This is a genomic window from Pseudomonas sp. (genome assembly GCF_040514055.1).
GTDB lineage: Bacteria > Pseudomonadota > Gammaproteobacteria > Pseudomonadales > Pseudomonadaceae > Aquipseudomonas.
Map to the genome: position 1 here is coordinate 1 of NZ_JBEVDL010000077.1, position 54,524 is coordinate 54,524.

Consider the following 54,524-nt stretch of genomic DNA (forward strand, 5'->3'; position numbering starts at 1 on the left):
ACGCCGAGTTCCTCGGCGATGCGGCTGTTGATGCTGTCCATAAAACCACCTGACAAATTGTGAAAGCAGGCTCGCAGGCGCAGGGATAAAGGCTCGGCGAGTCTGGTTGAGCGGCCTGGCCTGCGCCGCTACCTGGATCAACAGGCTTCCCGTTGACCCGTGAAATCGAACAAATACTGCCGGCGCCTTGAAAATAAAAAGCGGCTGCCGCAGTAATGATCAGACGTTGCCTGACACAAAAGGCCGCGCATTATAACCAGCGTTCGGTCATTCGGGGGCATCAGAGGCTGCAGGCACAATGCCTGTATTCCTGGCGGTGAAGGAAAAATCTGCTAACAATGCACACGGTGCGTATAACGACAGCTACGCCATAATGCGCGCCGAGATCAAAGGAGCATCCAATGAGCAGCACTGCAAACATTGCTGAAGGCGAAAAAATTCTTATCGTTGACGACGATCCTGGGCTCAGCAGCCTGCTGGAACGCTTTTTCGTCAGCAAGGGCTACCGCGCCCGTGCCGTACCGAACACTGAACAAATGGACCGCCTGCTGGCGCGTGAAGTGTTCAACCTGGTCGTCCTCGACCTGATGCTGCCCGGCGAAGACGGTCTGACCGCTTGCCGCCGCCTGCGCACAGCGAACAACCAGATTCCGATCATCATGCTCACCGCCAAGGGTGACGAGCTCAGCCGTATCAAGGGCCTGGAACTGGGTGCCGACGATTACCTGGCCAAGCCGTTCAACCCTGACGAGCTGATGGCTCGCGTCAAAGCGGTCCTGCGTCGCCAGTCGGCGCCAGTGCCGGGCGCACCGGGCAGCGAAGACGAAAGCGTAACCTTCGGTGACTACGAACTGTCCCTGGCCACCCGCGAACTCAAGCGCGGCAACGAAGTGCACATGCTCACCACCGGTGAATTTGCGGTACTCAAGGCCTTGGTGATGAACGCGCGTCAGCCACTGACTCGCGACAAGCTGATGAACCTGGCCCGTGGCCGCGAGTGGGACGCCCTGGAGCGTTCCATCGACGTGCAGATCTCGCGCCTGCGCCGCTTGATCGAGCCCGATCCGTCCAAGCCGCGTTATATCCAGACCGTCTGGGGCGTGGGTTATGTCTTCGTGCCCGATGGCAACAAGTAGATGAGCGGTACCCCCCCTGCCATTCGCTGTGCGCCGAGCGACTGCGTGGCCATAGGCTCCTGCTTGCGGCTTGAGGCTTACCCCTATTGGCTGCGGTCATCATGAAAACCCCACTCTGGTTTCCGCAAAGCTTCTTCGCCCGCACGCTGTGGCTGGTGTTGGTGGTCGTGCTGTTTTCCAAGGCCCTGACCCTGGTTTACCTGATGATGAACGAGGACGTGCTGGTCGATCGCCAGTACAGCCATGGTGCGGCCTTGACCCTGCGTGCCTACTGGGCGGCGGATCCGGATAACCGTGAGCACATCGCCGAGGCCGCCGGCTTGCAGCGGGTGCCGCGGGAGACGGTGCCGACCAGCGAACAGCATTGGCCCTACAGCGACATCTTCCAGACCCAGATGCAGGCCGAGTTGGGCGAGGACACCGAGGTGCGGGTGCGGGCGACCAGTCCGCCGGCGCTCTGGGTTCGCGCCCCACGCCTGGGCGACGACTGGTTGAAGGTGCCACTCTACCCGCATCCCCTGAGGGGCCAGCGGATCTGGAGCGTGCTGGGCTGGTTCCTGGCCATTGGCCTGTTGTCCACCGCAGCGGCCTGGATTTTCGTCCGTCAGCTCAGTGCGCCGCTCAAGCGCCTGGTGTTTGCCGCGCGCCAGCTGGGCCAGGGACGCAGCGTGCGCCTGCCGGTCAGTGACACGCCCAGCGAGATGGCCGAGGTGTATCGGGCCTTCAACCAGATGGCCGAGGATGTCGAGCAGGCGGCACGTGAGCGTGAGTTGATGCTGGCGGGGGTATCCCATGACCTGCGCACGCCCCTGACCCGGCTACGGCTGTCCCTGGAGCTGCTCGACAACGACTCCGACCTGACCGAGGACATGGTCCGCGACATCGAGGACATGGACGCCATTCTCGACCAGTTCCTCGCGTTTATCCGGGACGGCCGCGACGAACCGGTGGAGGAAGTCGACCTCAATGACTTGGTGCGCGAAGTGGTGGCGCCCTACAACCAGCAGCAGGAGCTGGTCCGGTTGTGCCTGGAGCCGCTGCCGTTGTTTGCCCTGCGACGGGTGTCGATCAAGCGGCTGTTGGTCAACCTGATCGAAAATGCCCTGCGGTACGGCGGCAATGCCGTGGAGGTGGCGGCCTCGGTTTCCGGTGGCTGCAGCGCGCCCTATATCGTACTCAGCGTGCTGGACCGGGGTGCCGGGGTGGCTCCTGAGGAGCTGGGGGCGATCTTCAACCCTTTTATTCGTGGTGATCGGGCCCGTGGCGGCAAGGGCTCGGGCCTGGGCCTGGCAATCGTCAAGCGCATCGCCGCCTTGCACGGCGGCAGCGTCGAGTTGCGCAACCGCGCCGGCGGCGGCCTGGAAGCCCGGGTCTGCCTGCCCTTGGGGCTGCTGTTGCCGCGTACGGCGGTCTAGCCCAATGGCGCGGTGTAGCTTGCCTCGAGCACAAGCGGCGGGCTGTCGCTGAACGGTGCGCCGAGACCGCCCTACCGGGTGGGGCTGTTCGCACAACGGCTGGACGCTTGCCACCCTTGCGTGAGCCCTGCCAGACCCGGACCAAACAGCGCCATATCCGCCTAAGGCGCGGTCTGACCCACGGCCAGGCCGGCACGGATGGCGGCCAGCGCCGCTTGATAATAAGCCTTGCCGTCGGCCGACTCGGCGAACTGGGCGAATTCCTCCAGCTCCGGATCGGACAGCTCGCGGTAGACATGCAGTAGCGTGTTGTCGAGGTCGCCCTCCATTTGCTGCATCAGCCGCTGGCGCTGGCTGTCCAGCAGGTCCTGGGCCTGACCGCCGCCAAGCAGGCCGGGAATCATCTGGCTAAGGCTGTCGGCGGCGACGCCGGCCAGCGCCAGGCTTACCTCAGCACCGGCCTCGGTCGCCGGCAAGGCTTGGGCCAGGTGGCGGATCAGCAGGCGCCGGGTGGCGTCGGCGGGGACTCGCGGCAAGCCATTGGCGTGTTGCGCCAGCTGGTCGCGGCGGGTGGCCAGCAGCTCGGCGGCGGTGATCTTGCGTCCCAGGGGCGACTGGAAGAACTGCAAGGCCGGGCGCGGGTCGCTCAGGCTGGCGCGCAGCTGCTGCTGGGCGCGCTGGTCCATGGCCTGGGGTGCGAAGCGTTGATTGCTGTTATCCACCAGCGCTTGGTAGACCGCCGGCGGCAGGCTGTTGCGGTAACGCAGCTGGGCCGCCTGCAGCGCGTCGCTGAAATGCGCCCGTTGTTCCGGCCAGCCGCTCAGTTGATAGAGCTGGGCATGGTCGTCGGCGACGACGGGCAGGGTAAACAGGCTGAAGACAAGGGCAACACAGGTCAAAAGGGCGCGCATAGGGACTCCTGGAAAGACGGCCATTTTCAGGGGCAGGGCGCGCTCTTGTCGAGGCGCAAGCACGACGCTGATAGAATCCTCGTCATGCCTATGGATACCGAACCCCAGTTAGTACGAATCGCCGCCGACCTGGCCGAACAGGGCTGGTCACGGCAAGACCTCTTTCTGACGCCTGATCTGACCCTCGAACTGGCCGCCGAGTGCCATCGGCGTGCGGCGCAAGGCGATTTGAGTGCAGCCGGGGTCGGTCGCGGCGCAGCCCAGGGGCTGCAGGCGGCCATCCGGGGTGACCGTATCCAGTGGTTGGAACCCGGTGAGTCATCCGCCTGCGACCGCTACCTGGCCCGGATGGACGCGTTGCGTCAGGCGCTCAATGCCAGTCTGTACCTGGGCCTGGAGGACTACGAAAGCCATTTCGCCTTCTATCCGCCGGGCGCCTTCTATCGCCGCCATCTGGACCGTTTTCGCGACGACGACCGCCGTGCCGTGTCGGTCGTGCTCTACCTCAACCCGGACTGGTTGCCACAGGAAGGCGGCGCGCTGCGTCTGCACCTGGTGCAACAGGAGTTGGATATCGACCCGCTGGCCGGGCGCCTGGTGGTATTTTTGTCGGCCGAGGTGCCCCACGAGGTGTTGCCGGCGACGCGCGACCGGCTGTCCCTGGCCGGCTGGTTCCGCCGCCGTGGCGACGGTCCTTTTTGACGCTCCCCAGGGCACTACCGCTGAAGCTGTCGATCACGGAGAAACCCATGCACAAGATTCTGGTCAGTCGCTGCCTGTTGGGCCATCGGGTGCGCTACGACGGCGGCGCCCACGGTCCGTTCGACCCCTTGCAGCAGTGGCAGGCCGAGGGGCGGGTGGTCGCAGTCTGTCCGGAAGTGGCGGGTGGCCTTGGCACGCCGCGGCCCCCCGCGGAAATTCCCGGCGGCCAGGGCGGGCAGGTGCTCGATGGCCTGCGCCCGGTCCTGACCGACAATGGCGAGGACGTCACCGCAGCGTTCTGCGACGGCGCGCGGCAGGCCCTGGCGCTGGTGCAGGCCCATGGCATCCGCATGGCGGTGCTCAAGGCGCGGAGTCCCTCGTGCGGCAATCGCGAGGCTTACGACGGCAGCTTCAGCGGCGTCAAGGTGGCGGGCGAGGGCGTGACGGCGGCCTTGCTCAGGCGCGCCGGGGTAGAGGTCTTCAACGAGCAGGAACTCGACGCCGCCGCCCAGCGCCTGGCCCGGCTGGATCTCGAGGGCTGAGCCTGCGCCTGGCCTGGAAAAGGCTCAGCCGCGCAGTGTCTTGACCCCGTCGGCCGTGCCCAGCAACAGCAGGTCCGCGGGGCGCGCGGCGAACAGGCCATTGCAGACCACGCCGACGATACTGTTGATCTGCGCTTCCAGGGCGACCGGGTCACTGATCTGCAGGTTGAACAGGTCGAGGATGACATTGCCGTTGTCGGTGACCACGCCTTCGCGGTAGACCGGGTCGCCGCCGAGCTTGACCAGTTGCCGGGCGACATGACTGCGGGCCATGGGGATCACTTCCACCGGCAGCGGGAAGTTGCCGAGCAGCGGCACCAGCTTGCTGCCGTCGGCGATGCAGACGAAGGTCTTGGCCACGGCGGCGACGATCTTTTCGCGGGTCAGGGCCGCGCCGCCGCCCTTGATCAGCTGCAGGTGTTCGTTGCTTTCGTCACAACCGTCGACATAGAACTCCAGGTCGCCCACCGTATTCAGTTCGTAGACCGGGATGCCGTGGCCGCGCAGGCGCTCGGCGGTCGCCTCGGAGCTGGCGACGGCGCCGTCGAACTCGGTCTTGTGCCGCGCCAGCGCGTCGATAAAGCAGTTGGCGGTGGAGCCGGTGCCGACCCCGACCACGCTCTTGCTGTCCAGTTGCGGACGGATAAAGTCGACCGCGGCTTGGGCCACGGCCTGCTTGAGTTGATCCTGGGTCATGGCGGGCTCCAACAGTAAGGTAGGGGGAGCAGGCTGGGTCTGGGACCCGCCTGCACCCTGAAGGCGGGCATTATAGCCCTATCGGCTAAACCCCCGGGATTCGTATGGTCGTTCGGCGAAGGCCTGAGGTAGACTCCAGGGCTCCCGCAGGCTGGCCGATGAAACCCCGATGCTCGAAACCTACGTCAAGAAGATCCTTACCTCGCGCGTCTATGACGTGGCGGTGGAAACCCCGCTGCAAGCGGCCCCCCAGCTGTCCGAGCGCCTGGGTAATTCGATTTTGCTCAAGCGCGAGGACCTGCAGCCGGTCTACTCCTTCAAGATTCGCGGCGCCTACAACAAGCTGGTGCAGCTGAGCGCCGAAGAGCAGGCGCGTGGCGTGGTCACCGCCTCGGCCGGAAACCACGCCCAGGGCCTGGCCCTGGCGGCCAAGGTGCTGGGCATCAAGGCGACCATCGTGATGCCGCGCACCACGCCGGAGATCAAGATCCAGGGCGTGCGCTCGCGCGGTGGCAAGGTGGTGCTGCACGGCGACACCTTTCCCGAGGCCCTGGCCTACTCGCTGAAGCTGGTCGACGAGAAGGGCTACGTCTACGTCCACCCCTACGATGACCCCCATACCATCGCCGGACAGGGCACCGTCGCCATGGAAATCCTGCGCCAGCACCCGGGCCGTCTGGACGCCATCTTCGTGCCGGTCGGCGGCGGCGGGCTAATCGCCGGCATCGCCGCCTACGTCAAGTACCTGCGCCCGGAGATCAAGGTCATTGGCGTCGAACCCGACGACTCCAATTGCCTGCAGGCAGCCATGGCCGCGGGCGAGCGCGTGGTGCTCAGCCAGGTCGGCATTTTCGCCGACGGCGTGGCGGTGGCACAGATCGGCCAGCACACCTTCGACATCTGCCGGGATCACGTCGACGAGGTGATCACCGTCAGCACCGATGAGATGTGCGCGGCGATCAAGGACATCTACGACGACACCCGCTCGATCACCGAGCCGGCCGGCGCCCTGGGCGTCGCCGGGATCAAGAAATACGTCGAACGCGAGGGCTGTGCCGGCCAGGTGCTGGTGGCGATCGATTCGGGGGCCAACGTCAATTTCGACCGCTTGCGCCACGTGGCCGAACGCGCCGAACTGGGCGAGGGCCGCGAGGCGATCATCGCCGTGACCATCCCGGAGAAGCCCGGCAGCTTCAAGGCCTTCTGCGAGGCCATCGGCAAGCGTCAGATCACCGAGTTCAACTACCGCTATCACACCGACCGCGAAGCGCACATCTTCGTCGGGGTGCAAACCCATCCGGACACCGACCCGCGCGAGCAGATGGTGAGCCAGCTGCGGGCGCAGGGCTTTCCGGTGCAGGACCTGACCGACAACGAACTGGCCAAGCTGCATATCCGCCATATGGTCGGCGGGCACGCGGCGGGGGTCAGTGACGAGTTGGTGTTCCGCTTCGAGTTCCCCGAGCGGCCCGGGGCGCTGTTCAACTTTCTGCAAAAGCTCGGCGGCCGCTGGAATATCTCCATGTTCCATTACCGCAACCACGGCGCCGCCGACGGCCGGGTCGTGGCGGGGCTGCAGGTTCCCGCGGCGGAGCGGGCGCTGGTGTCGGCGGCCCTGGCCGAAATCGGTTACCCCTACTGGGACGAAAGCGACAACCCGGCTTATCAGCTGTTTCTCGGCTAAGTCTCTGGCGGCCGAGCCTAAGCGGGCCGGCCGTTACCCGATTTCTCCACCGACTGGAAGCGCGTCTAAATGGAACACTACAGCCTGCTCAAATGGGCCCACAGCCTGCCGGCGATCTTGCTGCTGCTCGGCGTTCTGGCCCATGCCCTGATGTTGTGGAAGGCCGTGCGGGGTGGCCAGCCGGCCGTGTTGCAGCGCAAGTTGCGGCGCACGCGGCTGATCAGCCTGCCGGTATTGGCCCTGCTGGGCCTCAGCCTGCCGGCCAGTGGCTGGTGGCTGGTGCACCTGGCCGGCTTCCCCCTGAGCCAGACCTGGCTGCTGGCCAGCAGCCTGTTGTTCGTCGTGTTGGTGGTCCTGGTGCTGTTGCTCAACGGCCGCCTGGCCGCCTGGCAGGCACTGGGTGACAGCCCGGCGCCGGCACGCCTGCTGCGTTTCGCCGCTGCTTACAGCGGGTTGCTGGTGCTGGTGCTGCTGGCCATCATGGGACTGATGGGCGCCAAACCCGCCTGATGCGCGTCCTGTTGGTGGGGGCGAGCGGCTTTATCGGCCGTCATTTGCTCGAGGCGCTGGTGGCGGCCGGTCACGAACTGATCGCCACCAGCCGGCAGTTGCCGCAGCCGGCGCTGCCCGGCGTGCACTGGCGCGCACTGGACCTGGAGCGTCTGGCGGTGGACCCGGCGCATTTCCAATGGCCCGAGGGCGTCGAGTTGTTGATCAATGCGAGCGGCCTGCTGAGCCCCGATCCCGGTGCGTTGGCGCGGGTGCAGAGCGACGGCCCCTGTGCGCTGTTTGCCCGTGCGGCGACCGAAGGTGCGCGGGTGCTGCAGATTTCCGCCCTGGGCGCCGGCGAGCAGCCGGACAGCCCCTTTCTGGCCAGCAAGGCGCGCGCCGACGACTACCTGCTGGGGCTGGGCATTCCCGCCCTGGTACTGCGTCCTTCGCTGGTGCTGGGCTCGGGTGGGCGCAGCAGCCAATGGTTGCTGCGCTTGTCGCCCTGGCCGTTGATTCCGCTGCTCGATCGCCAGGCCCGGCTGCAACCGCTGCACGTCCAGGACCTGGTCGGCGCGGTGCTGGCCTTGCTGCGTGAGTGGCCAGAGGCGGCGCAGGTGCTGCCGCTGGTCGGGCCCCAGGACATGACCCAGGGCCAGTTGATCGACCAATTGCGCGCCGCCCAGGGTTGGCCCGCCGGGACCTATGTCGGCCTGTCGGCCGCGCTGCTCGGGGTGGCCGCGGCGCTGGGCGATCGCTTTGGCTGGACGGCGCTGAACACGGCGCTGTTGCGCCTGAGCCGGCGCGATAACCTGGCCGATCCATTGCCGCTGCAGCATGCCTGCGGCTACCGGGCCGCCCCCCTGGCCAGCCGGCTGCAGCACTGGCCCGTGCCGGGCGTGAGCGTGACGGCCGCCATGCGCCCGTTGTTGCTGGCGGCCCTGGTGCTGGTCTGGCTGTGGACCGCGCTGGTCTGCCTGGGGCCGGGGTACGGCTGGGGGCTGCGGATCATGGCCGACGCCGGTATCGGTGGCTGGCCTGCCGCGACGGCGGTGATCGGCGGCGGCCTGCTCGACGGTGTGCTGGGGCTGGGCTTACTGATTGCGCCTTGGCGCCGGCGGGTGCTGCAGGTGCAACTGGGGCTGATGCTGGGGTACAGCCTGGTGATCAGCCTGCTACTGCCGGCCTACTGGTTCGATCCTTTTGCCGGGGTGGCCAAGAACGCCGTACTGCTGGTCGCCACCCTCTGGCTGCTGTGGACCGAGCCACGGCTGCGCCGGTCTCCAGCAACCGCACGGGCCACCGCCGAATGAGCTTCTACCTGCTGCTCAAGACCCTGCATATCCTCTCCGCGACCCTGTTGTTCGGCACGGGCCTGGGGTCGGCCTATTACGCCTTGCGCGCTTGGCGCAGCGGCAACCTGCAGGCCATGGTCGTGACCTTCCGCCACCTGGTCACCGCTGACTGGCTGTTTATCGCCACCAGCGCGGTCTTTCAGCCGCTGAGCGGCCTGGGCCTGGTGTACCTGGCCGGGTGGCCGCTGCAGCAGGCCTGGCTGCAGTGGAGCCTGGGGCTCTTTGTACTGGCGGGGCTGTGCTGGCTGCCGGTGCTGTGGTTGCAGATCCGCCTGCGCGACATGGCCGAGCAGGCGCTGCGCGAGGGCGGCGAGTTACCGCTGCGGGCGCGGCGCTATATGGCGATCTGGTTTGTGCTGGGGTGGCCGGCCTTCGTTGCCTTTATCGCAATCTTCTTTTTGATGGTGGCCAAGCCGGCTTAGCTGATCCGGGCTGGCAGGCCAGCGGCAGGTCAGCGCAGGGATATCACCGGCCAGCCGCGGCGCTCGGCCTCGGCCCGCAGGCTCGGATCGGGGTCGACCGCCACCGGGCGCTCGACCAGGGCGAGCAAGGGCAGGTCGTTGATCGAGTCGCTGTAGAAGCTACTGCCCGCCAGGTCCAGGCCGTTTTCTCGCAGCCAGCGGTTCAGCCGGGTGACCTTGCCGTCCTTGAAGCAGGGCACGTCGGTGGTGCGTCCGGTATAGCGGCCGTCTTGCATCTCGCACTCGGTGGCCAACAGCGTCTCGACGCCCAGGCGCGTGGCGATGGGCGCGGTGACGAAGCGGTTGGTGGCGGTGATGATCAGCAATTTGTCGCCGGCGGCCCGGTGCTCGGCCAACAGCGCCTCACCCTTGGCCAGGACGATCGGCTCGATGCAGTCGCGCATGAAATCCAGGTGCCATTGGTCGAGTTGGGCCATGCTGCTGCGACCGAGGATCTCCAGGCTGAAATTCAGGTAGTCGGTGATATTAAGCCGCCCGGCCAGGTAGTCCTGGTAGAACGCATCGTTGCGCGCCTTGTAGGCCAGGCCGTCGAGAATGCCCCGTTCACAGAGGTAGTCGCCCCAGGCATGGTCGCTGTCGCCGCCCAGCAGGGTGTTGTCGAGATCGAAGAGAGCCAAGCGCACGGTAGTCAGCCTGCCAATAGAGGTGCCGGAGGGCGGCCAGGATAGCGGCTTTTGACGGTCATTCCTATTCCACCGGCGGGCCGCGTTGCCGCTGTCACGGCCTTTGTGGAACAATGCTGGAACATGCGTTTACGAGGTTGTCCACCGTGATTGATTGCGATGGTTTTCGTCCCAATGTCGGCATCATTCTGACCAACGAGGTCGGTCAAGTGCTGTGGGCGCGCCGCATCAACCAAGATGCCTGGCAATTTCCCCAGGGGGGGATCAACGATCGCGAGTCGCCGGAAGAGGCGTTGTACCGCGAACTCAACGAGGAAGTCGGTCTCGAGCAGGAAGATGTGCAAATTCTTGCCTGTACCCGGGGCTGGCTGCGGTATCGTCTGCCTCAGCGTCTGGTGCGTACCCACAGTCAGCCGCTGTGTATCGGTCAGAAGCAGAAGTGGTTTTTGCTGCGCCTGACCTCCGATGAACAGCGGGTGCGGATGGACCTGACCAGCAAACCGGAATTCGACGGCTGGCGCTGGGTGAGTTATTGGTATCCGCTGGGGCAGGTGGTGACCTTCAAGCGCGAGGTCTACCGCCGCGCCCTCAAAGAACTTGCGCCGCGCCTGCTGGCGCGCGACTGACTACGGAGTTCGACCCCGAGCCATGCTCAATACGCTGCGCAAGATCGTCCAGGAAGTAAATGCCGCCAAGGATCTCAAGGCGGCACTGACGATCATCGTGCAGCGGGTCAAGGAGGCCATGGGCAGCCACGTCTGCTCGGTCTACCTGCTCGATCCGGAAACCAACCGTTTTGTGCTGATGGCCACCGACGGCCTGAACAAGCGCTCGATTGGCAAGGTCAGCATGTCCCCCAGCGAAGGTCTGGTGGGGCTGGTGGGGACCCGTGAAGAGCCGCTGAACCTGGAAAATGCGGCCGATCACCCGCGTTATCGCTATTTCGCCGAAACCGGCGAAGAGCGTTACGCCTCCTTTCTCGGCGCACCGATCATCCACCACCGGCGGGTGATGGGCGTGCTGGTGATCCAGCAAAAGGAGCGCCGCCAGTTCGACGAGGGTGAGGAAGCCTTCCTGGTCACCATGAGCGCGCAGCTGGCCGGGGTGATCGCCCATGCCGAAGCCACCGGCTCGATCCGTGGCCTGGGCAAGCTCGGCAAGGGCATCCAGGAAGCCAAGTTTGTCGGTGTGCCCGGCTCGCCCGGCGCCGCCGTGGGCACCGCCCTGGTGATGCTGCCGCCGGCCGACCTGGAGGTGGTGCCGGACAAGGCGGTGGCCGATATCGAGGCCGAGCTGGTGCTGTTCAATACCGCGCTGGAAGGCGTGCGCAGCGACATGCGTACCCTGTCGGCCAAGCTGGCCACCCAGTTGCGCCCGGAAGAACGGGCGCTGTTCGATGTCTACCTGATGATGCTCGACGACGCGGCGCTGGGCAGCGAGGTGACCCAGGTCATCAAGACCGGTCAGTGGGCCCAGGGCGCGTTGCGTCAGGTGGTGACCGAGCACGTCAACCGCTTTGAATTGATGGACGACGCCTACCTGCGCGAGCGCGCCTCGGACGTCAAGGACCTCGGTCGGCGCCTGCTGGCCTACCTGCAACAGGCCCGTCAGCAAACCCTGGTGTACCCGGACAACTGCATCCTGGTCAGCGAGGAGCTGTCGCCAGCGATGCTTGGCGAGGTCCCCGAAGGTAAGCTGGTCGGCCTGGTGTCGGTGCTCGGTTCGGGCAACTCCCATGTGGCGATCTTCGCCCGCGCCATGGGCATTCCCACCGTGATGGGGGTGGTCGACCTGCCGTACTCGAAGATCGACGGCATCCAGTTGATTGTCGACGGTTACCACGGCGAGGTCTTTACCAACCCCAGTGAAGTGCTGCGCAAGCAGTACGCCGAGGTGGTGGAGGAGGAGCGCCAGTTGACCCAGGGCCTCGACGCGCTGCGCGCGCTGCCCTGCGAAACCCTGGACGGCCACCGCATGCCGCTGTGGGTCAATACCGGCCTGCTGGCCGACGTGGTGCGTGCCCAGGAGCGGGGCGCCGAAGGCGTGGGCCTGTACCGCACCGAAGTGCCCTTTATGATCAAGGACCGTTTCCCCAGCGAGAAGGAACAGCTGGCGATCTACCGCGAGCAGCTGGCCGCCTTCCACCCGCTGCCGGTGACCATGCGCAGCCTGGATATCGGCGGCGACAAGGCGCTGAGTTATTTCCCGATCAAGGAGGAGAACCCCTTCCTCGGTTGGCGGGGTATTCGCGTGACCCTCGATCACCCGGAAATCTTCCTGGTGCAGACCCGGGCGATGCTCAAGGCCAGCGAGGGCCTGGACAACCTGCGCATCCTGCTGCCGATGATCTCCGGTACCCACGAACTGGAAGAGGCGCTGCACCTGATCCACCGGGCCTGGGGCGAGGTGCGCGACGAGGGCACCGATGTACCGCTGCCGCCGGTCGGGGTGATGATCGAGATTCCCGCCGCGGTCTACCAGGTGCGCGAGCTGGCCCGCCAGGTGGATTTCCTGTCGGTCGGTTCCAACGACCTGACCCAGTACCTGCTGGCGGTGGACCGCAACAACCCGCGGGTCGCCGACCTGTACGATTTCCTTCATCCGGCGGTGCTGCAGGCGTTGCGGCTGGTGGTCGATGGGGCCCACGCCGAGGGCAAGCCGGTGAGCATTTGCGGCGAAATGGCCGGTGACCCTTCGGCCGCCGTGCTGCTGATGGCCATGGGCTTTGACAGCCTGTCGATGAACGCCACCAACCTGCCCAAGGTGAAGTGGTTGCTGCGCCAGATCAGCCTGAGCAAGGCCCAGGAACTGTTGGCGCAGCTGATGACCATCGACAATCCGCAAGTCATTCACAGCTCACTGCACCTGGCACTGCGCAACCTGGGCCTGAGCCGGGTGCTCAATCCGGCCGCGTCCATCCAGGCCTGAGTCGCTTATGCAGCGCCTGCGGCTGAGCCGAATCGCCGACCTCGGCGTCTCGGCGGCCAGTGCGTTGGTTTGCCAGCGGGAGCGGCTATGGCTGGTGGCCGACGATGCCCTGGATCTGCAGCAATATGACCTGGCAGGCCAGTTGCTGGCGCGTTGGCCGCTGCTGCCGGGCACATTGCCCCGCGAGGCCAAGGCCCGCAAGCGCCGCAAACCCGACTTCGAAGCCCTGGCGGTGTTACCCGACGGAGCGCTGCTGGCCCTGGGGTCCGGCTCCAAGCCCAACCGCCGCGGCGGGTGCCTGTTTCGCGACGGCGGGGTGCGGCTGATCGATCTGGCGCCGCTCTTCCTGCACCTGGAAACCCTGCTGCTGGAGCTCAATGTGGAGGGCGCGGTCGTCCGTGGCGACCGCCTGCTGTTGGCCCAGCGTGGCAATGGCCAGGGCGGCGAGAACGCGCTGGTCGAGCTGGACCTGGCGCAGGCGCTGCGGGACCTGGACACTGGCCAGCTGAGCGCGGCGGCCCTGCTGCGCCTGGTGCCGTTGGACCTGGGCGAGCTGGACGGGGTACCGCTGAGCCTGACCGACCTGGCGCTGGCCCCCGATGGCCGGCTGTACTTCAGCGCGGCGGCCGAGGCGACCGATTCCAGTTACCTGGATGGGGCCTGCATGGGCAGTGTGCTGGGGCGTTTGAATACAGACCTGAGCCTTGCCGACCTGGTCCGCCTTGAACCGCTGGCCAAGGTCGAAGGCCTGGCCTTCGCGCCGGACGGCGCGGTGCTGCTGGTGGCCGACGCGGACGATCCCACAGTGCCGGCACCGCTGTTCAGCCTGTCGCTTGCGGGCTGGGGCGTTGCCTAAGGCGCTTTCGCGAAAACCCCGCCAAAAATAGGTGGGGCGCTTAATCCCCCCTTGGCCGCTTATGCCACGTGGCGGGTGCGGCGTGGTGTGCTAACCGGTTACCCGCCCTACGAAAAAGCGCTTCAGCGAAATCTGTAGCCGATGCGCAGTGCTGTAAGGCTCTGGTCGGGCGGGTGAAACCCGCAAGTTTTCCGTACGACCCCGTGCGGGTTTCGTGAGCCGGGGTCTACGGAAAGCAGCCCGGCGCAGCCCTCAGGGTTGGGCTCCCATCAACCAAGCAAGCCATTCTGCTTGGCCAGCGCCACCCAGCCCGGGTACTCATTCATCAGCAGGTCATAGAGCGCCTCGTCGGGGTGTTCGTCCGGCGAGCTGACCGAGAAGAAGTCGCAGTTGTCCATCAGGCGGCCATCCAGGTCGTCGAGTTTTTCCAGGAAGGGGAAGTCCGAACCACTGGCGCTGGCAGCGGCGCGACCGAACAGGCTGGCTTTGCGGCCGCGGCCAATGCCCATGAACTGCCAGAAGATCGGCTCGTGGCTGGACCAGCGCAGCTGCTGCTCGGTCACCGCCGAATCGCTGGTGGTGCCGTCGGTGATAAACATCACATAGACCGGCAGTGCCGCCTTGTGCGCGCTGGTGCGCGCGCCCCCGCCGCTGTCCGGGAAATAGAACCGGCGGATGCCCTGCATGGCGGCGCCATAGCGGGTATCGAACTCCAGTTTGTGGCGCTGATTGACTTGGCGCACGTAGTCGCGGCTGTTGCCCAGCCCCATGGGTTCGGGTTGGTGGACGTCCTTGCCGAACAGGAACACATCGATCTCGCCATCGTCGTCGAACTGGCAGCCCAGGGCCAGCACGCGCTCGGCAAAGGCCTGCACCTGCCCGGAGTCGTAGAGTTGGGCCATGGAGGCGGAGATGTCCAGGCACAGGCAGACCTTGGCACGGTGGGCGCCCAGGCCTTTTTTCTCGAGGGAGACGGCCGCTTTCTTGACCAGGCTGATCAGGTGCGGGGCTTCCTTCTCCAGGCGTTTTTCCAGGTTGATCCGGGCGCCGGAAGGGGCTGCCGGTGCCGGGGTGGCGCTCGGTTCCGCCGCGACTTCACCCCCAAAGTGCTCGACCAGCGCAGCCAGGCCGCCGTTGAAGCCCTGGCCGTTGACCGAAAGCCGCCAGACACCGTCCTTGCGGTAGCATTCCAGCAGCATCAGCGCCCGCTCGGCGGCGTAGTCGCTGCCCTGCAACGCGAAGCGCGCGGTTTCCAGCGGGCCGTCCAGGAAACACAGGTGGCCGCTGCTGAGCTGCCCCAGGGTCAGCGGCGCATCGACGGTGGCGGTGATCACCAGGCGCTCGATGCTGGCCGGCAACCGCTGCAGGTCGAAGGCGAACAGGCAGCCGCCGCCACTGACCGGTTGCAGGCTGACACCGCCGCAAGGGCTTTTCGGCTGGTTGAAAAACGTCATGTAGCGCTCGTCGGCCAGTTTGCCGGCGGCGTCCAGCCCGAAACAGGCGAAGTCCGGCACGGCGCCCGCGACGCGAGCCTCCAGGCTGATCTGAAAACTCAGGCCGTTGCCGACCAGCTCGGTCAGACGCAGACGTTGTCCACGGGCAAGTTGCATGTCGAGGTCCTTCCGTTCGGGGCGTGGGGCAGGGTGGGTTGCGTCCGCCAGTTTACCTCAGCCCCCTGTTCGAGGGGTGAGCTACAGCGTGTCGAGCAGCGCCGGTTCACGGAGGCGCAGGGCCTGAGTGTTCAGGCTGATGTCGCCCAGCAGCTCACCGTGGGGGCCATAGCTGCGTTCGACGATCTGCCGGGCGCCGTCGGCCTGGACGATCAGCGCGGTGCTGGCCCGGGTGCCGTAGCTGCGGCTGGCGATAAAGACGCTGGAGAGCAGGCGTTCGGTGTTCAGGCCGATGCCGGTGTCCGGCAGAATCCTGTCGTCGGCTTGCTGCGGATCGGCCAGCAGCTCCAGCAGCGCCTGCGGCTCGGGCGCTTGCAGGCAGGCGCGCAAGGCAGCCTTGGCCCGCTCGACCTTGGGCCAGGGCGTATCCAGCTGGGCATTGGAAAAGCCGTAGAGCCCAGCGGATAGCGGCTGTGGCGCGCCTTCCCAGGAGTTATAGAACCATGCCTCGTGACTGTTGCCTGCCAACAGGTTGAAACCGGCATAGTCGTCGGCGCGTTGGCTCAACTCGGCGAAAAACGCCTCGGGCGACAAGCTGCTGGTGAGAAACTGGGTGGACAACTCGCCGCGCGAGCGGCCGATCGGCGGCTGGCGCGGGTCGCGAATATTGGTCAGTGCGGCGAAGCGGCCATCGGCGCCGATGCCCAGCCAGGTACCGCCGGCCTGCAGGTCGCGCCCGGCCAGCAAGCCGGGTGCGTCATCCCAGGGTGCCAGCAGGTCGGTCGGCCGATCATAGAATTCGTCGCGATTGGCGGCCAGCACCAGCGGCTGGGCATGACCAGGACGCCAGGCAAACACGATCAAACACATAGCAGCACTCCTTGAATAGGTCGGACTTCCCTTGCCTCCCCTGGGTTGTCATCTACCCCGGTTGCCGCGCACCCGCACGCGCGTACCAAGCCTACCGTGCCCATGATTTTTTTTCGAGTCTTGTGCGTGGCGTCACAGCCATTGATCGATGTCCAGGTTCGACGTCTCGACAGTCACGTTCGCCGGTGCGCAAGAGGATTGTCCGCCTGGCGCTGGAGCCGCAACGCTGGCTTCCGTTACCATGGGCGTTTTCGCCCGCCGAGGTGCTGATGGAATTTCTCCTGTACATGCTGCTGGGCGGTTGCGCGGGCGTGCTGGCCGGTCTGTTCGGCGTCGGCGGTGGGCTGATCATAGTTCCGGTGCTGGTGTTCAGTTTTGGCGCCCAGGGTTTCGATCCGGCGATCCTCACCCACCTGGCGGTCGGCACCTCCCTGGCCACCATCATTTTCACCTCGATCAATGCGGTGCTCGAGCATCAGCGCAAAGGCGCGGTGCTGTGGCCGGTCTTCGCCTGGATGACCCTGGGTATCCTGGTCGGTGCCGGGGTCGGGGCGCTGACCGCCGCCGCCATCCAGGGGCCGCTGCTGCAGAAGATCATCGGTGTGTTCGCCATCTGCATCGCCCTGCAGATGGCCCTGGAACTCAAGCCCAAACCGGGTCGCGAGGTCCCGGGCAAACTCGGCCTGGCCGCCGCCGGTTCGGTGATCGGTTGGGCTTCGGCCATTTTCGGTATCGGGGGAGGCTCGCTCAGTGTGCCTTTCCTGACCTGGCGCAGCGTCCCCATGCAGAAGGCAGTGGCCACGTCCTCCGCCTGTGGCCTGCCGATCGCGGTGGCCAGTGCCCTGAGTTTTATGCTGATCGGCTGGAACCATCCGAGCCTGCCGGCCTGGAGCCTGGGGTTTGTCTACCTGCCGGCACTGGGCGGCATCGCCTTGACCAGCATGTTCTTTGCCCGCTTCGGCGCGCGCCTGGCGCACAAATTGTCGCCGCGCCTGCTCAAGCGTCTATTCGCCCTGCTGCTGTTTTGCGTGGGCCTGAGTTTCCTGCTTTAAGGAGTCACCATGCTGGCGTACCCCAATATCAACCCAGTGGCCCTGGATCTGGGCCTGATCAAGATTCACTGGTACGGCCTGATGTACCTGGTCGGCATCGGCGGTGCCTGGTGGCTGGCATCGCGCCGGCTGGCGGGCTTCGACCCGACCTGGAGCCGGGAAAAACTCTCGGACCTGGTGTTCTGGGTGGCCATGGGGGTGATCCTCGGCGGTCGCCTGGGCTACGTGCTGTTCTACGACCTGCAGGCCTACCTGCACAACCCCAGCCTGGTATTGCAGGTGTGGAAGGGCGGCATGTCCTTTCATGGCGGTTTGTTGGGGGTGATGTTGGCCACCTGGTGGTTCGGCAAGCGCAACGGCAAGACCTTTTTCGAACTGATGGATTTTATCGCCCCGCTGGTGCCCATCGGCCTGGGCGCCGGTCGGGTCGGCAACTTCATCAACGCCGAACTCTGGGGCAAGGCCACCGACCTGCCCTGGGCCATGGTTTTCCCCACCGACCCGCAGCAACTGGCGCGCCACCCGTCGCAGTTGTACCAGGTGGCCCTGGAAGGGTTTGCGCTGTTCGCCATTCTCTGGCTCTACTCGCGCAAGCCGCGCCCGACCATGGCGGTGTCCGGGCTGTTCGCCCTGAGCTACGGAGTGTTCCGCTTTATCGTCGAGTTCGTCCGGGTGCCCGACGCTCAGCTGGGTTACCTGGCCGGTGGCTGGCTGACCATGGGTCAGGTGCTGTGCCTGCCGATGATCCTCGGTGGCCTGGCGCTGATGTGCCTGGCCTACCGCCGCCAGGGCGCCGCGACCGCCTGAGGTCTGGGACATTGCACACGGGCCGGTCTCTGCCGGCCTTTTTGCGCGCCCCGCGCGCCGCGGCCGCTCAGCCGCGCTGGTGATCGGTCGGCGCTGCCGGTAAAATTGCCCCCCTGCGGCTGCCCAGGTCGTATCACCAGCCTTTACCGAGCCACCGATGAAACCATACCTCGACCTGATGCGCCTGGTGCGCGAAACCGGCACCTTCAAGGCGGACCGGACCGGCACCGGCACCTACAGCCTGTTCGCCCACCAGATGCGCTTTAACCTGGCCGACGGCTTTCCCCTGGTGACCACCAAGAAGTGCCACCTGAAATCCATCATTCACGAGCTGCTGTGGTTTCTGCAGGGCGATACCAATATCCGCTACCTGCAGCAGCATGGCGTGCGGATCTGGGACGAATGGGCCGACGAGAATGGCGAGCTCGGGCCGGTGTATGGCGCGCAATGGCGCAACTGGCCGGCACCCAACGGCGAGTCGATCGACCAGATCAGCCAACTGATCGAAATGATCAAGAAAACCCCCGACTCCCGTCGGCTGATTGTCTCGGCCTGGAATCCGGCGCTGGTCGAGCAGATGGCATTGCCGCCCTGCCACGCGTTGTTCCAGTTCTACGTGGCCGACGGCAAACTCAGTTGCCAGTTGTACCAGCGCTCGGCGGATATCTTCCTTGGCGTACCCTTCAATATTGCCAGTTATGCCCTGTTGACCCTGATGGTGGCCCAGGTCTGCGGCCTGGCGCCGGGGGACTTCATCTGGACCGGCGGCGATTGTCACCTGTACGCCAACCACCTGGAGCAGGCCGACCTGCAGCTGACGCGCGCGCCTTATCCACTGCCGCGCATGCGCCTGAACCCAGCGGTGACCGACCTGTTCGCCTTTCGCTACGAGGATTTCGAGCTGCTGGACTACCAGGCGCACCCGCATATCAAGGCGCCGGTTGCGGTGTGATGGATCCCGCTCAGCCCTCGCTGCCGGTGCTGCTGGAGCTTTGCACGCGGTTTCGCGCCATCCTGGCGAGCGTTCCGCCGCCGCAGCGGCATGCCTCGCTCAAGCGCTTTCCGCACCTGAGCTGTGGCACCACGTCCGAGTTGTTGGGCAGCTATTTGCACGCGCTAGGTTTTGGCCGCTTCGACTACCGCCATGGCAGCCGCGAGGGCATTGCGTCCCACGCCTGGATCCAGCAGGGGACGCTGATCATCGACCTGACGGCCGACCAGTTCGGTCCGCACCTGCCGCCGGTGATGGTGACCCGTGATTCGCCCTGGCACGCCGGCTTCGCGCCACGGCGCAGTTATCCGATCGATATCCCGGCCAGCGACGAGGGCGCCTTGCGCCCGCTGTGGCCCTTCTATCAGGTGCTGCTGGCGCTGTTGCCCAGCCTGAACGGGCGAGCGGCATAAAAAAACCCGCACCAGGCGGGTTTTTTTTTAACGCGGTGGCTTAGACGCCAACGCCGTGGGACGCGGCCAACGGCTGCAGGCCGCCGGCGAAACCCTGGCCGATGGCCTTGAATTTCCACTCGTCGCCATGGCGATAGAGCTCACCGAAGATCATCGCGGTCTCGGTGGAGGCGTCTTCCGACAGGTCGTAACGGGCGATTTCCTTGCCGTCGGTCTTGTTCAGCACGCGGATGTAGGCGTTGCTGACCTGGCCAAAGCTTTGCTTGCGGGCATCGGCGTCGTGAATGGTCACGGCGAACACCAGTTTTTTCACGTCGGCAGCCAGGCCGGTGAGCTTGACGTTGACCTGCTCGTCGTCGCCGTCACCGGCGCCGGTGCGGTTGTCGCCCAGGTGCTCGACGTTGCCGCAGGTCGAGACCTTGTTGTTGTAGAAAATGAACGAAGCGTCGGACAGCACCTTGCCGTTTTCGCCGGTGATAAACACCGAGGCGTCCAGGTCGAAGTCGGTGCCGTCGGTGACCCGCGCATCCCAACCCAGGCCCACGGTGATTTCGTTGAGGCCGGGGACTTCCTTGGACAGGGAAACGTTGCCGCCCTTGCTCAGACTGATAGCCATGCTGGTTTTCCTTTTCAGTTAACTGCCGTTAAACAACGATGCCGTATTGATTGCACATGGCGGCCAGGCCGCCTGCGTAGCCTTGCCCAACGGCGCGGAATTTCCATTCGCCGTTATGGCTGTACAGTTCGCCAAAGACCATCGCCGTTTCGGTGGAATAGTCCTCGGCAAGGTCATAACGAACGATTTCCACATTCGACTCTTCGTTCACCACGCGGATAAAGGCGTTGGTGATCTGGCCGAAGTTCTGCTTGCGCGCCGCGGCGTCGTGAATGGTGACGGTGAACACCACCTTCTCGACGCCGGCCGGGATTTTCTCGAGGTCGATCTTGATGACTTCGTCATCGCCATCGCCCTTGCCCGAGCGGTTGTCGCCAGTGTGTTCCACGGCGCCTTCGGGCGAGCGCAGCTGGTTGTAGTAGATAAAGTCCGCATCGCTGCGCACCTTACCCTGGGCCGTCAACATAAACGCACTGGCATCCAGGTCGAACTCGGCGCCGTCGGTGGCCCGCTCGTCCCAGCCCAGGCCGATCAGGATACGCTTGAGCGTCGGATCGGTCTTGGACAGCGACAGGTTGCCGCCTTTTTGCAGTGTGATCGCCATGATCGGGCCTCCTTAACTATCAGTCTACTTTTCGCCGACTTCGTCCGGCTTTTCCGGGAACATCACGCTGGCGGCAATACCGATCGCCAGCACCACCAACACCACGATCAAGCTGGTATTGGCGTCGATGGACCAGCCTGTATGGAATATGTGGTCAGTTGCGTTCAGTGCAAGCTTGGCCGAGATAAAAAACAGCAGGGCGATCACCGCTTTTTCCAGGTGCACCAGGTAGCGCTTGAGTGCCTCGAGCACGAAGTACATGGTCCGCAGGCCAAGGATCGCGAACATCATCGCCGAGTAGACGATCAGCGGTTCACGGCTGACGGCAATGATCGCCGGCACCGAGTCAAAGGCGAACATCACGTCGGACACTTCCACCACGGCCACGCACAGCAGCAGCGGGGTGGCGAACAAACCGCCCTTGGCGGCCAGGCTGATCCCGGCGTTGCCAGGCTTCTTCAGCTCCGCTTCGGCTTCTGCCCGGGTGATGAAGAACTTGTGGCCATACAGCTTCGGCCAGACCGGGAACAGGCGTTTGGTGGCCTTGTAGGCGATATGGCCCGAGTAGTCCTCGATACCTTCGTCGTCGCCACCACTCTTGAGCATCATTACGGCGGTCCAGGCCACCACCACGGCGAACAGCACTTCGACCCAAGGACCGAAGGCCAGCAGGCCGGTACCGATGACCACAAAGATCAGGCGGAAGATGATCGCGCCGATGATGCCCCAGTAGAGCACCCGGTGACGCAGGTTGTCGGGCACGGCGAACCAGGAAAAGATCGCCATAAAGACAAACAGGTTGTCCACGCTGAGGACTTTTTCCAGGGCGTAACCAGTGATGAACAAGCTGGCCACTTGGGAGCCGTGCTCCACATAGAGGAATCCGGCGAAGGCCATGGAGATGGCCACCCAGAAAATCGACCAGAGGGAGGCGTTGAGCAGGGTGATCGGTTTGTCGCCCTTGTGGGTGACCAGGTCAATGGCCAGGGCCACGATGGCCAGGCCGACAAAGACCGCGATGGTCAGCGGCGGGAAGCCGAGATGGGTGGTTTCCAAGTCAATTACTCACAGATCGAATTCAGAGGGAGAAAGGCCGAGCTCGGTGCAGATGGTGCGACAGGCCGCCTGTTCGCTGCTGTCGAACTGGCCATCGGCATTGCCCACGGCGCAGCAGACGCGCACCAGCAAACGCGCCGCATCGGTCTTGCTGCGCAGGCGGCCGACCAGTTTGAGGGCTTCGGCCCGGCCGATGGACGCATCGAACTCGAACTTGGCGCAGATCTTGTTGAAGGTTTCGATGACCTGGGCCAGGTCGAACACTTTCAGTTCATCCGAATTCTGGATGAAACCGACCATTTTCTGCTTTTCACTGGCGCTGATGTCGCCATCCGCCGCCGCGACCAGGGCGCAGCCCGCCACCACCGCCTCCATGAATTCGCGGTTCTTGAACTTGCCGATTTCTTCCGTCAGACGGGTGCGCGCCGCAGTGGCGTTGGTTTTAAGCCAGTCGAGCATGATCGTTCCTCTCTCGGTAAATGAAGTCAGTCTTTGGAACCGGCGGCCCACCGCATGCCCCAGCCAAAGGCCTGATCGACCTCCTGATGGCCTTTGAAATAACGCACTTGGCGCGACACTTTGACCGTGCCGCCGACGTTTTCCAACAGGGCGATGGCGCACATGTTCATATTGTTGGTGCCTTCGGTCAGTTGCACCTCGATGGGCGGCTGGCCGGGGACGTACAGGGTGATCACGCCACCGGTGTGGGTCCAGTTGGGTGCGCCGTCGTAGATAAAGGCATAGATCAGCACCCGCTTGAGCGAGTCCCACTGGCTGCCATTGATCCGCATCCACTCGCCGTCGCTGACCGCACCGGTGCGATCATCGCCCTTGAGCTCGATAAAGGGCGGGTGCTCGAAACTGCCGAAGGCGTCGCCCAGGGCCTGCACCGCGCCCTTGCGTCCGTCAGCCAGTTCGAACAGGCAACCGACGTCCAGGTCGATGCCGTTGGAACTTTTGCCGAACAGACCCGACAGCAGGCCTTTGCTGGCCTGGGGCGTGCCGCGGTTCCAGTTCAGGTTGATGCGGATTTCGCCGAAGCCGCTGGCGGTTTTTTCCAGGCTAATGCTGCTGCGGGCCTTGTCCAGGGTGATCTTGCTCAGCGACACCGTGTTTTTGGGCGCTGCCGGCCCAGGCGCTGCCGGCTGAGGTGCGGCTGCCGGACTCGGTGCGGGGCTCGGCTGAGCGGGCGCGGCGACGTCAACGCCAAAGTGTTCGGCCAACGGCTGCAAGCCACCGGCAAAGCCCTGAGCGATGCTGCGAAATTTCCAGGCGCCCTGGCGACGATAGAACTCGCCGAGGATCAGCGCCGTTTCAGCCATGCCCTGGGTTGGGATGGGGGCCTCCAGCAAGGTGCCGCCAGTTTGGCCCACCACCAGGCTGAGGCTGTTCAGGGTGGCGAAGGTGGCGCGGTTTTCGTAGATGGTCGCTGTCAGGGCCACCTTGTCGATCGACGGATCCAGGCGTTCCAGCGCCAGGCTGAAGCTGACCTGCCCAGGGGCGGTATCGGTCAATTGCACGCTGCCGTCGGCGCTGGCCTTCTGGCCGTAGAAGATCATGTCCTGATCGCCGCGCACCTTGCCGGTGGCGGTCAGCAAAAAGGCAGACACGTCGATGTCGGCCCCTGCCACCTGCGTAGGGGCGAAACGCACGCTGACACTCAGCGTGCCGCTGGGCACGGCGGCATTGGCGCCCGGCGTCAGGCTGGTCATGCGGGCACGGCCTGGGCCGCCAGGTTGAGCAGGTCCTGCACGGTCCGGCCATTGGTGGGGGTGCCGATGGCGGTCATGTTCCAGCCGCTGGCGGTGCGTTGCAGCGCGGCCATGACCACCCCGGTGTGCGAGCCTTTTTCGCCCAGGTCGAAGCGCGCCAGTTCCTTGCGCGTGGCCAGGTCGACGATGCGGCAATAGGCGTTGGCCACCTTGTCGAAGGTCTGGCCCTGGAACGAGTTGACGGTGAACACCAGGGTCTGCACGTTGGCCGGCAGGCGGTTGAGGTCGACCTGGATGGTTTCATCGTCGCCTTCGCCTTCGCCGGTGCGGTTGTCGCCGGAGTGCTGGATGGAGCCGTCACGGGATTGCAGCTGCTGGAACCAGATATTGTCCAGTACCTGCTTCTGGGCATCGAACAGGATGCAGGAGGCGTCCAGGTCGATCTCGCTGGCGCCGCCCAGCAGCTTGCCGAAAAAGCCGCCGGCTTTGACCGGATCCCAGCCCAGGCCCATGCTTACGGAGCTGAGGCTGCTGGTTTGTTTTTCCAGAGAAATGGTCTGGTTTTTCGCAAGGGAGATCGTCATTGGGGAGTCCATACCGTGGTTGTAGGAAAGAAACCGCATCCGTCAGAGGCTAGACAGGGTCGAGCACAAAACCTGCACATCCAATGAAGGCGTGGCGACCTTACAGCCTAGTCAAAGGTTGCAGCCTGTCGAAACGCGCCGATTGGCCTTCATGGGCCGTAAAATATTAAGATGTTAAATGATCCTCGGTCCGGGCATCCAGCTGACGTTTTTCCAGATGTGTCTTGCCCCAGCCCCCGGCCCGGCTCTTTCGAACGGGCGAGACCGAACGCCTTTTATGCCCTCCTGGCGCGCCGTGGGCGTCTGAACCGCCCGCCGGCCCCTGCCGCACCCGTTAAGGACACACATGATCTGGTTCCTCGAAGGCCAATCCAGCCAGCGCGACGTGATCGAGGCGGCGCGACGTGCACTACCGGCCGAAGTGAAGGTGTACGCCTCCCACCGCCAGCATCGGCCTGAGATCACCGGCCAGGCCGACCTGGCCTGGCGCGAACCGGCCGATGACGCCGAACGTATCGCCTGGGTCCTCGCTCAGGCCCAGCGCCATGGGGTCCGCGTGGTGCTGGCCGGCCGCGCCGGCCAGGCGTTCGAGCCGGCCCGCGCGGCGTTCGAGGCGGCGGGGATCCAGCTGGTCACCGGCGCCCTGTCGCTGGCCAGCTTCGAGCGGGTCGATGACAAGGGGCTGTTCACCGACGCCGCCCGGGCGGCGGGCCTGGCCTGCGCCGAGTCCATAGTGGTGGAAACGGCGGAACAGCTGCAGCGGGCGATCGATCAGCTGGCCGCCTCCGGCCCGGTGTGCGTCAAGCCGACCCATGGCATCTATGGCCAGGGTTTCTGGCGGCTGTCCGCGGACAACGATCCGTTCAGCTGTTTCGCCAACCCCGATTCGCGCCAGGTGCAGACCGCGGCCTTCGTCGACGCCTACGCGCGCTCGCTCAAGCCCAAGCCGCAACTGGTGATGCGCTACCTGCCGGGGCAGGAGTGCTCGGTGGACATGGTCTGCGAAGCCGGCGTGGTGGTGGCCTGGGTCGCCCGGCGCAAGGCCGGTACCGTGCAGCGCCTGGAGCACAGCGGCCCGGCGGTGGAGCTGGCGCTGGGCGCGGCGGCGCAGTTCGGCTGCGACGGTATCGTCAACGTGCAGACCCGCGAGGATGCCGAGGGGCGCCCCTATCTGCTGGAAATCAACCCGCGCCCCTCGGGCGGCATCGGTTACACCGCGCTGGCCGGGATCAACCTGCCGGGCATTTTCGCCACCCGTCGCCTCGGTCTGGCCGAACCGCGCAGCGCCTGGCGCACCGGGGTAACGGTCAAGGCCCTGACCACGGCGGTCGCGGTCTCGGAACCCGCGCTGGAGGATTGAGATGATCAGGCTGACCCCGGGCGCCAATGCGCCGCTGCCCAACCAGCAACAGTGCCTGTTGCGCCTCGAGCGCGGCAGCGAGGACGGCCTGCTGGGCGACTACGCCGGGCTGGCGCTGTTGCCGGTGGACGAACGACGCATGCCCCAGGGGGAGGTGGCGCTGATCCACCGGCCCGATACGTCCTGGCTCAACTGGACCGGACAGAAAGACGTGCTGAGCTGCAGCTGCGCCCTCGGCCAGCTGCCGCCAGTGGTGGAGCGGGTGCTGGTGATTCTCTATGTGTTCCAGGCGGTGGGCCCGCTGCAGCGCCTGGGGCCGGTGACCCTGCGTGTCGACGAGGGGATCGAGTATGTCCATGACCTCGGCGATTCCGGCGAATCGGCCATGGTGCTGGCCGAGTTGTACCGCCGCCAGGGGACCTGGAAAGTCCGCGCCTTGGCCGACGGCTCCGCTTACGGGTTGGCGGCGCTTGGGCGGCGCCTGGGGGTCGAGCTCGACGAGCGCCATCCGCAGCGCGCGTCAGGCGGTTCGGGTGGCGCGGCGGAGCGGCGCAGCTGCACCGGAACCGGCTTCGCCGTGACCTCGCAACATATTCTTACCTGTGCCCATGTGATCGAAGGCGTCGACAGCCTTAGTATTGTCTCCTTTGACGGTCGGCATAGCGCCGAGCTGGTGGTGATGGACAGCAAAAACGACCTGGCCTTGCTGCGGGTGCCCCAGGCCGAGGCGTTCAAACCGGTGCGTTTTCGCGAGGGACTCGGCAGCGAACTGGGGGAGAATATCGTCACCCTCGGTTTTCCCCTGGCGGGCCTGGCCGGTGGCGGGGTGCAGGTGACCCAGGGCTGCGTTTCGGGGCTGTTCGGCCCCTTCGACGACGCCGGATTGATGCAGTTCACTGCACCCATCCAGCCGGGCTCCAGCGGCGGGCCGGTGTTCGACCCCAGCGGCCTGGTCGCCGGTGTCGTGACCTCCTCGATGCGCGATACCCAGAACATGAATTTCGCGGTGAAGAGCGCGCTGGTGCTGGCGTTTCTGGAAGCGGCCGGGTTGCAAGTGGGGCGGGCCCGGCCGGAACAGCCGATGACCACCCCCGAGTTGATCCGTCAGGTGCAGGGTGCGTTGTGGCGGGTCGAGGCCAAGGTTCACTGAACTTCCACCCGCCGCCCGGGCTCTGGTGCCAAGTACTGCCGGGCGCTGTAGGCGTGAGCGTCCAGTCCACATATTGAAGGGAGAACTCCATGAAAGCGTTGAAACGGCTGATGGCCGCGTTGGTGGTGCTGCTGGTCCTGGCCACGGGGGTGGCCCTGGATTACCTGTTGCCGCGTCACGAGGTGGTGTTGGTGACCGGTGTCGAGGTCAAGCGGGTGGACGACGACGGGGTGATCAACGCGGAAAACCCGGCCGATGGCCCGACCCGCGACGTCTATTACATCAACACCGAACACCCGGACACCCATGAGGTGATGGTCTATCGCAACGAAGACACCGGCTGGGGCTTTCCCTGGTATTTCAAGTTCGACTCGGCCGATGTCCAGGCCCGTGCCCAGGGGTTCTCCCGGGACTCCAAACAGCTGGCGCTGATTCGTCATTACGGCTGGCGCATTCAGATTCTTTCGGTCTTCCCGAACCTGGTGTCCGTCGAGGCTACCGACAGCCGGGACGAGCCCTTTGCGGTGTTCAATACCCTGTTCCTGGCGGTCTTGACCCTGCTGGTGCTGTTTGTCGCCTGGCGCCTGAGCCGACTGGTCCGCTCGCGTCGGGCGACCAGCGGCACCACCGTGGTGCCTTGATCCCAGGGCGTCGACCCGACGGTTGGCGCTTTTTACCGTTGCACCGGACGCGCCGCGAGCCCAGCTTGCGGCTCGTTTCGTTTTACCCCGGAATTTTTGCCGATGTTGCTGGAAGATCCCATGACCGATGTTGTTGCTCCGCCGACCCACGACCTGCATGTGCAGCTGGCCAGAGGGCGCCTGGATGTCCAGGTGACCCGTGCCAGTCAGGCGCCCGAAAGCCTGTTCGGCTTTGCCGAGCGGCGTAATCCCAAGCGCGCCTTCCTGTTCGTCTCCAAGGTCCTGGGCCGGCATATCCCGGTGCGTCCGGCGCTGATGGCCGAGAGTTTCGCGGCGCTGGCGCGGCTGATTCCGGCCGACCTGCCAGGCCCGGTGCTGGTCCTGGGCATGGCCGAAACCGCCGTGGGCCTGGGTGCCGGCGTGCACCGCGAGCTCAGCCGGGTACGCGACGACAGCGTCTACCTGACCAGCACCCGCCACCCGGTGGGTACGCCCCTGTTGACCCGCTTCGAGGAAGAACACAGCCACGCCTCGGCCCACCTGCTGCACCTGCCCCAGGACCCCGAGGTGCTGCGCCGGGTGCTGCAGGCGCGCAGCCTGGTGCTGGTCGATGACGAGGCCTCCACCGGCAAGACCTTTATCAACCTGTACCGGGCCCTGCAGGAGGCCGGGTTGAATCGCCTCGAACAGGTGGTCACTGCCACCCTGACCGACTGGTCCCAGGGCGCGGTGCGCCAGGCCCTGGGCGAGCAGGCCCGCTCGGTGGCGCTGCTCGAAGGCGCCTACCAATGGCATGCCGATCCGACGGCCGTGGCGCCGCAGATGCCCCAGGTGGACAGTGTCGCCCGTGGCGACTGGCCGCTGCAGGCGGGTAACGACTGGGCGCGGCTGGGTGTCTGCGCGCACCGCGATACCCTGAGTGCCGGGGTCGAGGTGCGGCCGGGCGAGCGTATCCTGGTGCTGGGCACCAGCGAATACGTCTGGCGCCCCTTTCTGTTGGCCGAGGCCCTGGAGCGACGCGGTGCCGACGTGCATTTTTCGTCCACCAGTCGCTCGCCGATCGCTTTGGGGCACGACGTACAGCATGCGTTGGCGTTTAACGACAACTATGGCCTGGGCATCGCCAACTTCCTGTATAACGTCGCCCCCGGTCAGTTCGACCGGGTGCTGCTGTGCAGCGAAACACCGGCGGCGGCGGTCGATCCGCAGCTGATAGCCGCCCTGAATGCCGAGGTGATAGTCGATGGCCAATAAACGTCCGCTGGTTTTTGTCGACCTGGATGACACCCTGTTCCAGAGCGCCCGCAAGATGGCGGATGAGCCGCGGCACGCGGCCTCGGTTGACCTGCAGGGCGCGGCCATCGGCTTTATGCGGCCGGTGCAGAAGCAATTCGTCGAATGGTTGCTGACCAGCGCCGACGTGGTGCCGGTGACGGCGCGCAGCGTCGAGGCCTACCTGCGCGTGCAACTGCCGTTCAGCCAGGGCGCGATCTGTGCCCATGGCGGCGCCATCCTGGGGCCTGACGGCAGCCTGGAGCCGACCTGGCACGGGCAGATGAGCGAGCGCTTGGCTGGGCACCAGGTGTCCTTGCCGCAGTTGTGCGCCGAGGTGCTGGCGTTGGGCGAGACCCTGGGTATTTCCCTGCGTGGCTGGGTGGTCGAAGAGCTGGGCCTGGCGAACTACGTGGTGATCAAACACAACGAGGACGACGACGAGGTGTTGGCCCGGCTGCTGGTCGCGGTGCGCGAGCGCAATCCGTTGAGCGGCCTGTACGTGCACCGCAACGGCAACAACCTGGCGTTCCTGCCCGAATGCCTGCGCAAGCGCACGGCGGTGCAGGAGTGGATCCGCCGCGATCGCCTGGCGGTCGGCGAACGACCGCTGCTGGGGTTTGGCGACAGCCTGTCGGACCTGGGGTTTCTCGGCGAGTGCGACTGGTGGGGCACGCCCTCCCGTGGCCAATTGGCCGCCGCGGTGATGACCCTGGATGGAGGTGTTCATGCCTGAGGCGCTCGACAGCCCCGTGCTGCACGGCAGTTACCTGGCCGAGGATGTGGAATTCCTGTTGCGGCCGCTGCAGATCGAAATTACCTCGGCCGAGGAGAAGGAGCGGCTGATCCAGTCGCGCCAGCGTCATTACTCGGACATGATCGGCGCCGAGCACCCACCCACCGAAGTGCACCAGGCCCTGTACCAGGCTGCCCTGGCGCAGAACGGTCAGCGCATGGCCGAGGATGTACAGGCGCTGGCCCTCGCCCTGGCCTCCCGCTACCGCGGCGTGGACCTGGCGCTGGTGTCCTTTGTACGCGCCGGCGCGCCCCTGGGCGCCTTGCTGCGCCGGGCGCTGGTGGATCAGGGCCTGACGGTGCGGCATTACGGCCTGAGCATCATCCGCGATCGGGGTATCGACTCGGTGGCCTTGGAGCGGGTGATCGCCCGGCATGGCGCGCCGAACATCCTGTTCATCGACGGCTGGACCGGCAAGGGCGCCATCGCCGGCGAACTGCAGCGCTGCCTGGCGGCGGATGCCCGCTTTGCCGCCCCGCCGCGCTTGGTGACCCTGGCCGATCCCTGTGGCCATGCCTGGCTGGCGCCCTCCAGCGAAGACTGGCTGATTCCTTCCGGGATCCTCGGGGCCACGGTCTCAGGCTTGATTTCGCGGACCATCTGGACCGAGGATGGCGGTTATCACGGTTGCATGTGGTACGAAAACCTGCGTCCCTATGATGTGACCGCGGCCTTCGTCGAAACCCTCGATGCCTTGCGCCGGGCCTTGCCGCCGTCGATCAGCGCCGCCCAGCCGTGGTCGAGCGAGCAGCGCCAGGCCCTGCAGGCGGCCGCTGGACGTACCATCGCGGGGCTGACCGAGCGCTTCGCCGTGGATAACCCGAACCGGATCAAACCGGGCATCGCCGAGGCCACCCGCGCCGTGCTGCGGCGCGTGCCGGAAAGCGTGCTGGTACGCCGGCGCGACGACCCGGATGTGCGGTTGCTGGTGCACCTGGCGACCAGCGTAGGGATCGAGGTCGAGGAAGCCGGCGCGGCATTGGGGCCCTATCGGGCCGTCACCATCATTAAAAGGGTTCGCTAATGGACAGGCTTTCGCCCTACGCCCTGGGGGCCACCTTGTATATGCCGGCGACTCGCCAGGACCTGCCGGAGGTGGTCTTCGCCCAGAAGATCGTCGGCCTGCGCTCCCTGGTGGTATGCCTGGAAGATGCGGTGGCCGAGCTGGACGTCAACGTCGCCTTGCTCAACCTGCGTGGTCTGCTGGAAGAGATCGAGGCCCGCGGTGGTCGGCCGGCGACCGGTCCGCTGTTGTTCGTGCGGCCGCGCAGCGCGGAAATGGCCGCGCGACTGAACGACTGGCCGTTGATCGAGCATGTCGACGGGTTTGTCCTGCCCAAGCTGGGCCTGAACAACCTGCGCGCCTGGGAACTGGCGGTCGCCGCTTCGCACCTGTGCCTGATGCCCACGCTGGAAACCCCGGAAGTCTTCGACCCGGGCGCCATGAGCGAGCTGCGCGCGGCGCTGCTGGCCGGCGATGCCAGGCGCATCATCGCCCTGCGCATCGGCGGCAATGACCTGATGGGCTGCCTCGGCTTGCGCCGCAACCCGCGCACCACGCTGTACAGCACGCCCATGAGCTATGTGATCGCCATGCTCAGCGGCATCATGGGCTCCGCCGGTTTTGCCCTGACCGGCCCGGTGTTCGAGGGGCTGGATGACCTGCAGTTGCTGGAGGAGGAGCTGGCGCTGGACGTGGCCCATGGCCTGGTGGGCAAGACCGCGATCCACCCGCTGCAGATTCCAATCATCCATAGGGCCCTGCAGGTGTGCCCCCAGGACCATGCCGCGGCGCAGCTGATCCTGGCGGCGGAAGCCCCGGCGGTGTTCCAGTTCAACGGCAGCATGTGCGAGCCGGCCACCCACAGCAAATGGGCCCATGCCATGGTGCAGCGGGCCCACTGGCATGGCATCCGCGACGATGCCGGTGGCTGCAGTGGCGTCGACCTGCCCGGCCTGCGCGCGATCCGGGGGGTGGCATGAGCCTGCTGGCCGGCGCGCCGCCGGCGGCCCAGGGCCCGCTGTCGCTGGAGCCGGCGCTGGAGCGGCTGTCGGTGTTCGACTTTGACGGAACCCTGAGCTACCGCGACAGTTTCGTGCCTTTTCTGCGGTTCGCCTTTGGCACCTACCGCTTCGGCCTGCGCTTGACCGCCAGTGGCAGCCCGCGCTACCTGTATGGTGGGGTCAGCCGCGACGTGATGAAGGCGCGACTGATCCGCTCCTTCCTGCGCGGCGTTTCCCTGGACTGGTTCGAGGAGCGCGCCCAGGCGTTCTGCCAGCAGCAGTGGACGCGCATGATGCGCCCCGCCGGCCTGCTGGCGGTGGCCAGCGAGCTGGAACAAGGTAGGCTGGTCAGCCTTTGCTCGGCCTCTCCGGCCTTTATGCTGCGGCCCTTTGCCCAGCGCCTGGGGGTCAACCTGATCGGCACCAACCTGGAAGTGGTCGACGGCCTGCTTACCGGCGAGCTGATCGGTCGCAACTGCCGGCGCGACGAGAAAGTGCTGCGCCTGATTCACGCCTACGGTCCGCTGGAGCAGTATCACTTGCGCGCGTGGGGCAACTCCAGTGGTGATACCGAACTGCTCGCGGCGGCCCAGGAATCCTTCTGGCGGCCGTTTCGCTAGGGGATGATTGACGCGTTTACAACCGCAGGACTGACCCGGGGCACCTGGACGCCCATGGTGGGTTGCGCGGCTTGGTAGCCTGCGCAGAGGCCCGATTCGTTGTCGGTGCTGCAAACCCACCCTACGGACTTGCCTGGATACCTGCCTGCACGGGTATGACGAGGGGGTAGCGAGTTCGTAGGATGGGTTGAGCGCAGCGATACCCATCGAGCAAGTGCCCCGTGGAGAGGGTGCACAAGCCCATGAGCTAGAGCCAAAAACTGCGCAAAAGCTCGCGGGTTGCACCCGCCCTACAAAAGCGCCCGCAGCACCTTCCGCATGGTGTAAACAGCCAAAGCGGTGAGACACAGGCTGTTGGTGAAACGCTCTAGACCCTTAGAACGGTCTCGGTGCGCTTACCTACGACAGCTCGCCGTTAAACCGATCCGGTTTAAGCTATTCGCCGTTGCCCAGCGCCAGGCTCAGCCGGGCCAGCTGTTCCTCGCGTTCGGCCTGTTGCAGGTTCGCCCCGGGATTGAGGGCGGACCAGTCGGGGTGGGCGCGGGCAGTGTGCAGGGGCTGCGGCAACTTGCCGGCGCGCCACCGCGCATCTTGCGCCGGCGCGGTGGTGGGCAGCTGGATCGCCGCCGTCGCGGCATGCCCCCGGGCCTCCAGGGCCTGCAGCAGCTGGCTCTGGCGCACCCCCAGCAGGCGCAGCACGCTTTCGTCCACCGTCAGCTCGCGGCGTCCCTTGACCTTGGCCAGCAGGCGCGCGCCGTAGCCGCGGGCGGTCTGCAAGGCACCACCGGCCAAGGCGCCGGCCAGGGTCGCGGCGCCCAGGGTGATGCCCGCGAACATCAGGTCGATGCCGACCCCCGCGGCCACCCCGGCCGCCACCCCGCCCCCGATATGGATGCCGAGTTGTTTGAGGGTTTCCGGGTTGAACAGGTCGTCGCCCCAGCGCCCATCGAGCAACGGCAGCTCCGCCGTGCGGGCGTCTTCCCGGCGGAAGGCATAGAGCCGCAGCAGCGCGTCCACGCAGCGCTGTTCACGCTGGCGCAGGTCGTTGCGCAAGGCCTGGATCGCCTCCGGCTCCTGTTCGGGCGCGACGCTGCGGCGGCAGGCGGCGGCATCCAGCAGCAGCTCGGCGATCAGCCGCCAGCCGCTGGCGCGACGGGCCTGGCGCTGGCGCTCATGGTCCTCGATCAGCCGTTGCAACCGGGGACGGGCCTGCTCCTGCAGCAGTGCCAGGCTTTCGTACAAGCGGCGTTCGCCGTCCAGCGCCGGGGTCACGCTGTCGAACCGCACCAGGGCATGCAGGCCCAGGCGGGCCAGGGCCTCGCGCCACTCCTCGGCGCGGTGCTGGGCACTGGCGACGAAGTTCAGCACCGGCAGCAACGGCCGGCCGGCCATGGCAAGTATCGCCAGCTCATCGCGGTACTTGGCCAGCACCGGCTCGCGGGCGTCGAGCACATAGAGCCCGGCGTCGCACTCCAGCAATTGGCGCAGCACCTTGGCTTCCTGCTCGAAGCGCTGACGGGCCTCGCTGCCGTCGAGAAAGCGCCGCAACCGGGCGGGGCCGTCCAGCCGTTCGCCCGGCTGATCGAGGCGCTCCAGGTATTCCAGCAAGGCAATGGCATCTTCCAGGCCCGGGGTGTCGTAAAGTTCCAGCAGGGCTTGGCCGTCCACCGACAGGCGCGCGCCTTCGACGTGGCGGGTGGTGCTGGGACGATGGGACACCTCGCCGAAGCCGACGTCACGGGTCAGGGTGCGCAGCAGCGACGTCTTGCCGACATTGGTGTGGCCGACCACGGCCAACCGCAGCGGTTTGTGCAGGGCGGTGTCACTCATGGCCGGTCTCCAGCCAGGCCAGCGGTGCGCTGTCGGCATAGGACAGCCCGAGTGCCTGCAGGGCGGCATGCCAATCGCCCAGGCGCTCGCTGTCCAGCGCCTCGCCCGGGGGCGGGGGCAGCAGCCACAGGCGGGTGAGGCTGGCGCATCGGGCCAGCTCGCCAATCAATGCCAGGGTACCGCGGTCCGGCGAGCGACGTGGATCGCAGGCGATCACCAGGCGCGCGGCGGGAAAACGGCTTAGCTGGTCCAGCAGTTGGCGGCGTTGTTCGCGGCTGTCGAGCACGCCGGCGTCGACCACACCCCGAGGCAGGCTCGGTGGCCAGGGTCGTTCCAGTTCGATGGCGACCAACAGGGCCGCGCCCTGAGCGCCTGCCGAGGAGATGCCCGGCGCACTGGCCAGGGGCGCGCTGGCAGGATCGCTGATGCCCAGGCGCTCGCTGCCCGGCTGCAGCCGCTCGCGCAGCAGGGCGTAACCGGGCAGGCTCGGGTCCAGGCGCAGGGCAGCGCAGCCGCGGCGCCAGCGCCACAGGCACAGCAGCGCCAACAGCAGGCGCGGCAGCAGGCCATACACCAGCAGCACGCCGACCAGCCATGCCGCCCAGCGCTGCCGCGCGGCTTCGCCAGCCAGCACCTGGTCGCTGCTGGCGCGGATCAGCTCGCTGTCCGGCTGCGGGACGCCCAGCAGCGCCGGCAGCGCGCCAAGGCCGTGGGTCAGGCTGACAAAGGTCTCGCCGCCGAGCAGGGTACTTTCCCAGGCAAAGCCGTAGCGGCGGCTGGCGAACAGCAGCAGCAGGGTCAAGGTGGCGCTCAACAGCGCCACCAGCCACAGGCCATGCACCAGCAGGCCGAGCCCCCAGCGGCCAAGCCGATGGCGTTGCAGCAGCACCAGCAAGGCCGCTGGCAGCTGCGCAGCTTGGGCATCCCGGGCGAATTTGCCGCTCAACCACAGCCACAGGCCTGCGAGGGGCCCGCCCCCGTCACTGCTCAGTAGCCAGCCCAGGGCCCAGCCGAGCAGTAACAGCAGGTTCAGGCCGAGCAGGCTACCCAGGGCCCACAACAGATTGACTGGCCGCGACCCGTCGCCCAGGGCGCTAAATGCCAGGCCCGCACCGCTGAGCACGGCCAGCAGCAGCAAGCCGAGCAGCGCCAGGCGTGCGCCGTGCAGCCAATGCCGCAACGCGGCCAGTTGCCCGTCGCGTTCGGCCAGCCACAGGGCGCGGGTTTGCAGGCGCTCGGCGAGCTCGCCGCCGGCGGCCTGGGCGCGGCGGTTGGCCTCGCTGTCTTCCAGCGGGCCGGCCTGCTCCTCGCGCAGGCGTATGGCCTCGCTCAACCAGAGGCGCTGCAAGGCTGTTGGTGGGGGTACGGCGGCAGGGACAGCGGTCACGCGGACTCTCGCACTTCGGGGCAAGCCTGAGCATACCCTTGCGCGGGCTCCGGGAAAAACCCTAATCCGCCGCGAGCGCGGCACGCCCGGTCTGACGGCGTAACGGCACGCGAGTGCGCGCTAGGGCGCGGCTCGCACGCGCACGGCGATATCGGCCTGATCGGTGAACAGGCCATCGACGCCGGCGGCCAGAAAGGCGCGGATCTCCGTCTCGAGGTCGCCGCGACCGGCCGGGTCGCTGCCTTGGCGCAGGTCGCTCGGCAAAAAGGCATTTTCCGCACGGAAGGTGTAGGGGTGCACCTTGAGTCCCACGGCATGGGCGTTGGCGATGAAGGCCGTGGGCTGTCCCAGGTTGCCGGCGGCGTCGCGGGGGATGATATAAGCCTTGTCCGGACCGACGCCGCTGGCATAACGGGCGATGTCTCGAAGGCCCTCGGGCGTGGCCATGCGCGTATAGGTCAGCGGGCTGCCACGCAGCTGCTGGTCATAGGGCTGGCCGGCGCCAAGCAGCTGCACCAGGCGCAGCCGCGTGAGGCCGCGCAGGGTCTTGAGGTTGTCCACTTCGAAGGACTGGATATGCACCGGTGCCGATGCGCCGAAGTAACCGTTGCGGTGCAGCAGGCGCACCAGGGGTCGCTCCATGGCCAGGCCCAGTCGCTGGAAGTGGCTGGGATGTTTGGTCTCCGGGTACAGGCCGATACGGCGCTGCTGGCTGAGTTGCAGGCTTTTCACCAGGTCGATGATTTCCTGCAGGGTGGGAATTTCGAAGGCCCGGTCCAGGCGCGCATTGCCGGGACGAATCGTGGGGATGCGTTCGATGGCGTGCAGGGTCTTGAGTTCGGCCAGGCTGAAGTCTTCACTGAACCAGCCGCTGAGCGGTACGCCATCGACGCTCTGGGTCCGTTTACGGGCCGCGAATTCGGGGTGTTGCGAGACGTCGGTGGTCAGACCCAGTTCGTTGTCGTGGCGCGCCACCAAGTGCCCGTCCCGGGTCATGACCAGGTCCGGTTCGATGGAGTCGGCGCCTTGCAGGATGGCCAGCGCATAGGCAGCCAGGGTGTGCTCGGGGACATAACCACTGGCGCCGCGGTGGGCGATGATCAAGGGTGCGGTGTGAGTGTCGGTGGGCAGGAGCGTGGCCTGGCTGGGCAGCCCGGCCAGCAGCAGGCAGGCGCCGAGCAGCCAGCGGCTTATGGGCGTACGAAGGTTGAGCGGCATGTCGGCATCTCCTTTGCGAGGTGAACGTCTAAGCCTGCCGCCAGGGGCGTGACGGTTTAACGATACCGCCATATCTTTTTTGCCAGGTCGCGCAGGCTGGCTCCAGCGCCTGGCTCTGGTATCCTGCGCGGCATGAACCCGCCTCGACTTCCCCTCGCCCTGATCGCCGCCTTCGCCCACAACCGTGTCATCGGCCGCGATAACCAAATGCCCTGGCACTTGCCGGCGGACCTCAAGCATTTCAAGGCCATGACCCTTGGCAAGCCGATCATCATGGGGCGCAAGACCTGGGACTCCCTGGGACGGCCGCTGCCCGGCCGGCTCAATCTGGTGGTCAGCCGCCAGCCCGGGTTGGTGCTGGCCGGGGCCGAAGTCTTTGCCTCCCTGGACGCGGCTCTTGAGCGGGCCGATGCCTGGGCCCGCGAGCAGGGCGCAACGGAGCTGATGCTGATCGGTGGCGCCCAGCTGTATACGCTGGGTTTGCCCCTTGCTTCCCGCCTCTACCTGACCCGGATCGAGCTCAGCCCCGAGGGCGATGCCTGGTTCCCCGAGTTCATCGAGGAGCAGTGGCAACAGGTCTCGTGCGATAAGCACGCGGCCACGGCGGATACCCCAGCCTACGCGTTCAAGCAGTACGAACGCTGTCTGACGCCCTGACGCGGGCTAAACCTTTAGCTCGATCAGTTCGGCGCGAAGGTCGCCCTCCTCGAGGTGCAGCAGGCCGAGCGAGATCGGCAACTTGAAGCGCCGCGGCCCGGCGCTGCCCGGGTTGCAATAGAGCACGCCGCCGCGGGTGTCGATCAGCGGTTTATGAGAATGCCCACTGAGCACCAGGTCAATGCCTTCCCGGGCGGGATCGATGTTCAGGTCCTTGAGGTCGTGCAGCAGGTACAGCCGGTGGGGGCCGATTTCCAGCCGCAGGTGCTCGGGCAGCTCGGCCGCCCAGTCCTGGGTGTCGTTGTTGCCGCGCACCGCGTGCAGCGGCGCCAGTTGGCCCAGGGCCTCGAGTATCCGCGGGTGACCGATATCGCCCGCGTGCAGGATCAGTTCGCAGCCGGCCAGGGCGGTCAGTGCTTCGGGCCTCAGCAGGCCGTGGGTGTCGGCGATCAGGCCGATTGTCTTCATGCCGGAGCTCCTCGTGCCAGTCCCGTCATGGGATCGCCGGCTGGATAAAAAAACCCGGCACGCAGCCGGGTTTTTCAGTGCGGTCGACGGTTCAGGGCACCAGTTTGTCCAACAGGGCCTTGTCGCGCACGGCGCCCTTGTCGGCACTGGTGGCCAACAGGGCGTAGGCCTTGAGCGCGGTGGTGACCTTGCGGGGACGCTGCTCCACCGGTTTCCAGCCTTTCTGCTCCTGGTCGGCGCGACGGGCGGCAAGCTCGGCGTCGTCGACCAGCAGGTTGATCGAGCGGTTGGGAATGTCGATCAGCACCTTGTCGCCGTCGCGGACCAGACCGATGGCGCCGCCCGCGGCGGCTTCCGGCGAGGCGTGGCCGATCGACAGGCCCGAGGTGCCGCCGGAGAAACGGCCGTCGGTGAACAGTGCGCAGGCTTTGCCCAGGCCCTGGGATTTCAGGTACGAAGTGGGGTAGAGCATCTCCTGCATGCCCGGGCCGCCTTTGGGGCCCTCATAGCGGATGATGACGATATCGCCGGCCTTGACCTCGTCGGCCAGGATGCCGCGCACCGCGCTGTCCTGGCTCTCGAAGATCTTCGCATTGCCCTCGAAGACATGAATCGATTCGTCCACGCCGGCGGTCTTCACCACGCAGCCATCCTGGGCGATATTGCCGTAGAGCACGGCCAGGCCGCCCTCCTGGGAATAGGCGTGCTCGACGCTGCGGATGCAGCCGTGCTCGCGGTCATCGTCCACCGTGTCCCAGCGGGTGCTCTGGCTGAAGGCGGTCTGGGTCGGGATGCCCGCCGGGCCGGCCCTGAAGAAGGTGTGTACCGCTTCGTCGGTGGTCTGGGTGATGTCCCAGGTGGCAATGCCTTCGGCCAGGGTCCGACTGTGCACGGTCGGCAGGTCGGTGTGCAGCAGGCCGCCACGGGCCAGTTCGCCGAGGATGCTGAAGATGCCGCCAGCGCGGTGCACGTCTTCCATATGGTACTTCTGGATATTCGGCGCCACCTTGCACAGCTGCGGCACCTTGCGCGACAGGCGATCGATGTCGCGCAGGTCGAAATCGATCTCGGCTTCCTGGGCGGCGGCCAACAGGTGCAGGATGGTGTTGGTCGAGCCACCCATGGCGATGTCCAGGCTCATGGCGTTTTCGAAGGCCTTGAAGTTGGCGACATTGCGCGGCAGCACCGACTCGTCGTCGTCCTGGTAGTAACGCTTGCACAGCTCGACCACGGTGCGGCCGGCGCGCAGGAACAACTGCTCGCGGTCGCTGTGGGTGGCCAGGGTCGAACCGTTGCCCGGCAGGGCCAGGCCCAGGGCTTCCATCAGGCAGTTCATCGAGTTGGCGGTGAACATGCCGGAGCAGGAGCCGCAGGTCGGGCAGGCGCTGCGCTCGTACTCGGCGACCTTCTCGTCGCTGGCGTTCTTGTCGGCGGCGATGACCATGGCGTCGACCAGGTCCAGGCCATGGCTGGCCAGCTTGGTCTTGCCGGCTTCCATCGGTCCGCCGGAAACGAAGACCACCGGGATGTTCAGGCGCAAGGCGGCCATCAGCATGCCGGGGGTGATCTTGTCGCAGTTGGAGATGCAGACGATGGCATCGGCGCAGTGCGCATTGACCATGTACTCCACCGAGTCGGCGATGATCTCGCGGCTGGGCAGCGAATAAAGCATGCCGTCATGGCCCATGGCGATGCCATCGTCCACCGCGATGGTGTTGAATTCCTTGGCCACGCCCCCGGCTTTTTCGATCTCGCGGGCGACCAGCTGGCCCATGTCCTTGAGGTGCACGTGGCCCGGGACGAACTGGGTGAAGGAGTTGGCGATGGCAATGATCGGTTTTTTGAAATCCTCGTCCTTCATCCCGGTGGCGCGCCACAACGCACGGGCGCCGGCCATGTTGCGGCCATGGGTGGAGGTTTTTGAACGGTAATCAGGCATGACGTCTTCCTGGGGCTAGTCGGTGGCGCGGCCCTGCGGGTCGCTTGTTCGTCTGTGAGCGCGGGCTGCCCAGGGCCGGCGACTATGGTCGCCTGGCCGTTGGCGTGCACCGGGTGGATGCAGGCCATCGGGCGACAGGGCGCAGCGGGGTGGCCGCGTGCCCTGCAGGGGCTCACTTGCCCGCCGGAGAGTGGATGGCGAGGGATGGCCGATTCTACCCCGCGCCCCGGATGCTGGAAAGGTGAACGGTCGGTCTGGCGCAAGGCGTCCTAGGCGAGCAGCGACAGTCCGGCCGAGGCCAGCAGTAACAGGGCCATGGCCTGGTTGAAGCCCTTGATCCGGGCGGGGCTGTGCAGAAACCGCGCGCTGGCGGCGCCCAGCCAGGCCCATAGGCCGAGGCAGGGCAGGGCGACCAGCAGGAACAGCAGTGCCAACAAGGCGATCGGTAGCGTGCCGTGGCGGAACAGGCTGACCACCGCCAGGGCCATCATCCAGCTCTTGGGGTTGATCAGCTGCAGCCCGGCGCCGGCCAGCAGGCCCAGGGACGGCTGGGGTCGTGGCGCGTCGGCGGCGCTGACGCTGGTCGGGCTGTGGTAGATCCGCCAGGCCAGGTGGGTCAACCACAGCAGGCCCAGTGCGGCCATGACCTGCTGCAGCCGGGGCTGCTGCACCAGCAGCTCGCCAAGGCCCAGGCCGACTGCCAGCAGCAGGCCGCTGGCCCCCAGGCTGGCGCCCAATACGATCGGCAGGGCGGCGCCCAGGCCATGGCGCGCGGCGGTGCCAAGCACCAGGAGATTGGTCGGGCCCGGGGTGATGGAGGCGACCAGGGCAAACAGCAGAAACGGCAGCAGGTGGGACATCAGGCAGGCTCGCGCAGTCAGGGGAGCTCAATCCTGGGGCGTGGCGACCTGGCGGTCTGGAGGATTTGTGCAGCGCCTGCGGTAATCCGCCGGCGTCATCCGGTAGGCCCGGCGGAACCAGCGTCCCAGGTGGCTCTGGTCGGCGAAACCGAGGGTCGCGGCGACCGCGGCCGGGCTGTCGCCCGCCGCCAGCAGGCACCGCGCCTCGGCCAGGCGCAGCTGGATCAGGTAGGCGTGCGGAGCCAGACCAAAGGCCGCCTTGAAGGCACGGGTCAGGCGAAAGCGGTCGACGCCGCAGGCTTGCGCCAGGTCATCCAGGCCGATGTTCTGCTGGCGTTGGGCATGCAGGTAGTCCCGTGCCCGTTGCGCCACTCGCGGCAGGCGCGGGTCCGGGTCGAGCCGTTTACGCCAGGCCAGGTGGCCGGTCAGGCTGCTGAGCAGATGGTCCAGGGCGGCCTGGCGGACGATGCGCAGCTCGTCGTCGTGCAGGGCCTGAAAGGCCATGGCGGTGGCCAGGGCCAAACGACTGTCCGTGCACAGGGTGGCGGCGAAACTCAGGTGCGGGTGTTCGGGGGCATCGTGAAACTGGGCGCGCAATTGATCCACCAGCCACTGCGGGTCGAGGTACAGCGTGCGGTAAGTGAAGCCGCCGGGTTCCGGGGCGTGGCCGTTGTGAATGTCGCCCGGCTCCAGCAGGAATACCCGGCCGGCCGTGCTGAAGTGACGGGTACGCCGGCAGTCGAACTGCTGCACGCCCAGCTCGGTGACGCCCACCAGGTAACTGTCGTGCCAGTGCGGGTCGTAGGCGTGGCCTTCGAAGTGCGCACGAATGGTTTCGATACCGGTTTCGCGGTCCTGGCGCAGGTCGATCCAGTGGCTGGTCATGGTGGGCGGTTAAGGCAGCGGGCGATGCGTTGACCCTAGCAGGGTCACGGGGCGCATTCTGGAAGATTTGTGCGCGGGAGGTCACGGGGGCTGACCTCCCGGCGAATCAGCCGTTGGGCAGCAGGCGTACGGTCATGCTCTTGATATAGCGTGTTTCGGCAATGGCCATATGCACCGGGTGGTCGGGGCCCTGGCCGCCGCGCTCGAGCAACTGGATATTGCGGTCCAGGTGGCGGGCGCTTTGCAGCAGGATGTTCTGCAGGTGGTCCTCTTCCAGGTGCATGGAGCAGGAGGCGCTGACCAGGATGCCGTCCTTGCTGAGCAGGCGCATGGCCGCTTCGTTGAGGCGGCGGTAGCCGGCCTCGCCATTCTTGATGTCCTTCTTGCGTTTGATAAAGGCCGGTGGGTCGGCAACTATCACGTCGAAGCGCTCTTCGGCCGCTTTCAGCTCTTTCAGGGCTTCGAACACATCGCCTTCCACGCAGGCGACCCGCTCGGCCACGCCGTTGAGGGTGGCGTTGCGCTCGACGCCGTCGAGGGCGAAGCCCGAGGCGTCCACGCACATCACTTCGCTGGCGCCGAAGGCCGCGGCCTGCACACCCCAACCGCCGATGTAGCTGAACAGGTCGAGCACACGTTTGCCTTTGACATAGGGTGCCAGGCGGGCGCGGTTCATACGGTGGTCATAAAACCAGCCGGTTTTCTGTCCGCTCATTACCGGTGCTTCGAATTTCACTCCGTTCTCTTCCAGGGCGACCCACTCCGGCACCAGACCGAAGGCGGTGTCGACGTAGCGGGTCAGGCCCTCGGCGTCACGGGCGGCGGAATCGTTCTTCCACAGCACACCGCTCGGCTTGATCACCTGGACCAGCGCGGCCAGCACATCGTCCTTGTGCCGTTCCATGGTGGCGGAGGCCAGTTGCACCACCAGGATATCGCCGAAGCGGTCGACGACCAGGCCCGGCAACAGGTCGGAATCGCCGTAGACCAGGCGGTAATAAGGCTTGTCGAACAGCTGCTCGCGCAGCGACAGCGCGACATTGAGGCGATGTACCAGCAGCGACTTGTCCAACACATGGCGGGTGTCGCGGGAGATCAGCCGGGCGCAGATCAGGTTGTTCGGGCTCAGGGCCACGATGCCCAGCGGCTTGCCCCCTGCGGCTTCGAGTATGGCTTGATCACCGGCGGCAAAGCCGTTGAGCGGGGTGGCGGCGGTGTCCACCTCGTTGCTGTAGACCCACAGGTGTCCGGCGCGCAGGCGGCGATCGGCATTGGCGTTGAGGCGCAGGCTGGGCAGGGACATGGAGGGCGCTCCGGAAAAAAGAGCGCGAGTATACCTCAAGCGCTGGCGCCTTCTCAGGGTCCAGGCGGGCCAGCCGCCCGGTGGCCGCCAGCCGCGTCTGGTTGAGAGCTGGTAGCGACTGCCAATCGGGTCGCCGCCGACCACCACGTCCTGGTCGACCCAGTGCGTGCCGGCATTTTTCAGGTCATCAGCCAGGGCCGCTCAACTCGACGTGTTCGAAGCCGTCGGTCACCAGCACCGCGACTTTTTGCCCTGCAATAAAAGGCTCATGGTCTCTCCTGGACAGTTGAAGACAGAGCCACCGGGTGGCGGCTGCTCACTCGGGTTCCGACCACGCTGGGGGGTAAGATTTCAGGCGGATGTCCCTCGATTGGCGCACGGAATCATCCAAAAAGCCTTGAAAACGATTAGACTGCGCGCCTGACTACGAGCGCCGACATGCAACCAGAAGAACTTTCCGCCGAACAGATCCGCCAGGCCTTGCAAGGCATCACGGTGCCGCCGCAGCCGCAGATCATGGTCGACCTGCAGATGGAGCAGTACATGCCCCATCCGGACCTGAAGATCATCGCCAAGCTGATCAGCCAGGATCCGGGGTTGTCCGGCGCCTTGCTCAAGATCGTCAATTCCCCGCATTTCGGCCTGACCAGCAAGGTCGCCTCGATCCAGCGCGCGGTTAACCTGCTGGGCAGTCGCTCGGTGATCAATATCATCAATGCCCTGTCGATCAAGGGTGAGATGAGCGACGAGACCATCGTTACCCTTAACCGCTTCTGGGACACGGCCCAGGACGTGGCCATGACTTGCCTGACCCTGGCCAAGCGCGTGGCCTGCGAGGCGGTGGACGAGGCCTATACCCTGGGGCTGTTCCATAACTGCGGCATTCCCTTGATGCTGCGGCGTTTCCCCAATTACATGGGCGTGCTGGAAGAGGCTTATGCCAGTGCCAGCGCCGAACGGCGCATCGTCGACACCGAGAATCGCCTGCTCAACACCAACCACGCGGTGGTCGGCTATTACACGGCCAAGTCCTGGAACCTGCCAACGCACCTGTGCGAGGCGATCGCCAATCACCACAACGCCCTGTCGATCTTCAGCGACGACTCCGGGCGCGACGCCCAGTTGAAGAACCTGCTGGCGATTCTCAAGATGGCCGAGCATATCTGTGCCTGCTATCGCGTGCTGGGGGCGCAGGAGGAGGACCACGAATGGGCCAGCATCGAGGGTCTGATCCTCGATTATGTCGGCCTGTCCGAATACGATTTCGTCAACCTCAAGGAAAGCATCCGCGAATTGGGCGTGCGTTGAACGTCGTGCTTGATCGTCACCGCGGATAGGGCGCAGGCTCGCTGCACCCTTGTTCGCCCTCGAAGTCCGTTGTCATGCCTGAACTCCCTGAAGTCGAAACCACCCGCCGCGGCATCGCCCCGCACCTCGAAGGTCAGCGCGTCGAAGCGGTCATCGTTCGCGAGCACCGCTTGCGTTGGCCGATTCCCGAGGACCTGGATACCCGTTTCTCCGGGCAGCGAATCGAGACGGTCGAACGGCGTGCCAAATACCTGTTGATCAAGGCCGAAGCGGGTACGCTGATCAGCCATCTGGGCATGTCCGGCAGTCTGCGCCTGGTCCCTAGCGAGACGCCGGCGGCCAAGCATGAACACGTCGACATCGTGCTCGAGTCGGGGCTGGCGCTGCGTTACACCGATCCGAGGCGTTTCGGTGCGCTGCTGTGGAGCGCCGACCCGTATAACCATGCGTTGTTGCTTCGCCTGGGGCCCGAGCCGCTGACCGAACTGTTCGACGGTGAGCGCCTGCTCCAGTGCTCACGTGGGCGCAGCATGGCGGTCAAGCCCTTTATCATGGATAACGCCGTGGTGGTGGGTGTGGGGAATATTTATGCCAGCGAGGCGCTGTTTGCCGCGGGTATCGACCCGCGTCGTGAAGCGGGCTCGATTTCCCGCGCGCGTTACCTGAAGCTGGCAACCGCCATCAAGGAGATCCTGGCCCACGCCATCAACCGCGGTGGCACCACCCTGCGCGATTTCGTCGGTGGCGACGGCCAACCCGGTTATTTCCAGCAGGAATTGTTCGTCTACGGTCGCGCCGGTGAATTTTGCAAGGTCTGTGGCAGTACGTTGCGCGACGTGCGCCTGGGTCAGCGGGCCAGTGTGTATTGTCCGGGCTGCCAGCGCTGAACGATGATTGAGTTGGCGGCGTACCGAAAAAGGTTGAAAATTCAATCTGCGCCGATTGACGGACTTCACGCTGACAATTGTTCGAGCGCTGTTATAGTTATCAACACCGTACCTAAAAATAGTTGAAGGATCGCATCCATGAACCTGTTTCGCTCAACCGCTGTTGTCTTAGCGCTGACCTCTGGCCTGCTGGCGCTTCCGGCGCACGCGGATGTAGCGGGTGCTGGTGCTGACCCCAAGTACTCCAACGCCAACGCGCCCAAGGCGTGGTCTATGGCTGCCGACCTGGTGATTGCCCGGCCGGCTCTGATCGCCGCCACGGTAATAGGTGCCGGTTTGTTTGTCGTGACGCTGCCGTTCTCGGCGGCAGGTGGCAATATCGGTGAAGCGGGTCATGCCTTCGTGGTGGAACCCGGCAAGGCGGCTTTCGTACGCTGCCTGGGTTGCACCACCAGCGGCTACAAGCGCGACTGACGCTTGGTTGACGGTAAAAAACCGGTCATTCGACCGGTTTTTTTATGCCTTCAACGGGGCGTGGCGGCAGCAACAGCGCTTGGCCGACGCCGCGTGGGTCGCTGGCCCCTTGCACCTGGGCACTGCGTTTATCCCACAGCAGCACCTGCTGGTTACCGTAGCTACGGTCCAGCGCCTTGAGGTGGTGCCCTCTGACCTGCAGCGACTTGGCCTGCTCGGCGTCGAATGCCCCGGGTTCATATTCGATCAGGTCGGGCAGGAATTGATGGTGATAACGCGGTGCCGCCACCCAGCGCTCGATCGGTTGGTCGTCGAGGTACTGCAGGATCGACAACAGCACCATGCTGGGAATGCGGCTGCCGCCAGGCGTACCGAAGGCCGCGAACTCGTCTTGGCTTTCGATAAAGGTCGGACTCATGCTCGACAGCGGACGCTTGCCGGCGGCGATGGCATTGCGTGCGCTGCCGGCCAGGCCATAGGCATTGGCGCCACTGAGATCGGCGGCGAAATCGTCCATCTCGTCATTCAGCAAGACGCCGGTGCCGGGTGCGGTAAAGGCCGCGCCAAATGGCAGGTTGATCGAGAGGGTGGCAGCGACCGCGTTGCCGTCGGCATCGATCAAGGCGAAATGGGTGGTGTGATCATCTTCGTGCCAGGGTTGGGGCAGCTCGGCGCTGGTGCTGGCGCGCGCCGGATCGATACTGCCTGCCAATGCCTTGAGGTAGTCGTGGCCGAGCAAGGCGTCCAGCGGGTTGTCGACGAAGTCCGGGTCGCCCAGGCGGGCGCGGTCGCGATAAGCCCGGCGCAGCGTCTCGACCACATAGTGGCTGCGCTGCAGCGGTTCGGCCTGGCGCCAGGGCAGCTGTTGCAACATGGCCAGGCTCTGGGCGATGGCCACGCCACCGGCCGAGGGAGGTGGCGCGCTGATCAGCTCGCGTCCGGCCTGCAGGGTGAACCGTAGCGGCGCGCGCTCGACGACGCGGTAGGCGGCCAGGTCGTCCAGGGACCAGATACCGCCCGCGGCTTGCACGCCTTTGACCAGGCGGCGTGCGGTTTCTCCCCCATAAAAGCCGGCGCTGCCCTGTTCGGCCAAGCGCTGCAGGGTCGCGGCCAGATCCGGCTGGCGCAGCACATGGCCTTCATCGGGTACTTGGTTTTGGACCAGGAATAATTGAGCGCTCTGGGGGTCGTCGCGCAGCGCCGCCAGGCGGAAGGTGGCGCGCTGACGGTAAACCCGATCGACGGCGAAACCCTGGTGCGCCAATTCGATGGCCGGTGCCAGCGACCGCCGCAGCGGCAGGCGTCCATGGCGTTCGGCCAGGTGCACCAGGGCGGCAGGCAGGCCGGGGATGGCCGCGGCCAGCGCGCCATCGAGCGACAGGGCCGGCTGCACCTTGCCCTCCCGTCGATAGAGGTCGGGACTGGCCTGGAGCGGCGCCCGCTCGCGGGCGTCGATAAAATGGTAACTGGCGGGGTCGTCTGAACCCTGGCCGTTTTTGCGCAGCAGAAAGAACCCGCCGCCGCCGAGCCCCGAGCTGTAGGGCTCGACCACGGCGAGGGCGGCGCTGACGGCGACGGCGGCATCGAAGGCGTTACCGCCAGCCTCCAGCGCACTGCGTCCCGCGGCATTGGCCAGCGGGTGGGCGCTGGCTATGGCGGCCTGCGCGGGTGGGCGGGCCTGGCTGTCGAGGCTGCACAGCAGCCAGAACAGCCCGAGTAGCGCGCCGCGGCCCCGGGTGCGTGGCCGGCACGGCACGGCTCAGGCCTTGCCGGTCAGGATCAGGTATTTTTCCATCAACTGGTCCTGGGTCTCGACATGGGCTTCATCCAGGGGGATGCAATCGACCGGGCAGACCTGCTGGCACTGGGGTTCGTTGTAGTGGCCGACGCACTCGGTGCACAGGTTGGGGTCGATGACATAGATTTCCTCGCCTTGGGAAATCGCGCCGTTCGGACATTCCGGCTCGCAGACGTCGCAGTTGATGCAATCGTCGGTAATGATCAGGGACATGGAGCAGCTCCTGCCGCGGCGGGCGGCTGCGACTGTGGAAAACGGTAGGCGCCAATTGTGCCGTATCGCGCCCGGCAACGCACGCCGCGCTGCGGTCAGGCATCGCCGTGAGGCGGCAGCGGCTTAGCGCTTGAACCGTTCGGTCAGGGCGTCGGCCACCGCAGGGTGGACGAACTTGCTGATATCCCCACCCAGCGCGGCGATTTCGCGCACCAGGGTCGAAGAAATAAAGGAGTATTTTTCCGAGGGGGTGAGGAACAGGCTTTCCACATCGGGCGCCAATTGGCGGTTCATATTGGCCAGTTGGAATTCATACTCGAAGTCCGAGACCGCGCGCAGACCACGCAGAAACGCGTTGGCCCCTTGCTCCTTGGCAAAGTGCGCCAGCAGGGTCGCAAAACCCACGACTTCGACATTGGGCAAATGCTTGGTCACTTCGCGCGCCAGGGCCACGCGCTGTTCCAGGGGAAACAGGGGGTTTTTCTTCGGGCTGGCGGCAACCGCGATTACCACGCTGTCGAACAGGCGCGAGGCGCGCTCGACCAGGTCGCCATGGCCTTTGGTGATGGGGTCAAAGGTGCCCGGATACAACACTCGATTCATCGTGACGTCCTGGCGGAGTCCGTAAGGGACTCGGATGGTAGCGCAGCAGGAGGCTACCGGCCAAGTCGGGTGCCCTGTTCAGCCGCCCCGGCGACCGACCAGGTACAGCACCAGCGCCAGGATCAGGCAGGCCAGGGCGACCCAGTCGACCAGCAGGACGCGGCGCAGCGCCTCGTTGTAGCTGCCGCCTGCGGCCAGGCCTAGAAAGCCGCCGACACTCAGCAGCCCACCGAGCAGCGCCAGCGGCTGCAGGGCGGGGCGCCAGGCAGCGAAAAGCAACAGGGCACCCAGCAGGCCGAAAAGGAGGGCGCGGCTGCGCATCAGCAGCAACAGGTTGGGTTCCTGGAAATCCAGGCCATAGAGTGCCGCCAGGCGCTCGGCGCCTAGCACGCCGGCAAGCGGCAGCATGTGGATAAGGCCGACCGGGACCAGCAGGGCCGAAAGCAGTTTACTGGCCATCTCACGCCACTTGCGCGGTCTTGCCCAGCCGCGTCGCCAGTGCGCTGGCCAGCTGTGCAGTCAGGCCGTAGATCGACAACTGCGGGTTTGCGCCAATGCTGGTGGGGAACAGCGAGCCGTCGTGAATCGACAGGTTTTCCAGCTGATGGTGGCGACCCAGGCTGTCGGTGACCGCTTGTCGCGGGTCTTCGCCCATGGCGCAGCCGCCCATGACGTGGGCACTGCCCAGGCGGGTGCGGTAGGGCGCCAGGTTCAGACTGTCGATCAGGCTGCGGGCCTCGCCCAGGGTCTTCACGTACTGTGCATCGGCGTGCAGCGGCAGCACGCTCTTGGCCCCCGCCGCGAACTGCACCTCGGCCATGGTGTGGAACGCCCGGCGGATGCCATCCCAGGTGTAATCGGTCATCGGGTAGTCGAGCACCGGCGTGCCGTCACCGCGCAGCTCGACCCGGCCCTCGGCGCTGTCGGGGTGAAAGCCATCGCGCATCAGCGCCAGCATGGCGTTGGTGTGCGGCAGTTGCTCCATGCGCAGGGCGTTGTCGATGCCGAAGCGCCCGAGCAGGGTGGCGGTCAGCGCCGGTTGCATGGGCGGTACTTCCAGCTTGTAGGACATGCGCCCGGTCGTGCCCTGGTCCCATTGGAAATGGTCGGAGTAGATCGATTGCGGTGCGCCATAGAAGGGATTGATCACCTGCTCGAACTGCGCCGCGGAAAAATTCACCAGGTGCAGGAAGGTGCGTTTGCCGAGCCGCTCGTGGGGGTCCGGGGCCGCCGAGCGCAGCAGGATGGCCGGGGTATTGATGCCGCCGCCGGCCAGGATGTAATGCCGCGCCTTGACCTGAATGCGCCGGCCGGTGGGTGCCACGCATCGGGCGTCCATGGCCAGGCATTCGAGGCCGTCGACCCGGTTGCCGCTCCACAGCACGCGCTCGACGCGGGCCAGGAACAGCAGCTCGCCGCCTTTTTCCAGGGTCGCGGGGATGGTGGTGACCAGCATCGACTGCTTGGCGTTGGTCGGGCAGCCCAGGCCGCAATACCCCAAGTTCCAGCAGCCGCGGACGTTGCGTGGAATGACTTTCCAGTGGTAGCCCAGTTTTTCGCAGCCGGCGCGAATCACGTCGTTGTTGGGATTCGGCGGGATCATCCAGGGCGCGACACCCAGGCGCTCTTCCATCCTGTCGAACCAGGGCGCCATGTCGGCGACGCCGTGACCGACCACCGCGTGTTCCTTGGCCCAGTGTTCCAGGGTCTGTGGCGGCGTGCGAAAACTCGAGGTCCAGTTGATCAGCGTGGTGCCGCCAACGGCGCGCCCCTGCATGATGGTGATGGCGCCGTCCTTGCTCATGCGCCCGCTGCCCTCCTGGTAGAGGTTGGCGTAGGCCTCGGGCTCGAGCATCTTGAAGTCGCTGCTGGTCTTGAGCGGGCCCTCCTCGATCAGCAGCACCTTGAACCCGGCGGCGCTGAGGATTTCCGCCGTGGTGCCACCCCCCGCACCGCTGCCCACGATGGCGACATCCACCTCGAGGTTCAGGTCCTGTTCCAGGCGCGAGCCGTCATGGGTTTTCCAGCCGCGGGCCAGGCCCTCTCTGAAACTATCGGGTACAGGCATCTGAGATTCTCGTTCTTATGAGTGCAGCAGCAGGGGCGGATCGGGTTAACGTCAGCGATCAGACGCTGGGCGGGCCGGGATAGCCGCAGTGGGCCCAGGATTCCGGGCGTCCGTACCAGCTCATGCTCACCAGTTGCAGCAGCGAGGAATGGCCCATCTGCAGCAGCTCCAGGGAACTGTCCTGCCAGCGCAGCAGAAAAGCGCGAATCGCCTCGGGTTCGGCATTTGCCCAACTGCCCCAGATGCCGGTCAGCGGCCCGCGGGTCAGCGGCGAGCTCAGCACGTCGAACAGCTGCAGGGTCAGCTTGAGCATTTCCGGCGACAAGTGCGCCAGGCTGAAGTCGAGGCTTTCCAGGGTGCCGCTGAGGGCCCTCGGCATTTTTTCGGCGGCCACCGCGCCTTCCAGGATCACCGGTATCAGTGCCCGCAGGACCACCAGGTCAGCCTCGCGCAGCACGTTCATCTGGGCGTAGGGCACGCTGGCCGAGCAGCCGCCGAGGGTCGCCGTCAGGCCGGCGGTGGCCAGTACGGCCGAGCCGAACAGGCCGATTTTCAGCAGGCCGCGCCGGGTCAGCGCGGGATCGATCGATAGGGTGTCTGTCATGCCGGTGCTCGTCGACGCCAGGTGGAGAGAGGAAGGTTCAGCGCACGAACAGCTTGTACACCAGCCGCTGCAGTGCCCGGCCGTAGGGCGGATAGATCAGGCGCGCGGCATTGAAGCGTTGTTTGATAAACACCCCCTTGGCCTTGCTGAAGGTCAGGAAGCCTTCATGGCCATGGTAGTGGCCCATGCCCGAGGGGCCGATGCCGCCAAAGGGCATGTCGTCCTGGGCGACGTGCAACAGGGTGTCGTTCAGGCACACGCCGCCGGAGTGGGTCTCGTGCAACACCCGCTGCTGCTCGCGCTTGTCGTAACCGAAGAAATACAGCGCCAGCGGCCGTGGGCGCTGATTGATATAGGCGAACGCCTGGTCGAGGGAATCGTAGGGCACGATGGGCAGCAGCGGGCCGAAGATTTCGTCCTGCATCACTTTCATGTCGTCCGTCACATTCAGCAGCACGGCCTGGGGCATGCGCCGGCCCTGGGCCGCGGGGTACAGGGGAACGATGGTTGCACCCTTGCTCTCGGCGTCCTGCAGATAGCCGTTGAGGCGCTGCAGTTGACGGTCGTTGACGATGGCGGTGTAATCCGGGTTGTCCTCGAGCGTGGGATAAAAACCCAGGACCACGTTGCGATAGGCCTCGACGAATCCCTGGACCCTGTCCCGGGGTACCAGCACGTAATCCGGGGCCACGCAGGTCTGCCCGGCATTCATGGTCTTGCCGAAGGCGATGCGTTCGGCGGCATCCTGCAGGGGCACCTCATGGGACACGATGGCCGGCGACTTGCCGCCCAGCTCCAGGGTGACCGGAGTGAGGTTCTCCGCGGCGGCGCGCATCACGTGTTTGCCGATACTGGTCGCACCGGTAAACAGCAGGTGATCGAAGGGCAGCCGGGAGAAGGCCATGCCCACTTCCGCCTCGCCCAGGGCTACCGCCACCAGGTCCTCGGGGAACACCTTGGCCAGCAGGGTCTTGAGCAACTGCGAGGTGGCCGGGGTCGACTCGCTCATCTTGATCATCACCCGGTTGCCCGCCGCCAGGGCGCCAACCAGTGGGCCGATGGCCAGAAACAGCGGGTAGTTCCACGGCACTATCACCCCGACCACGCCCAGCGGCTGATAGACCACCTTGGCCGAGGCCGGCTGGAAGGCCAGGCCCACGGCGCGGCGCGACGGTTTCATCCAGCCTTTCAGACGCTTGCAGGCATAGTGGATGCCTTGCAGGCTGGGCATCAGTTCGGCCAGCAGGGTTTCGTCGGCGGAGCGGTTGCTGAAGTCGCGGGAGATCGCCTCGATCAACGCCTTCTGTTCGTTGCGCAATACCGTGCCCAGGGCCTTGAGCCACTGGATGCGCTGTTCGGCGGCGGGCATCGGATGGGCCGTGAAGGCCTCCCGCTGGCGCTGGAACAGCTGGTCGAGCTGGCTGATTTGCTGTTGGCTGTGCTGAAGGTAGGCGATGTCGGCGACCATGGGGCGGCTCCTGGACGGTTCCTGCGGGACGGGTTCCCTGTAAGGCTGGTGGATTTTTAGAGCAATTGCTCTAATCTGTCAAATCTTGCCGCCTGGAGCCTGGCGCAACGGTTGCGGCTTTCGATTATGCTGCGCCCCAAGCAAGGGCCCTGTGCCACCGAGAACCCGCCGAGAGTCCGCCGCGTTATGGCCGCACCGATCAAGACCCGTGAGCGCATCATCCTGGCCAGCCTGGCGCTGTTCAACGCCCAGGGTGAGCGCAGCGTGACCACCAATCACATCGCCGCGCACCTGGGCATGTCCCCCGGCAACCTGTATTACCACTTCGCCAACAAGCAGGTGATCATCGCCGAGCTCTTCGCCCAGTACGAAGGCCAGGTGGATGTGTTTCTGCGCCTGCCCAGTGGCCGGGCGCTGACGGTGCAGGACAAGACCTATTACCTGGAGGCGTTGTTGGCCGCCATGTGGCATTACCGCTTCCTGCACCGCGACCTGGAGCACCTGCTGGAGGCCGATGGCGCGCTGGCGGCGCGTTACCGGGTATTCGCCCAGCGCTGCCTGGACCATGCCCAGGCGATCTACCAGGGCTTCGTCGATGCCGGCATCCTGTTGATGGACCGCGTGCAGATCGAGGCCCTGACCCTCAACAGCTGGATCATCATGACCTCCTGGGTGCGCTTTCTCTGCACCACCCGTGCCGATACCGGCGACCTCAACGAGGAGTTGCTGCGCCGCGGCATCTACCAGGTGCTGGCGCTCGAGGGCGGCCATGTCAGCGCGCAGTCGCGGCCGGCGATCGAGGCCCTGCAGCAGAAGCTGTTCGTGCCCCTGGACGACCGCTTCTACGGTACGGTGGGCTGATCCGGGTTGTGCCTTCGTCTATCGACTAATCTGCCTACTGCGCACATCGCGAGATTGAGCCTTAAGCTGTCATGGGGGGTGCATGTTCGATACCTTGCCCCGTGTTGCCGTACTCCGCAGGGAGCCGGATGCACAGTCGAGCGTTAGCCGGGCGGTGTTTACCAGTGTCGAGGCCCTGCTGGTGCAGCCGCCGTTCGATGTCTTGCTGCTCGAGTTGCCCAGTACCGAGGCCGGGCAGGCCTTGCGCCGCTTGCGCCGAGTCGAGGCCTATCACTTCAGCCTGATCTATTGCACCCAGGAGCCCGATACCTGGGGCCAGGCCCTGGGCGATGGCAGGGCACCGCCCAATCTGGCGCTGCTGGAGCCGTTGTGGCGCCTGTGGCGCGAGCGGCTGGCGCTGTTCAACCGCGGACGCGGCCCCGAACGCCTGGAAGGTCGCGTGCTGGCCTGGTTGTGGTTGCGCCCCAAGGCGCAACTGCGGGCGTTGTGCGATACCGCCTGCGCCCAGCACTATCGCTATCCGCTGATCGAGGCACTGGCCGGCGACGAAGGCTTCAATGCCTATGGCTGGTTACAGCTGATGCAGCAGAAGGCGTGGCTGGAAGCCACCGAGCTGCTGGACCGGCTGCGCCTGTGTGGCAGCTGCGGCTCCGGGCGACTCAATTACGTCGACGTCTGTGCGGAATGCCATGCGCTGGATATCGTCCGCCAGCCGTCCTTGCACTGCTTCACCTGTGGCCACGTCGGCGCGCAGGAGGAGTTTCTCAAGGATGGCGTGCTGATCTGCCCGAACTGCTACAGCCGCCTGCGGCATATCGGCAGCGACTATGACCGTCCGCTGGAAAACTATCGCTGCCGCGCTTGCCAGGCCTTCTTCGTCGATTCGGCGGTGGATGCGCGCTGCCTCGACTGCGGCGTGGTGCACAGCCCCGATCGTCTGCGGGTGCGCGAGGTGCGGCATTTCCAGCTTTCGGAAAGCGGGCGCTTGCGCTGTCGCCAGGGCCTGGAGGCTGGCAGCGCGGCGGATGCCTATTTCCAGCGTCTGAATCTGATGGGCGAGGCCGGCTTTCATGAACTGCTCGACTGGGAGCTGGCGCTGGTCAGGCGTTATGGCGAGCCCGGGTTTTCCCTGCTCGGCCTGCGCGTGGAGAACCTCGATCAGGTGTTCGCCGAGTTGGGCGAAATGCGCGGGCATGCACTGGTCGATGCGCTGGTCGAGCGGCTCCAGCAGATCATCCGCGATACCGACCGCTGCAATCGCAGCAGTGAAGACGTACTGTGGATGCTGCTGCCGCGGACCCCCGCAGTCGGCCTGCTGCGCCTGCAAGAGCGTCTGCTGGAGGGCGCGCAGCAGGTGCAGAAGGATGTCCTGCAGCAGATCAACCTGCGCCTGGTCGGCTTCACCGCTCCGGAGGAGATGCAGGCCGAGGAGAATGCGCCGCTGCTGCTGGCGCGCCTGACCGCAGGGTTGAACTGAACCATGGACCTCCTCGGGCAACTGGCCGATTTGATTAGCGCGCTGAGTGCGCCGGACGGATTGTCGCGGCTGTTTCTGATGCTGTTTCCATATTTCCTGTTATTCGAGCTGCCGCTCAACCTGCTGGTGATGCTCGGCGTGCTGCGCTGGGTCACCCGCCAGCGCAGCCGGGTGCCGTGCCAATCGCTGTATCGGCCGCGGGTGTCCTGCATCATCACCTGCTACAGCGAAGGCATGGA

The 54,524-nt window shown here is 65.8% G+C and carries 56 protein-coding genes (1 of these 56 running past the window's edge); 30 read left to right on the top strand and 26 right to left on the bottom strand.

Annotated elements, in window-relative coordinates; translation table 11 throughout:
- The first annotated feature begins 401 nt into the window (after positions 1-401).
- Together ompR and ABWY06_RS20170 are read left to right on the top strand one after the other, a co-directional pair.
- The gene (ompR, locus tag ABWY06_RS20165; protein ID WP_353927368.1) at positions 402-1,136 is read left to right on the top strand and encodes an osmolarity response regulator transcription factor OmpR; all 735 of its coding nucleotides are present in this window, start codon (positions 402-404) and stop codon (positions 1,134-1,136) included.
- A 101-nt stretch (positions 1,137-1,237) separates the two neighbouring features.
- Complete coding sequence (locus ABWY06_RS20170) at positions 1,238-2,551, top strand: ATP-binding protein (RefSeq protein WP_353927369.1); 1,314 nt, start codon at positions 1,238-1,240, stop codon at positions 2,549-2,551.
- Between the two features lie 161 nt (positions 2,552-2,712).
- On the opposite strand, the gene ABWY06_RS20175 is transcribed toward ABWY06_RS20170, so the two are convergent.
- On the bottom strand, positions 2,713-3,462 hold the full coding sequence (locus ABWY06_RS20175; RefSeq protein ID WP_353927370.1) for a DUF2059 domain-containing protein: 750 nt from the start codon (positions 3,460-3,462) through the stop codon (positions 2,713-2,715).
- A gap of 84 nt (positions 3,463-3,546) precedes the next feature.
- Here ABWY06_RS20175 and ABWY06_RS20180 point away from each other — a divergent pair, with 84 nt between their 5' ends.
- Complete coding sequence (locus tag ABWY06_RS20180; protein ID WP_353927371.1) at positions 3,547-4,164, top strand: 2OG-Fe(II) oxygenase; 618 nt, start codon at positions 3,547-3,549, stop codon at positions 4,162-4,164.
- 47 nt (positions 4,165-4,211) lie between these two features.
- Positions 4,212-4,706, top strand: coding sequence for a 2-thiouracil desulfurase family protein (locus ABWY06_RS20185; RefSeq protein WP_353927372.1), 495 nt, complete (start codon positions 4,212-4,214; stop codon positions 4,704-4,706).
- Between the two features lie 24 nt (positions 4,707-4,730).
- On the opposite strand, the gene rpiA is transcribed toward ABWY06_RS20185, so the two are convergent.
- Positions 4,731-5,402: a ribose-5-phosphate isomerase RpiA gene (gene rpiA / locus ABWY06_RS20190; RefSeq protein WP_353927373.1), complete on the bottom strand. Its 672-nt coding sequence runs from the start codon at positions 5,400-5,402 to the stop codon at positions 4,731-4,733.
- Positions 5,403-5,571: 169 nt separating this feature from the next.
- Here rpiA and ilvA point away from each other — a divergent pair, with 169 nt between their 5' ends.
- From ilvA to ABWY06_RS20210, 4 genes are all read left to right on the top strand, one after another.
- On the top strand, positions 5,572-7,086 hold the full coding sequence (ilvA, locus tag ABWY06_RS20195; protein ID WP_353927374.1) for a threonine ammonia-lyase, biosynthetic: 1,515 nt from the start codon (positions 5,572-5,574) through the stop codon (positions 7,084-7,086).
- Positions 7,087-7,155: 69 nt separating this feature from the next.
- A complete protein-coding gene (locus tag ABWY06_RS20200; protein ID WP_353927375.1) occupies positions 7,156-7,596 on the top strand; it encodes a DUF2269 family protein in 441 nt (146 codons plus the stop codon).
- On the top strand, positions 7,596-8,888 hold the full coding sequence (locus ABWY06_RS20205) for an SDR family oxidoreductase (protein WP_353927376.1): 1,293 nt from the start codon (positions 7,596-7,598) through the stop codon (positions 8,886-8,888). Before ABWY06_RS20200 ends, ABWY06_RS20205 begins: the two co-directional genes overlap by 1 nt.
- Positions 8,885-9,352 (top strand): DUF2269 family protein, encoded by a 468-nt coding sequence (locus ABWY06_RS20210; protein ID WP_353927377.1) that lies wholly within the window; start codon positions 8,885-8,887, stop codon positions 9,350-9,352. The genes ABWY06_RS20205 and ABWY06_RS20210 overlap by 4 nt, the downstream gene beginning before the upstream one ends.
- Positions 9,353-9,381: 29 nt before the next feature.
- Here the strand turns inward: ABWY06_RS20210 and ABWY06_RS20215 are convergent, their stop codons facing one another.
- Entirely contained in the window at positions 9,382-10,035 is a 654-nt protein-coding gene (locus tag ABWY06_RS20215) for a histidinol-phosphatase (protein WP_353927378.1), read from the bottom strand.
- A gap of 146 nt (positions 10,036-10,181) precedes the next feature.
- Here ABWY06_RS20215 and ABWY06_RS20220 point away from each other — a divergent pair, with 146 nt between their 5' ends.
- From ABWY06_RS20220 to ABWY06_RS20230, 3 genes are read left to right on the top strand one after another with little or no spacing between them, the layout of a single operon-like run.
- On the top strand, positions 10,182-10,661 hold the full coding sequence (locus ABWY06_RS20220; RefSeq protein WP_353927466.1) for an RNA pyrophosphohydrolase: 480 nt from the start codon (positions 10,182-10,184) through the stop codon (positions 10,659-10,661).
- Positions 10,662-10,683: 22 nt separating this feature from the next.
- A complete protein-coding gene (ptsP, locus tag ABWY06_RS20225) occupies positions 10,684-12,963 on the top strand; it encodes a phosphoenolpyruvate--protein phosphotransferase (RefSeq protein ID WP_353927379.1) in 2,280 nt (759 codons plus the stop codon).
- 7 nt (positions 12,964-12,970) lie between these two features.
- Positions 12,971-13,819 (top strand): DUF6929 family protein, encoded by an 849-nt coding sequence (locus ABWY06_RS20230; protein WP_353927380.1) that lies wholly within the window; start codon positions 12,971-12,973, stop codon positions 13,817-13,819.
- A gap of 269 nt (positions 13,820-14,088) precedes the next feature.
- On the opposite strand, the gene ABWY06_RS20235 is transcribed toward ABWY06_RS20230, so the two are convergent.
- Both ABWY06_RS20235 and ABWY06_RS20240 read right to left on the bottom strand, forming a co-directional pair.
- Positions 14,089-15,429, bottom strand: a complete 1,341-nt coding sequence (locus tag ABWY06_RS20235) for a VWA domain-containing protein (RefSeq protein WP_353927381.1) — start codon at positions 15,427-15,429, stop codon at positions 14,089-14,091.
- Between the two features lie 81 nt (positions 15,430-15,510).
- Positions 15,511-16,299 carry an NRDE family protein gene (locus ABWY06_RS20240; protein WP_353927382.1) on the bottom strand — a complete coding sequence of 263 codons (789 nt, stop codon included), beginning with the start codon at positions 16,297-16,299 and terminating at the stop codon, positions 15,511-15,513.
- 269 nt (positions 16,300-16,568) lie between these two features.
- On the opposite strand from ABWY06_RS20240, the gene ABWY06_RS20245 reads away from it, so the two are divergent.
- The 4 genes from ABWY06_RS20245 (at position 16,569) to ABWY06_RS20260 (ending at position 19,562) form a co-directional block, all read left to right on the top strand.
- Positions 16,569-17,351 carry a sulfite exporter TauE/SafE family protein gene (locus ABWY06_RS20245; protein WP_353927383.1) on the top strand — a complete coding sequence of 261 codons (783 nt, stop codon included), beginning with the start codon at positions 16,569-16,571 and terminating at the stop codon, positions 17,349-17,351.
- 9 nt (positions 17,352-17,360) lie between these two features.
- On the top strand, positions 17,361-18,158 hold the full coding sequence (lgt, locus tag ABWY06_RS20250; RefSeq protein WP_353927384.1) for a prolipoprotein diacylglyceryl transferase: 798 nt from the start codon (positions 17,361-17,363) through the stop codon (positions 18,156-18,158).
- Positions 18,159-18,315: 157 nt separating this feature from the next.
- Positions 18,316-19,110, top strand: a complete 795-nt coding sequence (locus ABWY06_RS20255) for a thymidylate synthase (protein ID WP_353927385.1) — start codon at positions 18,316-18,318, stop codon at positions 19,108-19,110.
- Positions 19,110-19,562 (top strand): hypothetical protein, encoded by a 453-nt coding sequence (locus ABWY06_RS20260; protein ID WP_353927386.1) that lies wholly within the window; start codon positions 19,110-19,112, stop codon positions 19,560-19,562. The genes ABWY06_RS20255 and ABWY06_RS20260 overlap by 1 nt, the downstream gene beginning before the upstream one ends.
- A 40-nt stretch (positions 19,563-19,602) precedes the next feature.
- On the opposite strand, the gene ABWY06_RS20265 is transcribed toward ABWY06_RS20260, so the two are convergent.
- The 6 genes from ABWY06_RS20265 to ABWY06_RS20290 are packed head-to-tail and all read right to left on the bottom strand — an operon-like array spanning position 19,603 to position 24,134.
- Positions 19,603-20,178: a TerD family protein gene (locus ABWY06_RS20265; protein WP_353927387.1), complete on the bottom strand. Its 576-nt coding sequence runs from the start codon at positions 20,176-20,178 to the stop codon at positions 19,603-19,605.
- Between the two features lie 28 nt (positions 20,179-20,206).
- A complete protein-coding gene (locus ABWY06_RS20270; RefSeq protein WP_353927388.1) occupies positions 20,207-20,782 on the bottom strand; it encodes a TerD family protein in 576 nt (191 codons plus the stop codon).
- A 24-nt stretch (positions 20,783-20,806) separates the two neighbouring features.
- The gene (locus ABWY06_RS20275) at positions 20,807-21,838 is read right to left on the bottom strand and encodes a TerC/Alx family metal homeostasis membrane protein (protein ID WP_353927389.1); all 1,032 of its coding nucleotides are present in this window, start codon (positions 21,836-21,838) and stop codon (positions 20,807-20,809) included.
- Between the two features lie 9 nt (positions 21,839-21,847).
- The gene (locus ABWY06_RS20280; RefSeq protein ID WP_353927390.1) at positions 21,848-22,297 is read right to left on the bottom strand and encodes a tellurite resistance TerB family protein; all 450 of its coding nucleotides are present in this window, start codon (positions 22,295-22,297) and stop codon (positions 21,848-21,850) included.
- A gap of 26 nt (positions 22,298-22,323) precedes the next feature.
- Positions 22,324-23,550 carry a TerD family protein gene (locus ABWY06_RS20285; RefSeq protein ID WP_353927391.1) on the bottom strand — a complete coding sequence of 409 codons (1,227 nt, stop codon included), beginning with the start codon at positions 23,548-23,550 and terminating at the stop codon, positions 22,324-22,326.
- The gene (locus ABWY06_RS20290) at positions 23,547-24,134 is read right to left on the bottom strand and encodes a TerD family protein (RefSeq protein ID WP_353927392.1); all 588 of its coding nucleotides are present in this window, start codon (positions 24,132-24,134) and stop codon (positions 23,547-23,549) included. Before ABWY06_RS20290 ends, ABWY06_RS20285 begins: the two co-directional genes overlap by 4 nt.
- Before the next feature lie 346 nt (positions 24,135-24,480).
- Between ABWY06_RS20290 and ABWY06_RS20295 the strand changes: the two genes are divergently transcribed.
- The 8 genes from ABWY06_RS20295 (at position 24,481) to ABWY06_RS20330 (ending at position 31,977) form a co-directional block, all read left to right on the top strand.
- Positions 24,481-25,494, top strand: a complete 1,014-nt coding sequence (locus tag ABWY06_RS20295; protein ID WP_353927393.1) for an ATP-grasp domain-containing protein — start codon at positions 24,481-24,483, stop codon at positions 25,492-25,494.
- Between the two features lies 1 nt (position 25,495).
- Positions 25,496-26,644, top strand: a complete 1,149-nt coding sequence (locus tag ABWY06_RS20300; RefSeq protein ID WP_353927394.1) for a trypsin-like peptidase domain-containing protein — start codon at positions 25,496-25,498, stop codon at positions 26,642-26,644.
- A gap of 89 nt (positions 26,645-26,733) precedes the next feature.
- Positions 26,734-27,285 carry a DUF1523 family protein gene (locus ABWY06_RS20305; RefSeq protein WP_353927395.1) on the top strand — a complete coding sequence of 184 codons (552 nt, stop codon included), beginning with the start codon at positions 26,734-26,736 and terminating at the stop codon, positions 27,283-27,285.
- A 120-nt stretch (positions 27,286-27,405) separates the two neighbouring features.
- Positions 27,406-28,539, top strand: a complete 1,134-nt coding sequence (locus ABWY06_RS20310; protein ID WP_353927396.1) for a phosphoribosyltransferase domain-containing protein — start codon at positions 27,406-27,408, stop codon at positions 28,537-28,539.
- Complete coding sequence (locus ABWY06_RS20315) at positions 28,529-29,293, top strand: HAD family hydrolase (protein WP_353927397.1); 765 nt, start codon at positions 28,529-28,531, stop codon at positions 29,291-29,293. Before ABWY06_RS20310 ends, ABWY06_RS20315 begins: the two co-directional genes overlap by 11 nt.
- Positions 29,286-30,377, top strand: coding sequence for a cysteine protease StiP domain-containing protein (locus ABWY06_RS20320; protein WP_353927398.1), 1,092 nt, complete (start codon positions 29,286-29,288; stop codon positions 30,375-30,377). The genes ABWY06_RS20315 and ABWY06_RS20320 overlap by 8 nt, the downstream gene beginning before the upstream one ends.
- Positions 30,377-31,336: an HpcH/HpaI aldolase/citrate lyase family protein gene (locus tag ABWY06_RS20325; protein WP_353927399.1), complete on the top strand. Its 960-nt coding sequence runs from the start codon at positions 30,377-30,379 to the stop codon at positions 31,334-31,336. Before ABWY06_RS20320 ends, ABWY06_RS20325 begins: the two co-directional genes overlap by 1 nt.
- Positions 31,333-31,977 carry an HAD-IB family phosphatase gene (locus ABWY06_RS20330; protein WP_353927400.1) on the top strand — a complete coding sequence of 215 codons (645 nt, stop codon included), beginning with the start codon at positions 31,333-31,335 and terminating at the stop codon, positions 31,975-31,977. The genes ABWY06_RS20325 and ABWY06_RS20330 overlap by 4 nt, the downstream gene beginning before the upstream one ends.
- A 435-nt stretch (positions 31,978-32,412) precedes the next feature.
- Here ABWY06_RS20330 and ABWY06_RS20335 read toward each other — a convergent pair whose 3' ends face one another.
- The 3 genes from ABWY06_RS20335 to ABWY06_RS20345 form a co-directional block, all read right to left on the bottom strand.
- A complete protein-coding gene (locus ABWY06_RS20335) occupies positions 32,413-33,792 on the bottom strand; it encodes a GTPase/DUF3482 domain-containing protein (protein WP_353927467.1) in 1,380 nt (459 codons plus the stop codon).
- 7 nt (positions 33,793-33,799) lie between these two features.
- Positions 33,800-35,194 (bottom strand): DUF2868 domain-containing protein, encoded by a 1,395-nt coding sequence (locus ABWY06_RS20340; RefSeq protein ID WP_353927401.1) that lies wholly within the window; start codon positions 35,192-35,194, stop codon positions 33,800-33,802.
- A 120-nt stretch (positions 35,195-35,314) separates the two neighbouring features.
- A complete protein-coding gene (locus ABWY06_RS20345; protein ID WP_353927402.1) occupies positions 35,315-36,412 on the bottom strand; it encodes a glycerophosphodiester phosphodiesterase in 1,098 nt (365 codons plus the stop codon).
- Positions 36,413-36,544: 132 nt separating this feature from the next.
- On the opposite strand from ABWY06_RS20345, the gene ABWY06_RS20350 reads away from it, so the two are divergent.
- Positions 36,545-37,069 carry a dihydrofolate reductase gene (locus ABWY06_RS20350; protein WP_353927403.1) on the top strand — a complete coding sequence of 175 codons (525 nt, stop codon included), beginning with the start codon at positions 36,545-36,547 and terminating at the stop codon, positions 37,067-37,069.
- A 6-nt stretch (positions 37,070-37,075) separates the two neighbouring features.
- On the opposite strand, the gene ABWY06_RS20355 is transcribed toward ABWY06_RS20350, so the two are convergent.
- From ABWY06_RS20355 to ABWY06_RS20375, 5 genes are all read right to left on the bottom strand, one after another.
- Positions 37,076-37,537, bottom strand: a complete 462-nt coding sequence (locus tag ABWY06_RS20355; RefSeq protein ID WP_353927404.1) for a metallophosphoesterase family protein — start codon at positions 37,535-37,537, stop codon at positions 37,076-37,078.
- Positions 37,538-37,628: 91 nt separating this feature from the next.
- On the bottom strand, positions 37,629-39,476 hold the full coding sequence (gene ilvD / locus ABWY06_RS20360) for a dihydroxy-acid dehydratase (protein WP_353927405.1): 1,848 nt from the start codon (positions 39,474-39,476) through the stop codon (positions 37,629-37,631).
- A gap of 269 nt (positions 39,477-39,745) precedes the next feature.
- A complete protein-coding gene (locus ABWY06_RS20365; RefSeq protein ID WP_353927406.1) occupies positions 39,746-40,336 on the bottom strand; it encodes a LysE family translocator in 591 nt (196 codons plus the stop codon).
- A gap of 27 nt (positions 40,337-40,363) precedes the next feature.
- Positions 40,364-41,221 (bottom strand): AraC family transcriptional regulator, encoded by an 858-nt coding sequence (locus tag ABWY06_RS20370; RefSeq protein WP_353927407.1) that lies wholly within the window; start codon positions 41,219-41,221, stop codon positions 40,364-40,366.
- A 106-nt stretch (positions 41,222-41,327) separates the two neighbouring features.
- Positions 41,328-42,524 (bottom strand): class I SAM-dependent rRNA methyltransferase, encoded by a 1,197-nt coding sequence (locus ABWY06_RS20375; RefSeq protein ID WP_353927408.1) that lies wholly within the window; start codon positions 42,522-42,524, stop codon positions 41,328-41,330.
- Between the two features lie 495 nt (positions 42,525-43,019).
- Between ABWY06_RS20375 and ABWY06_RS20380 the strand changes: the two genes are divergently transcribed.
- The 3 genes from ABWY06_RS20380 (at position 43,020) to ABWY06_RS20390 (ending at position 45,193) form a co-directional block, all read left to right on the top strand.
- On the top strand, positions 43,020-43,832 hold the full coding sequence (locus ABWY06_RS20380; protein WP_353927468.1) for an HDOD domain-containing protein: 813 nt from the start codon (positions 43,020-43,022) through the stop codon (positions 43,830-43,832).
- 74 nt (positions 43,833-43,906) lie between these two features.
- Positions 43,907-44,719 (top strand): bifunctional DNA-formamidopyrimidine glycosylase/DNA-(apurinic or apyrimidinic site) lyase, encoded by an 813-nt coding sequence (mutM, locus tag ABWY06_RS20385; protein WP_353927409.1) that lies wholly within the window; start codon positions 43,907-43,909, stop codon positions 44,717-44,719.
- Between the two features lie 138 nt (positions 44,720-44,857).
- Positions 44,858-45,193: a multidrug transporter gene (locus tag ABWY06_RS20390; RefSeq protein ID WP_353927410.1), complete on the top strand. Its 336-nt coding sequence runs from the start codon at positions 44,858-44,860 to the stop codon at positions 45,191-45,193.
- A 25-nt stretch (positions 45,194-45,218) separates the two neighbouring features.
- Here ABWY06_RS20390 and ggt read toward each other — a convergent pair whose 3' ends face one another.
- The 7 genes from ggt to ABWY06_RS20425 form a co-directional block, all read right to left on the bottom strand.
- Entirely contained in the window at positions 45,219-46,949 is a 1,731-nt protein-coding gene (gene ggt / locus ABWY06_RS20395; RefSeq protein WP_502948233.1) for a gamma-glutamyltransferase, read from the bottom strand.
- A gap of 3 nt (positions 46,950-46,952) precedes the next feature.
- Positions 46,953-47,204 carry a YfhL family 4Fe-4S dicluster ferredoxin gene (locus tag ABWY06_RS20400; protein ID WP_353927411.1) on the bottom strand — a complete coding sequence of 84 codons (252 nt, stop codon included), beginning with the start codon at positions 47,202-47,204 and terminating at the stop codon, positions 46,953-46,955.
- 123 nt (positions 47,205-47,327) lie between these two features.
- Positions 47,328-47,807 (bottom strand): pantetheine-phosphate adenylyltransferase, encoded by a 480-nt coding sequence (gene coaD / locus ABWY06_RS20405; RefSeq protein WP_353927412.1) that lies wholly within the window; start codon positions 47,805-47,807, stop codon positions 47,328-47,330.
- Positions 47,808-47,885: 78 nt separating this feature from the next.
- Entirely contained in the window at positions 47,886-48,266 is a 381-nt protein-coding gene (locus ABWY06_RS20410; RefSeq protein ID WP_353927413.1) for a phosphopantetheine adenylyltransferase, read from the bottom strand.
- A gap of 1 nt (position 48,267) precedes the next feature.
- Positions 48,268-49,875, bottom strand: coding sequence for a GMC family oxidoreductase (locus tag ABWY06_RS20415; RefSeq protein WP_353927414.1), 1,608 nt, complete (start codon positions 49,873-49,875; stop codon positions 48,268-48,270).
- Positions 49,876-49,933: 58 nt separating this feature from the next.
- Positions 49,934-50,479, bottom strand: coding sequence for a twin-arginine translocation pathway signal protein (locus ABWY06_RS20420; RefSeq protein WP_353927415.1), 546 nt, complete (start codon positions 50,477-50,479; stop codon positions 49,934-49,936).
- A 37-nt stretch (positions 50,480-50,516) separates the two neighbouring features.
- Positions 50,517-51,947, bottom strand: coding sequence for a coniferyl aldehyde dehydrogenase (locus ABWY06_RS20425; RefSeq protein WP_353927416.1), 1,431 nt, complete (start codon positions 51,945-51,947; stop codon positions 50,517-50,519).
- Between the two features lie 186 nt (positions 51,948-52,133).
- On the opposite strand from ABWY06_RS20425, the gene ABWY06_RS20430 reads away from it, so the two are divergent.
- The 3 genes from ABWY06_RS20430 to ABWY06_RS20440 all read left to right on the top strand — a co-directional run.
- Positions 52,134-52,808, top strand: a complete 675-nt coding sequence (locus tag ABWY06_RS20430; RefSeq protein WP_353927417.1) for a TetR/AcrR family transcriptional regulator — start codon at positions 52,134-52,136, stop codon at positions 52,806-52,808.
- Between the two features lie 82 nt (positions 52,809-52,890).
- Entirely contained in the window at positions 52,891-54,285 is a 1,395-nt protein-coding gene (locus ABWY06_RS20435; RefSeq protein WP_353927418.1) for a TackOD1 domain-containing metal-binding protein, read from the top strand.
- Between the two features lie 3 nt (positions 54,286-54,288).
- Positions 54,289-54,524, top strand: the beginning of a protein-coding gene (locus tag ABWY06_RS20440) for a glycosyltransferase family 2 protein (protein ID WP_353927419.1). Its footprint extends 1,093 nt past the window's final position; only the first 236 of its 1,329 coding nucleotides appear in the window; it begins with the start codon at positions 54,289-54,291; its stop codon lies off the right edge, out of view.

What these genes read in the sequence shown, in the direction of transcription:
- ompR (WP_353927368.1), top strand. Translation starts at nt 402, where the DNA reads ATGAGCAGCACTGCAAACATTGCTGAAGGCGAAAAAATTCTTATCGTT.
- ABWY06_RS20170 (WP_353927369.1), top strand. Translation starts at nt 1,238, where the DNA reads ATGAAAACCCCACTCTGGTTTCCGCAAAGCTTCTTCGCCCGCACGCTG.
- ABWY06_RS20175 (WP_353927370.1), bottom strand. Translation starts at nt 3,462, where the DNA reads ATGCGCGCCCTTTTGACCTGTGTTGCCCTTGTCTTCAGCCTGTTTACC.
- ABWY06_RS20180 (WP_353927371.1), top strand. Translation starts at nt 3,547, where the DNA reads ATGCCTATGGATACCGAACCCCAGTTAGTACGAATCGCCGCCGACCTG.
- ABWY06_RS20185 (WP_353927372.1), top strand. Translation starts at nt 4,212, where the DNA reads ATGCACAAGATTCTGGTCAGTCGCTGCCTGTTGGGCCATCGGGTGCGC.
- rpiA (WP_353927373.1), bottom strand. Translation starts at nt 5,402, where the DNA reads ATGACCCAGGATCAACTCAAGCAGGCCGTGGCCCAAGCCGCGGTCGAC.
- ilvA (WP_353927374.1), top strand. Translation starts at nt 5,572, where the DNA reads ATGCTCGAAACCTACGTCAAGAAGATCCTTACCTCGCGCGTCTATGAC.
- ABWY06_RS20200 (WP_353927375.1), top strand. Translation starts at nt 7,156, where the DNA reads ATGGAACACTACAGCCTGCTCAAATGGGCCCACAGCCTGCCGGCGATC.
- ABWY06_RS20205 (WP_353927376.1), top strand. Translation starts at nt 7,596, where the DNA reads ATGCGCGTCCTGTTGGTGGGGGCGAGCGGCTTTATCGGCCGTCATTTG.
- ABWY06_RS20210 (WP_353927377.1), top strand. Translation starts at nt 8,885, where the DNA reads ATGAGCTTCTACCTGCTGCTCAAGACCCTGCATATCCTCTCCGCGACC.
- ptsP (WP_353927379.1), top strand. Translation starts at nt 10,684, where the DNA reads ATGCTCAATACGCTGCGCAAGATCGTCCAGGAAGTAAATGCCGCCAAG.
- ABWY06_RS20230 (WP_353927380.1), top strand. Translation starts at nt 12,971, where the DNA reads ATGCAGCGCCTGCGGCTGAGCCGAATCGCCGACCTCGGCGTCTCGGCG.
- ABWY06_RS20235 (WP_353927381.1), bottom strand. Translation starts at nt 15,429, where the DNA reads ATGCAACTTGCCCGTGGACAACGTCTGCGTCTGACCGAGCTGGTCGGC.
- ABWY06_RS20240 (WP_353927382.1), bottom strand. Translation starts at nt 16,299, where the DNA reads ATGTGTTTGATCGTGTTTGCCTGGCGTCCTGGTCATGCCCAGCCGCTG.
- ABWY06_RS20245 (WP_353927383.1), top strand. Translation starts at nt 16,569, where the DNA reads ATGGAATTTCTCCTGTACATGCTGCTGGGCGGTTGCGCGGGCGTGCTG.
- lgt (WP_353927384.1), top strand. Translation starts at nt 17,361, where the DNA reads ATGCTGGCGTACCCCAATATCAACCCAGTGGCCCTGGATCTGGGCCTG.
- ABWY06_RS20255 (WP_353927385.1), top strand. Translation starts at nt 18,316, where the DNA reads ATGAAACCATACCTCGACCTGATGCGCCTGGTGCGCGAAACCGGCACC.
- ABWY06_RS20260 (WP_353927386.1), top strand. Translation starts at nt 19,110, where the DNA reads ATGGATCCCGCTCAGCCCTCGCTGCCGGTGCTGCTGGAGCTTTGCACG.
- ABWY06_RS20265 (WP_353927387.1), bottom strand. Translation starts at nt 20,178, where the DNA reads ATGGCTATCAGTCTGAGCAAGGGCGGCAACGTTTCCCTGTCCAAGGAA.
- ABWY06_RS20270 (WP_353927388.1), bottom strand. Translation starts at nt 20,782, where the DNA reads ATGGCGATCACACTGCAAAAAGGCGGCAACCTGTCGCTGTCCAAGACC.
- ABWY06_RS20280 (WP_353927390.1), bottom strand. Translation starts at nt 22,297, where the DNA reads ATGCTCGACTGGCTTAAAACCAACGCCACTGCGGCGCGCACCCGTCTG.
- ABWY06_RS20285 (WP_353927391.1), bottom strand. Translation starts at nt 23,550, where the DNA reads ATGACCAGCCTGACGCCGGGCGCCAATGCCGCCGTGCCCAGCGGCACG.
- ABWY06_RS20290 (WP_353927392.1), bottom strand. Translation starts at nt 24,134, where the DNA reads ATGACGATCTCCCTTGCGAAAAACCAGACCATTTCTCTGGAAAAACAA.
- ABWY06_RS20295 (WP_353927393.1), top strand. Translation starts at nt 24,481, where the DNA reads ATGATCTGGTTCCTCGAAGGCCAATCCAGCCAGCGCGACGTGATCGAG.
- ABWY06_RS20300 (WP_353927394.1), top strand. Translation starts at nt 25,496, where the DNA reads ATGATCAGGCTGACCCCGGGCGCCAATGCGCCGCTGCCCAACCAGCAA.
- ABWY06_RS20305 (WP_353927395.1), top strand. Translation starts at nt 26,734, where the DNA reads ATGAAAGCGTTGAAACGGCTGATGGCCGCGTTGGTGGTGCTGCTGGTC.
- ABWY06_RS20310 (WP_353927396.1), top strand. Translation starts at nt 27,406, where the DNA reads ATGACCGATGTTGTTGCTCCGCCGACCCACGACCTGCATGTGCAGCTG.
- ABWY06_RS20315 (WP_353927397.1), top strand. Translation starts at nt 28,529, where the DNA reads ATGGCCAATAAACGTCCGCTGGTTTTTGTCGACCTGGATGACACCCTG.
- ABWY06_RS20320 (WP_353927398.1), top strand. Translation starts at nt 29,286, where the DNA reads ATGCCTGAGGCGCTCGACAGCCCCGTGCTGCACGGCAGTTACCTGGCC.
- ABWY06_RS20325 (WP_353927399.1), top strand. Translation starts at nt 30,377, where the DNA reads ATGGACAGGCTTTCGCCCTACGCCCTGGGGGCCACCTTGTATATGCCG.
- ABWY06_RS20330 (WP_353927400.1), top strand. Translation starts at nt 31,333, where the DNA reads ATGAGCCTGCTGGCCGGCGCGCCGCCGGCGGCCCAGGGCCCGCTGTCG.
- ABWY06_RS20345 (WP_353927402.1), bottom strand. Translation starts at nt 36,412, where the DNA reads ATGCCGCTCAACCTTCGTACGCCCATAAGCCGCTGGCTGCTCGGCGCC.
- ABWY06_RS20350 (WP_353927403.1), top strand. Translation starts at nt 36,545, where the DNA reads ATGAACCCGCCTCGACTTCCCCTCGCCCTGATCGCCGCCTTCGCCCAC.
- ABWY06_RS20355 (WP_353927404.1), bottom strand. Translation starts at nt 37,537, where the DNA reads ATGAAGACAATCGGCCTGATCGCCGACACCCACGGCCTGCTGAGGCCC.
- ilvD (WP_353927405.1), bottom strand. Translation starts at nt 39,476, where the DNA reads ATGCCTGATTACCGTTCAAAAACCTCCACCCATGGCCGCAACATGGCC.
- ABWY06_RS20365 (WP_353927406.1), bottom strand. Translation starts at nt 40,336, where the DNA reads ATGTCCCACCTGCTGCCGTTTCTGCTGTTTGCCCTGGTCGCCTCCATC.
- ABWY06_RS20370 (WP_353927407.1), bottom strand. Translation starts at nt 41,221, where the DNA reads ATGACCAGCCACTGGATCGACCTGCGCCAGGACCGCGAAACCGGTATC.
- ABWY06_RS20375 (WP_353927408.1), bottom strand. Translation starts at nt 42,524, where the DNA reads ATGTCCCTGCCCAGCCTGCGCCTCAACGCCAATGCCGATCGCCGCCTG.
- mutM (WP_353927409.1), top strand. Translation starts at nt 43,907, where the DNA reads ATGCCTGAACTCCCTGAAGTCGAAACCACCCGCCGCGGCATCGCCCCG.
- ABWY06_RS20390 (WP_353927410.1), top strand. Translation starts at nt 44,858, where the DNA reads ATGAACCTGTTTCGCTCAACCGCTGTTGTCTTAGCGCTGACCTCTGGC.
- ABWY06_RS20400 (WP_353927411.1), bottom strand. Translation starts at nt 47,204, where the DNA reads ATGTCCCTGATCATTACCGACGATTGCATCAACTGCGACGTCTGCGAG.
- coaD (WP_353927412.1), bottom strand. Translation starts at nt 47,807, where the DNA reads ATGAATCGAGTGTTGTATCCGGGCACCTTTGACCCCATCACCAAAGGC.
- ABWY06_RS20410 (WP_353927413.1), bottom strand. Translation starts at nt 48,266, where the DNA reads ATGGCCAGTAAACTGCTTTCGGCCCTGCTGGTCCCGGTCGGCCTTATC.
- ABWY06_RS20415 (WP_353927414.1), bottom strand. Translation starts at nt 49,875, where the DNA reads ATGCCTGTACCCGATAGTTTCAGAGAGGGCCTGGCCCGCGGCTGGAAA.
- ABWY06_RS20420 (WP_353927415.1), bottom strand. Translation starts at nt 50,479, where the DNA reads ATGACAGACACCCTATCGATCGATCCCGCGCTGACCCGGCGCGGCCTG.
- ABWY06_RS20425 (WP_353927416.1), bottom strand. Translation starts at nt 51,947, where the DNA reads ATGGTCGCCGACATCGCCTACCTTCAGCACAGCCAACAGCAAATCAGC.
- ABWY06_RS20430 (WP_353927417.1), top strand. Translation starts at nt 52,134, where the DNA reads ATGGCCGCACCGATCAAGACCCGTGAGCGCATCATCCTGGCCAGCCTG.
- ABWY06_RS20435 (WP_353927418.1), top strand. Translation starts at nt 52,891, where the DNA reads ATGTTCGATACCTTGCCCCGTGTTGCCGTACTCCGCAGGGAGCCGGAT.